General features: G+C 69.2%; 51 protein-coding genes (2 of these 51 cut by a window edge). 32 read left to right on the top strand and 19 right to left on the bottom strand.

The annotated features are described in order from the left end of the window. Positions 1-1,322: the 3' portion of a molybdopterin-dependent oxidoreductase gene (locus N8A90_RS15660; RefSeq protein ID WP_262075875.1), read on the top strand. 2,413 nt of this gene lie to the left of the window's left edge; only the last 1,322 of its 3,735 coding nucleotides appear in the window; its start codon lies beyond the left edge, outside the window; its stop codon occupies positions 1,320-1,322. Here N8A90_RS15660 and N8A90_RS15655 read toward each other — a convergent pair whose 3' ends face one another. Continuing rightward, positions 1,323-2,252: an acyltransferase gene (locus N8A90_RS15655; RefSeq protein WP_262075872.1), complete on the bottom strand. Its 930-nt coding sequence runs from the start codon at positions 2,250-2,252 to the stop codon at positions 1,323-1,325. Positions 2,253-2,450: 198 nt separating this feature from the next. Between N8A90_RS15655 and N8A90_RS15650 the strand changes: the two genes are divergently transcribed. Further along, positions 2,451-3,635: a fumarylacetoacetate hydrolase family protein gene (locus N8A90_RS15650; protein WP_262075870.1), complete on the top strand. Its 1,185-nt coding sequence runs from the start codon at positions 2,451-2,453 to the stop codon at positions 3,633-3,635. Between the two features lie 3 nt (positions 3,636-3,638). Here N8A90_RS15650 and N8A90_RS15645 read toward each other — a convergent pair whose 3' ends face one another. Both N8A90_RS15645 and N8A90_RS15640 read right to left on the bottom strand, forming a co-directional pair. Then, on the bottom strand, positions 3,639-4,394 hold the full coding sequence (locus N8A90_RS15645) for an SDR family oxidoreductase (protein ID WP_262075867.1): 756 nt from the start codon (positions 4,392-4,394) through the stop codon (positions 3,639-3,641). Between the two features lie 147 nt (positions 4,395-4,541). Beyond that, on the bottom strand, positions 4,542-6,071 hold the full coding sequence (locus tag N8A90_RS15640) for a YifB family Mg chelatase-like AAA ATPase (RefSeq protein WP_262075866.1): 1,530 nt from the start codon (positions 6,069-6,071) through the stop codon (positions 4,542-4,544). A 218-nt stretch (positions 6,072-6,289) separates the two neighbouring features. Between N8A90_RS15640 and N8A90_RS15635 the strand changes: the two genes are divergently transcribed. From N8A90_RS15635 to N8A90_RS15600, 8 genes are all read left to right on the top strand, one after another. Then, the gene (locus tag N8A90_RS15635; RefSeq protein WP_262075906.1) at positions 6,290-7,039 is read left to right on the top strand and encodes a TorF family putative porin; all 750 of its coding nucleotides are present in this window, start codon (positions 6,290-6,292) and stop codon (positions 7,037-7,039) included. Between the two features lie 59 nt (positions 7,040-7,098). Beyond that, positions 7,099-7,437, top strand: a complete 339-nt coding sequence (glnK, locus tag N8A90_RS15630) for a P-II family nitrogen regulator (RefSeq protein ID WP_140844855.1) — start codon at positions 7,099-7,101, stop codon at positions 7,435-7,437. Between the two features lie 30 nt (positions 7,438-7,467). Further along, positions 7,468-9,012 carry an ammonium transporter gene (gene amt, locus N8A90_RS15625; protein WP_262075864.1) on the top strand — a complete coding sequence of 515 codons (1,545 nt, stop codon included), beginning with the start codon at positions 7,468-7,470 and terminating at the stop codon, positions 9,010-9,012. Positions 9,013-9,252: 240 nt separating this feature from the next. Beyond that, on the top strand, positions 9,253-10,176 hold the full coding sequence (locus tag N8A90_RS15620; protein WP_262075863.1) for an SMP-30/gluconolactonase/LRE family protein: 924 nt from the start codon (positions 9,253-9,255) through the stop codon (positions 10,174-10,176). 41 nt (positions 10,177-10,217) lie between these two features. Then, positions 10,218-11,342: a glycolate oxidase subunit GlcE gene (glcE, locus tag N8A90_RS15615; protein WP_262075862.1), complete on the top strand. Its 1,125-nt coding sequence runs from the start codon at positions 10,218-10,220 to the stop codon at positions 11,340-11,342. Between the two features lie 21 nt (positions 11,343-11,363). Then, positions 11,364-12,170 (top strand): YoaK family protein, encoded by an 807-nt coding sequence (locus N8A90_RS15610; protein ID WP_262075861.1) that lies wholly within the window; start codon positions 11,364-11,366, stop codon positions 12,168-12,170. A 36-nt stretch (positions 12,171-12,206) separates the two neighbouring features. After that, positions 12,207-13,436, top strand: a complete 1,230-nt coding sequence (glcF, locus tag N8A90_RS15605) for a glycolate oxidase subunit GlcF (protein WP_262075860.1) — start codon at positions 12,207-12,209, stop codon at positions 13,434-13,436. Positions 13,437-13,525: 89 nt separating this feature from the next. Continuing rightward, positions 13,526-13,942 carry a carboxypeptidase regulatory-like domain-containing protein gene (locus N8A90_RS15600; RefSeq protein ID WP_262075859.1) on the top strand — a complete coding sequence of 139 codons (417 nt, stop codon included), beginning with the start codon at positions 13,526-13,528 and terminating at the stop codon, positions 13,940-13,942. Here N8A90_RS15600 and N8A90_RS15595 read toward each other — a convergent pair. Together N8A90_RS15595 and N8A90_RS15590 are read right to left on the bottom strand one after the other, a co-directional pair. Next, positions 13,939-16,302, bottom strand: coding sequence for a CHASE2 and HATPase_c domain-containing protein (locus N8A90_RS15595; RefSeq protein ID WP_262075858.1), 2,364 nt, complete (start codon positions 16,300-16,302; stop codon positions 13,939-13,941). The genes N8A90_RS15600 and N8A90_RS15595 overlap by 4 nt on opposite strands. Positions 16,303-16,333: 31 nt before the next feature. Continuing rightward, the gene (locus tag N8A90_RS15590) at positions 16,334-17,098 is read right to left on the bottom strand and encodes a response regulator transcription factor (protein WP_262075857.1); all 765 of its coding nucleotides are present in this window, start codon (positions 17,096-17,098) and stop codon (positions 16,334-16,336) included. Positions 17,099-17,404: 306 nt separating this feature from the next. Between N8A90_RS15590 and N8A90_RS15585 the strand changes: the two genes are divergently transcribed. From N8A90_RS15585 to N8A90_RS15570, 4 genes are all read left to right on the top strand, one after another. Further along, positions 17,405-21,136, top strand: a complete 3,732-nt coding sequence (locus tag N8A90_RS15585) for a beta strand repeat-containing protein (protein WP_262075856.1) — start codon at positions 17,405-17,407, stop codon at positions 21,134-21,136. Positions 21,137-21,158: 22 nt separating this feature from the next. After that, positions 21,159-22,055, top strand: coding sequence for an OmpA family protein (locus N8A90_RS15580; protein WP_262075855.1), 897 nt, complete (start codon positions 21,159-21,161; stop codon positions 22,053-22,055). A gap of 630 nt (positions 22,056-22,685) precedes the next feature. Continuing rightward, positions 22,686-23,168, top strand: coding sequence for a hypothetical protein (locus N8A90_RS15575; RefSeq protein ID WP_262075854.1), 483 nt, complete (start codon positions 22,686-22,688; stop codon positions 23,166-23,168). A gap of 79 nt (positions 23,169-23,247) precedes the next feature. Continuing rightward, entirely contained in the window at positions 23,248-24,087 is an 840-nt protein-coding gene (locus N8A90_RS15570) for a DUF1266 domain-containing protein (RefSeq protein WP_262075853.1), read from the top strand. 19 nt (positions 24,088-24,106) lie between these two features. Here the strand turns inward: N8A90_RS15570 and N8A90_RS15565 are convergent, their stop codons facing one another. Next, positions 24,107-24,592, bottom strand: coding sequence for a glutathione peroxidase (locus N8A90_RS15565; RefSeq protein ID WP_262075852.1), 486 nt, complete (start codon positions 24,590-24,592; stop codon positions 24,107-24,109). A gap of 49 nt (positions 24,593-24,641) precedes the next feature. After that, positions 24,642-25,946, bottom strand: coding sequence for a lysophospholipid transporter LplT (gene lplT, locus N8A90_RS15560; protein ID WP_262075851.1), 1,305 nt, complete (start codon positions 25,944-25,946; stop codon positions 24,642-24,644). A 178-nt stretch (positions 25,947-26,124) separates the two neighbouring features. Between lplT and alr the strand changes: the two genes are divergently transcribed. Both alr and N8A90_RS15550 read left to right on the top strand, forming a co-directional pair. Next, on the top strand, positions 26,125-27,231 hold the full coding sequence (gene alr / locus N8A90_RS15555) for an alanine racemase (RefSeq protein ID WP_262075850.1): 1,107 nt from the start codon (positions 26,125-26,127) through the stop codon (positions 27,229-27,231). Positions 27,232-27,244: 13 nt separating this feature from the next. Next, positions 27,245-27,961 (top strand): hypothetical protein, encoded by a 717-nt coding sequence (locus N8A90_RS15550; RefSeq protein ID WP_262075848.1) that lies wholly within the window; start codon positions 27,245-27,247, stop codon positions 27,959-27,961. Positions 27,962-27,984: 23 nt separating this feature from the next. On the opposite strand, the gene N8A90_RS15545 is transcribed toward N8A90_RS15550, so the two are convergent. The 3 genes from N8A90_RS15545 to hpaI all read right to left on the bottom strand — a co-directional run bounded on the left by N8A90_RS15545 (position 27,985) and on the right by hpaI (position 30,946). Continuing rightward, positions 27,985-28,962 (bottom strand): 2-dehydropantoate 2-reductase, encoded by a 978-nt coding sequence (locus N8A90_RS15545; RefSeq protein ID WP_262075847.1) that lies wholly within the window; start codon positions 28,960-28,962, stop codon positions 27,985-27,987. Positions 28,963-29,014: 52 nt separating this feature from the next. Then, positions 29,015-30,004, bottom strand: a complete 990-nt coding sequence (locus tag N8A90_RS15540) for a Bug family tripartite tricarboxylate transporter substrate binding protein (RefSeq protein ID WP_262075846.1) — start codon at positions 30,002-30,004, stop codon at positions 29,015-29,017. 126 nt (positions 30,005-30,130) lie between these two features. Beyond that, positions 30,131-30,946 (bottom strand): 4-hydroxy-2-oxoheptanedioate aldolase, encoded by an 816-nt coding sequence (hpaI, locus tag N8A90_RS15535; RefSeq protein WP_262075845.1) that lies wholly within the window; start codon positions 30,944-30,946, stop codon positions 30,131-30,133. An 82-nt stretch (positions 30,947-31,028) separates the two neighbouring features. On the opposite strand from hpaI, the gene radA reads away from it, so the two are divergent. Both radA and N8A90_RS15525 read left to right on the top strand, forming a co-directional pair. Then, the gene (gene radA, locus N8A90_RS15530) at positions 31,029-32,420 is read left to right on the top strand and encodes a DNA repair protein RadA (protein ID WP_262075844.1); all 1,392 of its coding nucleotides are present in this window, start codon (positions 31,029-31,031) and stop codon (positions 32,418-32,420) included. A 23-nt stretch (positions 32,421-32,443) separates the two neighbouring features. Continuing rightward, the gene (locus tag N8A90_RS15525) at positions 32,444-32,899 is read left to right on the top strand and encodes a glycerate kinase (RefSeq protein WP_262075843.1); all 456 of its coding nucleotides are present in this window, start codon (positions 32,444-32,446) and stop codon (positions 32,897-32,899) included. Here N8A90_RS15525 and N8A90_RS15520 read toward each other — a convergent pair. Then, positions 32,896-33,882: a recombination-associated protein RdgC gene (locus tag N8A90_RS15520; protein ID WP_262075842.1), complete on the bottom strand. Its 987-nt coding sequence runs from the start codon at positions 33,880-33,882 to the stop codon at positions 32,896-32,898. The two genes, N8A90_RS15525 and N8A90_RS15520, sit on opposite strands and share 4 nt — an antisense overlap. 131 nt (positions 33,883-34,013) lie before the next feature. Between N8A90_RS15520 and N8A90_RS15515 the strand changes: the two genes are divergently transcribed. From N8A90_RS15515 to N8A90_RS15505, 3 genes are read left to right on the top strand one after another with little or no spacing between them, the layout of a single operon-like run. Next, entirely contained in the window at positions 34,014-34,964 is a 951-nt protein-coding gene (locus N8A90_RS15515; protein WP_262075841.1) for a branched-chain amino acid transaminase, read from the top strand. A 2-nt stretch (positions 34,965-34,966) separates the two neighbouring features. After that, a complete protein-coding gene (locus N8A90_RS15510) occupies positions 34,967-35,179 on the top strand; it encodes a zinc-finger domain-containing protein (RefSeq protein ID WP_262075840.1) in 213 nt (70 codons plus the stop codon). 10 nt (positions 35,180-35,189) lie between these two features. Then, positions 35,190-35,984, top strand: a complete 795-nt coding sequence (locus tag N8A90_RS15505) for a glycosyltransferase family 2 protein (protein ID WP_262075839.1) — start codon at positions 35,190-35,192, stop codon at positions 35,982-35,984. A 31-nt stretch (positions 35,985-36,015) separates the two neighbouring features. Here N8A90_RS15505 and N8A90_RS15500 read toward each other — a convergent pair whose 3' ends face one another. From N8A90_RS15500 to N8A90_RS15465, 8 genes are all read right to left on the bottom strand, one after another. Next, positions 36,016-36,888, bottom strand: coding sequence for a glycosyltransferase family 2 protein (locus N8A90_RS15500; RefSeq protein WP_262075838.1), 873 nt, complete (start codon positions 36,886-36,888; stop codon positions 36,016-36,018). After that, the gene (locus tag N8A90_RS15495) at positions 36,885-38,159 is read right to left on the bottom strand and encodes an O-antigen ligase family protein (RefSeq protein ID WP_262075837.1); all 1,275 of its coding nucleotides are present in this window, start codon (positions 38,157-38,159) and stop codon (positions 36,885-36,887) included. Before N8A90_RS15495 ends, N8A90_RS15500 begins: the two co-directional genes overlap by 4 nt. A gap of 128 nt (positions 38,160-38,287) precedes the next feature. Continuing rightward, positions 38,288-39,466 carry an ATP-binding protein gene (locus N8A90_RS15490; RefSeq protein ID WP_262075836.1) on the bottom strand — a complete coding sequence of 393 codons (1,179 nt, stop codon included), beginning with the start codon at positions 39,464-39,466 and terminating at the stop codon, positions 38,288-38,290. Positions 39,467-39,630: 164 nt separating this feature from the next. After that, the gene (locus tag N8A90_RS15485; RefSeq protein WP_262075835.1) at positions 39,631-40,353 is read right to left on the bottom strand and encodes a response regulator transcription factor; all 723 of its coding nucleotides are present in this window, start codon (positions 40,351-40,353) and stop codon (positions 39,631-39,633) included. Between the two features lie 104 nt (positions 40,354-40,457). Then, positions 40,458-42,116, bottom strand: a complete 1,659-nt coding sequence (locus tag N8A90_RS15480; protein ID WP_262075834.1) for an NAD(P)/FAD-dependent oxidoreductase — start codon at positions 42,114-42,116, stop codon at positions 40,458-40,460. 5 nt (positions 42,117-42,121) lie between these two features. After that, positions 42,122-42,934 carry a beta-ketoacyl synthase chain length factor gene (locus N8A90_RS15475; protein WP_262075833.1) on the bottom strand — a complete coding sequence of 271 codons (813 nt, stop codon included), beginning with the start codon at positions 42,932-42,934 and terminating at the stop codon, positions 42,122-42,124. Continuing rightward, positions 42,931-44,151 (bottom strand): beta-ketoacyl-[acyl-carrier-protein] synthase family protein, encoded by a 1,221-nt coding sequence (locus N8A90_RS15470; protein ID WP_262075832.1) that lies wholly within the window; start codon positions 44,149-44,151, stop codon positions 42,931-42,933. The genes N8A90_RS15475 and N8A90_RS15470 overlap by 4 nt, the downstream gene beginning before the upstream one ends. 95 nt (positions 44,152-44,246) lie before the next feature. After that, positions 44,247-45,599 carry an AmpG family muropeptide MFS transporter gene (locus tag N8A90_RS15465; protein ID WP_262075831.1) on the bottom strand — a complete coding sequence of 451 codons (1,353 nt, stop codon included), beginning with the start codon at positions 45,597-45,599 and terminating at the stop codon, positions 44,247-44,249. Positions 45,600-45,636: 37 nt separating this feature from the next. Between N8A90_RS15465 and N8A90_RS15460 the strand changes: the two genes are divergently transcribed. The 11 genes from N8A90_RS15460 to N8A90_RS15410 all read left to right on the top strand — a co-directional run. After that, positions 45,637-46,470, top strand: coding sequence for a M48 family metallopeptidase (locus N8A90_RS15460; protein ID WP_262075830.1), 834 nt, complete (start codon positions 45,637-45,639; stop codon positions 46,468-46,470). 115 nt (positions 46,471-46,585) lie between these two features. After that, positions 46,586-48,322: an allophanate hydrolase gene (atzF, locus tag N8A90_RS15455; protein ID WP_262075829.1), complete on the top strand. Its 1,737-nt coding sequence runs from the start codon at positions 46,586-46,588 to the stop codon at positions 48,320-48,322. A 48-nt stretch (positions 48,323-48,370) separates the two neighbouring features. Then, entirely contained in the window at positions 48,371-49,384 is a 1,014-nt protein-coding gene (locus tag N8A90_RS15450) for an ABC transporter substrate-binding protein (protein ID WP_262075828.1), read from the top strand. 3 nt (positions 49,385-49,387) lie between these two features. Continuing rightward, positions 49,388-50,242: an ABC transporter permease gene (locus tag N8A90_RS15445; RefSeq protein ID WP_262075827.1), complete on the top strand. Its 855-nt coding sequence runs from the start codon at positions 49,388-49,390 to the stop codon at positions 50,240-50,242. Continuing rightward, positions 50,239-51,060 carry an ABC transporter ATP-binding protein gene (locus N8A90_RS15440; protein ID WP_262075826.1) on the top strand — a complete coding sequence of 274 codons (822 nt, stop codon included), beginning with the start codon at positions 50,239-50,241 and terminating at the stop codon, positions 51,058-51,060. The genes N8A90_RS15445 and N8A90_RS15440 overlap by 4 nt, the downstream gene beginning before the upstream one ends. A gap of 23 nt (positions 51,061-51,083) precedes the next feature. Then, positions 51,084-51,290, top strand: coding sequence for a DUF4089 domain-containing protein (locus N8A90_RS15435; RefSeq protein WP_262075825.1), 207 nt, complete (start codon positions 51,084-51,086; stop codon positions 51,288-51,290). Continuing rightward, positions 51,287-52,711, top strand: coding sequence for an AtzE family amidohydrolase (locus N8A90_RS15430; protein ID WP_262075824.1), 1,425 nt, complete (start codon positions 51,287-51,289; stop codon positions 52,709-52,711). The genes N8A90_RS15435 and N8A90_RS15430 overlap by 4 nt, the downstream gene beginning before the upstream one ends. A 277-nt stretch (positions 52,712-52,988) precedes the next feature. Next, positions 52,989-54,104 carry a BMP family ABC transporter substrate-binding protein gene (locus N8A90_RS15425; RefSeq protein WP_262075823.1) on the top strand — a complete coding sequence of 372 codons (1,116 nt, stop codon included), beginning with the start codon at positions 52,989-52,991 and terminating at the stop codon, positions 54,102-54,104. 10 nt (positions 54,105-54,114) lie between these two features. After that, complete coding sequence (locus N8A90_RS15420; protein WP_262075822.1) at positions 54,115-55,194, top strand: ABC transporter permease; 1,080 nt, start codon at positions 54,115-54,117, stop codon at positions 55,192-55,194. After that, positions 55,191-56,111: an ABC transporter permease gene (locus N8A90_RS15415; RefSeq protein ID WP_262075821.1), complete on the top strand. Its 921-nt coding sequence runs from the start codon at positions 55,191-55,193 to the stop codon at positions 56,109-56,111. Before N8A90_RS15420 ends, N8A90_RS15415 begins: the two co-directional genes overlap by 4 nt. A 398-nt stretch (positions 56,112-56,509) precedes the next feature. Beyond that, positions 56,510-56,583 carry the start of a formamidase gene (locus N8A90_RS15410; RefSeq protein WP_262075820.1) on the top strand. 1,012 nt of this gene lie beyond the right edge of the window, so only the first 74 of its 1,086 coding nucleotides appear in the window; its start codon is at positions 56,510-56,512; its stop codon lies beyond the right edge, outside the window.

Here is a 56,583-nt window from a genome sequence, read left to right as displayed (position 1 = left end):
TGCCGGCCGATGCGCCCTGGCCGAAGCGCAAGAGCGTGTGGGCCACGGCCAGCGCCTTGCTCATCGGCGGCCTCAGCGTCGTGGCGGGCGTGCTCGGCTGGCGTTCGGCCATCGCGCCGGTGTCACTCACCGCACCGGTCTACAGCGCGACGACCATCGAGCGCGGCCGCGTGCTCGCCGCGATGGGCGACTGCGCCGTCTGCCACACCACCGACGGCGGCACGCCCAACGCCGGCGGCCGTGCGATGGACACGCCCTTCGGCACGATCTACACCACCAACCTCACACCCGATCCCGAGACGGGCCTGGGCCGCTGGTCCTTCAGCGCCTTCCAGCGCGCGATGCGCGAAGGTGTCTCGCGCGATGGGCATCACCTGTACCCGGCCTTCCCGTACACCGCCTTCGCCAAGACCAGCGACGACGACCTGCAGGCGCTGTACGCGTACTTCATGGCGCTGCCGCCGGTGCGTGCCGAGACGCCGAAGTCCGACCTGAAGTTTCCCTTCAACGTGCGCCCGCTGATGGCCGGCTGGAACGCGCTGTTCCACGACCCCGCGCCCTACGCGCTGGTCGCGGCACAGAGCGCAGAGTGGAACCGCGGCGCCTACCTGATCAACGGTCTGGGCCACTGCGGTGCCTGCCATACGCCGCGCAACGCGCTCGGTGCAGAGCAGGGCGGCAGCGCCTTCCTGTCGGGCGCGATGGTCGACGGCTGGGAGGCGCCTGCGCTCACCGGCCTGTCGAAGGCCGCCGTGCCGTGGACGGCCGACGCGCTCTACGGCTATCTGCGCCACGGCCATGCCCCATCGAACGGCACCGCCGGCGGCCCGATGGCCGAGGTGGTGCGCGAACTGCAGCAGGTGCCCGACGACGACATCCGCGCGATGAGCACCTACCTCGCGTCCTTCAACCCCACGGTGCCCGATCCGCAGGCGCTGGCCGCGCAAGCCGTGCAGACCGCGGCCGCCAACAAGGGCCGCCTGCTCGGCGCGCCGCAGCGCCTGTTCGACAACGCCTGCGCCGCCTGCCACCACGACGGCGACGGGCCGACCCTGCTGGGCGTGAACACGCCGCTCGCGCTCAACACCAACCTCACGAGCGACCGGCCCGACAACCTGCTGCGCACCATCCTCGACGGTGTGCGCGAGCCGGCCACGAAGGACATCGGCTTCATGCCCGCCTTCGGCGGCGCCCTGGACGACGCGCAGATCGTCGAGCTCGCCGGCTACATGCGCGCGCGCTTCGCGCCGCAGGCCGCGCCCTGGCCGACGCTGGCGAAGGACGTGGCGCGGCTGCGCGCCGAAGCCACCGTCAAACGCTGATCAAGCCTTCGCGGCCACCGCGTCGGATGCGGCCCCGGTTGGCGCCAGCAGCCCTTCGATCTCCGCATCCTTGGCGGCCCAGATGGCGGCCAGCCAGCGGTGGAACTTGCCGCGGAACACCGAGTCGGCGACGTAGTCGCCCTGCGCGAATTCGGCCGGAATCGGCACTTCGCGCGCCCGCACGATCACGCGCGTCGTGCGGCCGCAGAGAAAGTCCCAGAAGCTCGGCACGCCGTCGGGGTAGACGATGGTCACGTCGATCAGCGACTGGAACTTGGCACCCATCGCTTCGAGCGCGAGCGCCAGCGCGCCGGCCTTGGGCTTGAGCAGGTGACGGTAGGGCGAGCCTTGCGCCTTGTGCTTGTCGGCGGTGAAGCGCGTGCCCTCGGCGAAGTTCATCACGCTGGTGGGCACCAGCGCGAACTTCTCGCAGGCGCGGCGCGTGGTCTCCCTGTCCTGGCCGCGCAGTGCGGGGTTCTTGCGCAGGTCGGCCTTCGAATGGCGCGCCATGAAGGGAAAGTCGAGCGCCCACCAGGCCAGGCCGATCACCGGCACATAGATGAGCTGCTGCTTGAGGAAGAACTTCAGCAGCGGAATGCGGCGGTTCATGGTGTGCTGCAGCACGAAGATGTCGACCCACGACTGGTGGTTGGCATTCACCAGGTACCAGCCGCGGTAGGCTAGGCCGTCGATGCCCTGCACGTCCCACCTCGTGCGCTGGGTCAGGCGCATCCAGCCGCTGTTGCAGGCGATCCACGCGGTGGCCACGCCGTTGAGCACCGGGTCGATGGCCTTGCGCACGGCGGCGAAGGGCAGCACCAGCTTCACCAGCGCGAGCAGGAAGACCAGGCTGCACCAGAACAAGGTGTTGATGACGAGCAGCAGAAAGGCGATGGCGCCGCGGACGACGGGGGGCAGGAAACCGAGCATGGACGGGCGGCGCCGCGAGGGCGCGAGTGAGCGCGAAGACTGCGATTGTGCGCACAAGACGGCCGGGGGCTTTCTGCGCCAGATCAGCCCGATGCGCAATCCCTGCGGCGCGCACGTGGCGGCCGGGCGCGTTATCGTTGCGGCGCACGGTCTTCGCGGCCGGCGAGCCCCTCAGAACTTCAGAGCCGAGACAACACCATGCCCCTCTCCCTCAGCGCCTCTTCCTCTCTTCCGCACGACGCGGCCCGGGCCACCCTGGTCGGCCGCCTCTGGCAGCCGGATGTCGGTCCGGTCCTGGTGGCGGTGCACGGCGACCAGCTGCACGACCTGTCGCGCGTCGCGCCCACCATGAGCCAGTTGCTCGAAGGCGACGCGCCCGCGACCGCCGTGCGCGCCGCGCTGCAGGACAGCATCGCGCATCGCATCGCCTCGCTCGACGCGGCCCTGGCCAACAGCGACGAGACGGTACGCGACACCACCCAGCCCTGGCTGCTCGCCCCCTGCGACCTGCAGGCGGTGAAGGCCAGCGGCGTGACCTTCGTCGCCAGCCTGCTGGAGCGCGTCATCGAGGAGCAGGCGCGCGGCGACGCGTCCCGCGCCGAGGCCACGCGTCAGGCCATCGGCGACGTGCTCGGCGACAACCTCGCGGACATCGTGCCGGGCTCGCCCGAGGCGGCGCGCGTCAAGGAAGTACTGATCGCGCAGGGCGCGTGGTCGCAGTACCTGGAGGTCGGCATCGGGCCCGATGCGGAGATCTTCACCAAGGCGCCGGTGCTGTCGGCCGTGGGCACGGGCGCCGACGTGGGCATCCATTCGGGCTCGGTGTGGAACAACCCCGAGCCGGAGGTGGTGCTGGCGGTGAACAGCCGCGGCCAGACGCTGGGCGCGGCGCTGGGCAACGACGTGAACCTGCGCGACTTCGAGGGCCGCAGCGCGCTGCTGCTGGGCAAGGCCAAGGACAACAACGCGTCCTGCGCCATCGGCCCCTTCATCCGCCTGTTCGACGGCGGCTTCGGCATCGACGACGTGCGGCGCATCACGGTCGGCCTGCAGGTCATGGGGCCGGAAGGCTTCACGCTCGAAGGCTCTAGCTCACTCGCGAAGATCAGCCGCGATCCGCTCGACCTGGTGGGCCAGGCCATCAACCAGCACCACGATTACCCCGACGGGCTGATGCTCTTCCTCGGCACCATGTTTGCGCCTACGCAAGACCGCCATGGCCCCGGCCAGGGCTTCACCCACGTCGTGGGCGACCAGGTGCGCATCTGGGCCCCGGAACTCGGCGCGCTGGTCAACCGCGTGGTGCACGCCGACCAGGCGCCGCGCTGGCGCTTCGGCATCACCGCGCTGATGCGCAACTTGGCGCACCGCGGGCTGCTCTGAGCCTTACCAGGGCAGCGGCTCGCCCAGGTGGAAGAAGCCGCCGCTGGGGCCGTCGGCCGGCAGCGTGGCGAGTTGCACGCTCGTCTTCGCACCGTCGGCCACGTTCATCGGCGCATTGCTGCCGCCCATGGCGGTCTGCACCCAGCCGGGGTGGGCCGAATTGACCTTGGTGCTGCTGCCCTTGAGTTCGTAGGCCAGGTGCACCGTGTAGGCATTCAGCGCCGTCTTCGAGGCGTCGTAGGCGGTCGCCTTGGCGTCGTAGATGGGCGACGTGGGGTCGCTGTGCAGCGTCAGCGAACCGAGGATGCTCGACAGGTTGACGATGCGGCCGGCCGGCGCCAGGCGCAGCAGCGGCAGCAGCGCCTGCGTGACCGCGATGGGCGCGAACAGGTTGGCGTCGAAGGTCGCGCGCAGCACCTTGTCGGGCACCGTCGAGGGCAGGTAGCGCTGTGCGCCGCCGGGCTCGCCTTCGAGGTACACGCCGGCGTTGTTGATCAGGATGTCGAGGCGGCCGGCCTTCTTCTGGAAGAAATCGAAGGCGCGGCGGTGGTCGGCATCGTCGGTCACGTCGAAGACGATCGATTCGGCCTCGATGCCTTCCTCGCGCAACTGGGCGACGGCGTCGCGGCCGGCCTCGGCGCTGCGGGCGCCGATCACCGGCAGGATGCCGAGGGCGCCGAGCTGGCGCGCGGTTTCGAAGCCGATGCCGCGGTTGCCGCCGGTGATGAAGGCGATCTTGCGGTCGAGGGGGGTGCTCATGGTTTTCTCCTGCAGAGGTGGTTGACCGCGCGGGGGTGCGCCGCCATGACGCGATGGTCGCGCAGCCGGTCGCGATGCGCTCGCCGGCTTTTCTAACGCAGTGTTCGCCGAAAAGCCAACAGTGGCCGGGCACCCGGCGCGGGTCGTTCAGCGCAGCGCGCGCCGGTACTGCACCGCCTCGGCCACGTGCACCTGCTGCACGGTTTCGGTTGCGGCCAGGTCGGCAATGGTGCGTGCCACCTTGAGGGCCCGGTGCGTGCTGCGTGCCGACCAGCCCAGCCGCGCGGCCGCGGTGTGCAGGAAGCCGAGCGCGGCCGGTTCCAGTGCGGCGTGGCGGTCGATCGCCGCGCCCGCCAGCGCCTGGTTCGGCGTGCCCTGGCGCGCGATGGCGCGTGCACGCGCGGCGACCACGCGCGCACGGATGTCGGCGGTCGATTCGCCCGGCGCGGCATCGAGTAGCTGCCGCGGCGCGATCGCCGGCACCTCGACGTGCAGGTCGATGCGGTCGAGCAGCGGGCCGCTGAGCTTGCCCTGGTAGCGCGCCACCTGCTCGGGCGTGCAGCGGCAGGCCTTGAGCGCGGAGCCAAGATGGCCGCAGGGGCAGGGGTTCATGGCCGCGACGAGCTGAAAGCGCGCGGGGAACTCGGCCCGGCGCGCCGCGCGCGAGATGGTGATCGTGCCGGTCTCGAGCGGCTCGCGCAGGGCTTCGAGGGCGGCCCGGGCGAACTCGGGAAATTCGTCGAGGAAGAGCACCCCCTGATGCGCCAGCGAGATCTCGCCGGGCCGCGGCGGCGAGCCGCCTCCGACCAGCGCCACCGCGCTGGCGGTGTGGTGCGGCGATGCCGTCGGCCGGCGCATCCACGTGTCGAGCGTGAAACGTCCGCCGAGGCTGGCGATGGCGGCGCTCTCGAGGGCTTCCTCGACCGTCATCGGCGGGAGCAGCCCGGCAAAACGCTGGGCCAGCATCGACTTGCCCGAGCCTGGCGGGCCGACCATCAGCAGGCCGTGCTGGCCGGTCGCCGCGATTTCCAGCGCGCGCTTGATGCCGGCGTGGCCCTTCACGTCGGCGAAGTCGGCGTAGGCCGTGGCGGCCGTGGCCGGGCTGGGCGCCACACGGGCCCAGCCTGCGGCCGGCGGCGCTTCGGGCCCACCCGCCGGCTGGTGCAGGAACTGGCCGACCACGTCGAGCAGGTGCTGCGCGCCATAGACCACCGCGTCGGGCACGAGCGCCGCCTCCTGGGCACTGTCGGCCGGCAGCACCAGGCGTGTGGCCACCCCACCGGTGTGCAGCGCCAGCGCCATGGCGAGCGCACCACGCACCGGCCGAAGATGTCCCGAGAGTGAGAGCTCACCTGCGAACTCGTGGCCGGCCAGTCTGTGGCCCTCGATCTGGCCACTGGCGGCCAGGATCCCCAGAGCGATCGGTAGGTCGAATCGGCCGGAATCCTTGGGCAGGTCGGCCGGCGCGAGGTTCACCACGATCTTCTTGTTGGTCGGGAATTCCAGCCCGGCGTTCTGGATGGCCGAGCGCACGCGTTCGCGGGCCTCTTTGACCTCGACGTCGGCCAGCCCCACGAGCGTGAAGCTCGGCAAACCGTTGGCCAGATGCACCTCGACCGTGACAGCAGCCGCGTCGAGCCCAAGCAGGGCGCGGCTTTGCACCAAAGACAGACTCATTTCTCTCCCTTTCACCAATGTGGTGCGATCTTGTACGTCTGGAGCGACAGCGCTCAGATTGGTGCACCTCTTGGCGGTGAAACAATTTTCGCCATGTTTCAAGCCGTGACAGTCCTTCTTCTGTCGGCCTCGCGCCCTGGACCCGTGCAGTTTGGCACGCTCCCTGCTTTGACAGGTTTCCCCCTACCTTCAAATCCTGCACAGGAGCCAAATCGATGATGCACCGTAAAACTGCCCAGGCCTTGGCCGTGGTCGCCCTCGCCACCCTGCCGATGTTCGCGAGCGCGCAACTGACGGCCAACGTGGCACTCACGAGCAACTACAAGTTCCGTGGGCAGGACCAGGACACGGGCCGCACCCGCGCCTTCAAGCCGGCGATCCAGGGCGGCTTCGACTACGCCTTCGGCGAAACGGGCTGGTACGTCGGCAACTGGAACTCCAGCGTCAACTGGCTGCCGGGCAACAGCATCGAGAGCGACCTGTACGGCGGCTACAAGTTCACCGCCGGTGGCGTGGCCTGGGACGTGGGCGCGTTGACCTACATCTACCCGGGTGCCAAGCAGGGCGACACCACCGAGCTGTACGGTGCCGGTACCTACGGTCCGCTGACCCTGAAGTACTCGCACACGATCTCCAAGGACTACTTCGGCTGGGCCCAAGAGAGCTCGGGTTCGGGCTACAAGGGCCGTAACACCGGCTACCTGAACCTGGCGTTCGCCCAGGAAGTCGCGCCCTCGCTGACGCTGAAGGCAGCCGTGGGCTACACGCGCTTCAACGGCGGCATCAAGGACTACACCGAGCTCAGCGGCGCGAAGATCCCGAACTACGTTGACTACGCACTGGGCGTGTCGTATGACTTCGGCAGCGGCGTGGCGCTGTATGGCGGCGTGCAGGGCGCGAACAAGAAGGACTACTTCGGCTTCGTGAACAAGGCGCGCGCCATCGTCACGCTGAGCAAGACGCTGTAAAGAACAAAGGCGCGGCCCATGCTGCCGCGCCGACCCATTTCATCTCTAGGAGAAACGCCATGAAGCTGGTCACAGCCATCATCAAACCATTCAAGCTCGACGAGGTCCGCGAGGCACTGTCGACGATCGGTGTCCAGGGGATCACCGTGACGGAAGTCAAGGGTTTCGGTCGCCAGAAGGGCCACACCGAGCTCTACCGCGGCGCGGAGTACGTGGTCGACTTCCTGCCGAAGGTCAAGATCGAAGCGGCCGTGGCCGACGAACTGGTCGAGCGCGTGATCGAGGCGGTCGAGGGCGCTGCCCGCACCGGCAAGATCGGCGACGGGAAGATCTTTGTCTACAACCTGGAACAAGTGGTGCGCATCCGCACCGGTGAAACCGGCCGCGAGGCACTCTGACCCGCATCGAGGCACGAAAGAACCATCGACATGAAAAAACTGCTTGTCTCACTCGCGCTCGGCCTGAGCGTGCTCACGGCCGGGGTGACCGGTTTCGCACAGACACCCACGCCGAACGCACAGGAAGCCGGCGCAACGTCTGCCTCCGCACCCGCTGCCGCGACGCCAGCGGCCGCGCCGGCCCCGGCCGCAGCCCCTGCTGCTGCTGCCCCGGCTGCCGAAGCTGCAGCGCCGGCCGCTGCGGCCCCGTCGTTCAACAAGGGCGACACCAGCTGGATGATGCTGTCCACGCTGCTCGTCATCATGATGACCATCCCCGGTCTCGCGCTGTTCTACGGCGGCCTGGTCCGCAGCAAGAACATGCTGTCGGTGCTGATGCAGGTGATGGTCACCTTCTCCATGATCGTGGTGCTCTGGCTCATCTACGGCTACAGCCTGGCGTTCACCGAGGGGAATGCCTTCATCGGCGGCTTCGACCGGCTCTTCATGAAGGGCATCTTCGATGCGGCCACCGGCACCTTCGCGCCGGGCGCGACCTTCAGCAAGGGCGTCTACATCCCCGAGCTGCTGTTCGCCGCCTTCCAGGCCACCTTCGCCGGCATCACCTGCTGCCTGATCGTCGGCGCCTTCGCCGAACGCGCCAAGTTCTCGGGCGTGCTGGTGTTCATGGTCATCTGGTTCACCTTCAGCTACGCGCCGCTGGCGCACATGGTGTGGTTCTGGATGGGTCCTGACGCCTACACCGCTGCCGGCGTCGTGGACGAGATGAACGCCAAGGCCGGTCTGATCTGGCAATGGGGTGCGCTCGACTTCGCCGGCGGTACCGTCGTGCACATCAACGCAGCCGTCGCCGGCCTGGTGGGTGCTTACGTGATCGGCAAGCGCATCGGCTACGGCAAGGAAGCCTTCACGCCGCATTCGCTGACGCTGACGATGGTCGGTGCCTCGCTGCTGTGGGTGGGCTGGTTCGGTTTCAACGCCGGTTCGGCTCTGGAAGCCGGCACCAGCGCCGTGCTCGCCTTCATGAACACCTTCTCGGCCACCGCCGCTGCGGTGCTCGCATGGTGCATCGGTGAAGCGATGATGCGCGGCAAGGCGTCGATGCTGGGCGCAGCGTCGGGTGCCGTCGCCGGCCTCGTGGCCATCACCCCGGCTGCCGGCAACGTCGGCCTGATGGGCGCGATCATCATGGGCTTCATCGCTGGCTTCGCCTGCCTGTGGGGCGTGAACGGCCTGAAGAAGCTGCTGGGTGCGGACGACTCGCTCGACGTGTTCGGCGTGCACGGTGTCGGCGGTATCGTCGGCGCGCTGCTGACCGGCGTGTTCAACACGCAGGCCCTCGGCGGCCCAGGCCTGGTCGGTGACTGGGTCACGGCTTCGGTCACCTCCAACGGCATCGGCGCACAGGTCTGGATCCAGCTCAAGGCCGTGCTGCTGACCATCGTGTGGTCGGGCGTGGTGGCCTTCATCGCCTTCAAGATCGCCGATCTCACCGTCGGCCTGCGCGTGACGGAAGAAGAAGAGCGCGAAGGCCTCGACATCTCCGCCCACGGCGAAACCGCCTACAACAGGTAACACCCCCGGAGGGCCTGGCGCACTGCGTGTCGCCTGGCCCTTCCCCCTCAAGGGGGCAACACCAGCGGCCCGGCAAAGCCGGTTCCGCGGTGTTCCTGGCAGGGATGAAAGAACGAATAGACGAACGAGTTTTCAGCGAGAGTCTCCTTTGGATGTTCAGCCCGCAGTGCTTCGGCACCGCGGGCTTTTTTTTGTCCTCCGCGCGCGGGCTGGGCTGCGGCCGCGACCGACAATGGCCCCATGAACTGGACCCCCCTCGACGACAGCGTGTGCCAGCTCGGCGAATCGCCGTTCTGGCATCCGGACGAACAGGCGCTCTACTGGCTGGACATCGTGGCGCGCACCGTGCTGCGCACCCGCGGCGATGGCGGCGCGATGCGCATCGAGCGCTGGCCATTGCCGAGCGAGCCCGGTTGCATGGCCCCTGCGCGCAGCGGCGGCCTGGTGCTGGCGCTGCGCGACGGCATCTACCGCGCCCGCGAATGGGGAGGCGCGCTGCAGTTGCTGGTGCGCGCCGAGCACGACACGCGGACCATGCGCTTCAACGACGGCAAGTGCGACGTGCTGGGCCGTTTCTGGGCCGGCACGATCAACGAAGCCAAGGACCGCGCCAACGCGGCGCTTTTTTGCCTCGATGCACGCGGCGGCCGGTCGCCCGTCTTCACGCCAATGGCGAACGAGGCCACGACCGCCAATGGGCTGGCTTTCTCGATCGACGCCCGCACGCTCTACTGGGCCGACACCGCCTCGCACGCGGTGCGCGCCTGGGCGTGGGACGCGGGCGCCAACACGCTGTCGGGCGAACGCGTCTTCACCCGTTTCGACGCCAAGCCCGCGGGATGGACGCCCGAGTCCGGCTTGCCCTACGACGGCCGCCCCGACGGCGCCACCGTGTCGGCCGACGGCCACTATTGGGTGGCGATGTTCGAGGGCGCCCAGGTGCTGCGCTTCGCGCCATCCGGCGAGCCGGTGGAAGCGCTGTCCCTGCCTGCGCAGTGCCCGACGATGCCCTGCTTCGGCGGGGCCGACCTGCGCACGCTCTTCGTCACCACCGCGGCCAAGGGCCGCAGCGACGCCGAGCGCGCGCGCCTGCCCCATTCCGGCAGCGTGCTCAGCACCCGCGTGGCGACGGCCGGCCTGCCGGTGAACTTCTTCGAGGATTGATGCGCACCAGTGGCGGGCACCGCGGCAGTACCATCGACCGCATGAACCCCGAGCTTCACGCCATCGCGGCGCGCATCCGCGCCACCACCGCTGCCGGCACGCCGCTGCGCATCCGTGGCGGCGGCACCAAGGACTTCTACGGCGAGCCGGTCGATGGCGAGGTGCTCGACACCCGGGCGCTGGCCGGCATCACCAGCTACGAGCCGAGCGAACTGGTGGTGACGGCGCAGGCCGGCACACCGCTGGCCGAACTCGAAGCCGTGCTGGCCGAGAAGGGCCAATGCCTGCCCTTCGAGCCGCCGCACTTCGCCACACCTGGCAGCGATGCCGGCAGCGGGGGCGGCACGGTGGGCGGCATGGTCGCCGCCGGCCTGTCGGGGCCCGCGCGCGCCAGCGTCGGTGCCGTGCGCGACTACGTGCTGGGCGCGACGCTGCTCAACGGACGCGGCGACCTGCTCAGCTTCGGCGGGCAGGTGATGAAGAACGTCGCCGGCTACGACGTCTCGCGCGTGCTGGCCGGTTCGCTCGGCGTGCTGGGGTTGATCACCGAGGTGAGCCTCAAGGTACTGCCGGTGCCACCGGCCGAGGCCACGCTGCGTTTCGCCTGCGGGCAGGCCGAGGCGCTCGAACTGCTCAACGGCTGGGGCGGTCGGCCGCTGCCGCTCAACGCGAGCTGCTGGGTGCCCGAAGCCGGCGACGGCGTGCTGTACCTGCGCCTGCGCGGTGCGGTGGCGGCGGTCGAAGCCGCCTGCGCGCATCTGGGCGGGGAGCGGCAGGGCGACGTCCGGGCCGACTGGGACGCCTGCCGCGACCAGCGATTGCCGTGGTTCGCCGACGCGCCGGCAGGCCGGGACCTCTGGCGCCTCTCGGTGCCGCAGACCGCGCCGGTGCTCGCGCTGGGCAGCGAGCCGCTCGTCGAGTGGCACGGCGGCCAGCGCTGGTATTTTGCGGCGCCCGGCGAGGGCGCCCGATTGCGCGAGGCGGCACGGGCGGCCGGCGGCCACGCGACGCTGTTCCGCGCAGCGCGGCACGACCCGGCGGTGCCGCGCTTCGATGCGCTCGCGCCGCCGCTCGCACGCATCCACCACGCGCTGCAGCGCGAGTTCGACCCGGCCGGCATCTTCAACCGCGGGCGTCTCTACCGCGCCGAGACCGCGCTCGGCTAGCCGGAGCCCGACACCACCGCCATGCGCCGCCTGCTCCATCTCACCGGTCAGCATCGGACCGCCTCGGTCGACCGGATCTTCGGCCTGCTGCTCGCCTTCAATGCCGGTGCCGTGAATGCCGGCGGCCTGCTGGTGGTGCACATGTACACCTCCCACATGTCGGGCTTCGCCTCGCAGGTGGCCGACGGGCTGGTGCTGGGCAACGTGCCGCTGGTGCTCGGCGCGCTGGGTGCGCTGCTGGCCTTCATCGCCGGTGCGGCCACGACGGCCGTGATCGTGCATTGGGCCCAGCGTCACCATCTGCGCAGCGCGTTCGCGATACCGCTGATGCTCGAGGCGGCGCTGCTGCTGGTCTTCGGGCTGCTCGGCGCCATCACGCTCACCTGGCCGACGCCCTTCGCGGTACCGCTCACGGTGCTGCTGCTGTCGTACATCATGGGCCTGCAGAACGCGCTGAGCTCCGCCATGTCGCACGGCAAGATGCGCACCACGCACATGACGGGCCACGTCACCGACCTGGGCCTGGAGCTCGGGCGGCTCTTTTATCGCAACCATCGTCTGACGCCCCCCGAACAGCGGGTGCGGGCCAACCGCGTCGCCCTGCGTTTCTACGGCGGGCTGCTCGGCATGTTCATCGTCGGCGGCCTCGTCGGCGCCGCCGGGTTCAAGTACATCGGCTTCGTCTGGGTCGTGCCGCTGGCCGCGCTGTTGCTGGCGCTGTCGCTGCCGCCCTTCCGGCGGGACCTGCGGCGCTCGACCTACCTGCAACTGCTGCTCGGCTCGGCCGCGCGGCGCTTCGGACGACGCGCGCCACCCTCCGGCCCGTAGGGCGCTCACAATCGCTGCAGAACGAGACACCCCACGATGCAAACCCAACTGGCCCCCGAATTCCAGGGCACGGCGGATGGCCGCGAAGCCGAAGCCATCCTGCGCAAGTGCGTGCACTGCGGCTTCTGCACCGCCACCTGCCCGACCTACCAGCTGCTCGGCGACGAGCTCGACGGTCCGCGCGGCCGCATCTACCTGATGAAGCAGGTGCTCGAGGGCCAGCCGCCGACGCGTGCCACCCAGCTGCACCTCGACCGCTGCCTGACCTGCCGCAACTGCGAGACCACCTGCCCGAGCGGCGTGCAGTACGGCCATCTGGTCGACATCGGCCGCAGGATCGTCGACGAGAAGGTGCCGCGACCGGCGATGGAATCGGCCACGCGCTGGCTGCTGAAGGAAGGGCTGACCTCGCCGCTCTTCGCGCCGGCGATGAAGCTGGGCCAGTCGGTGCGCGGCTTGTTGCCCGAGACGCTGCGCGCCAAGGTGCCGGCCCGGCAAGACGCCGGCACCTGGCCGACGCGCACGCATGCCCGCAAGGTGCTGATGCTTGCCGGCTGCGTGCAGCCGTCGATGATGCCCAACATCAACAGCGCGACCGCGCGCGTGCTCGATGCCGCCGGCATCCAGACCGTGATCGCGCCCGAGGCCGGCTGCTGCGGTGCCGTGAAGTTCCACCTCAACGACCACGAAGGCGGCAAGGCGCACATGCGCGCCAACATCGATGCGTGGTGGCCGCACGCCGAGCGTGACGATGTGGAAGCCATCGTCATGAATGCCTCCGGCTGCGGCGTCACGGTGCGCGACTACGGCCACCTCTTCAAGGACGACCCGGCCTACGCGCTGAAGGCCCGGCGCATCAGCGAACTGACGCGCGACCTGAGCGAGCTGCTGCCGGACCTGGTGCCCATGCTCAAGCCGCGCGTCAGGGCGCCGGCCGGCGTGGTCGCCTACCACCCGCCGTGCACGCTGCAGCACGGCCAGAAGCTGCGCGGCGGCGTCGAGGTGAACCTGCGTGCGCTGGGCTTCGACATGCAGGTCGCCAAGAGCGAAGCGCACCTGTGCTGCGGCTCGGCCGGGACCTACTCGGTGCTGCAGCCCGAGCTGGCCTACCCCCTGCGCGACCGCAAGCTGGGGCACCTGAACCAGTTGCAGCCGACGACCATCGTGTCGGCCAACATCGGCTGCATCACGCACCTGCAGAGTGGCAGCGAGACACCGGTGCGGCACTGGGTCGAGCTGCTGGATGCGGCGCTGACGCCGGCCTGATCGCACAGCGGGCGGCGTCATCGGCCGACGCGCGCGGGCCAGACGGTGCGGCACGCTCACTGCCTGTCCAAATCCGAGGAGTTCCGCACATGTCACCCCGCCGTTTGCTGGTCGTTCAATCATGTGTCGCGCTGGCCTGTGTCGGGGCGAGCGCGCTCACGCTGGTGCAGGCGCAAGGCGCCGTGCCCGAAATGCGCAGCGAAGGTCCGGTCCGCTATGCCTGCGGCGGGATCGGCGTGGACGAGTCCACCGCCATGCGCGCGGCGATGAAGTCGCATCCGCTCTCGCTGCTGTTTGCGCGCGCCGACGGTGCCTACCTGGCGGACGTGGCGGTGACGCTGACCGGCGCGGCGGGGCCACCGGTCAGCTTGCGCGCGGGCGGGCCCGTGTGTCTGCTGAATCTGCCCGCGGGCAACTACACGGTGGAAGCGGCCAGCGAAGGCGTGCGCAAGCGCCAGACGGTGACCGTGGGCGGCGCGCCCAAGACGCTCGACTTCCGCTTCTAGCCCGGCGTCGCCGTCTCGGGCGCGCACTGCGGCAGCCCGATCGTGAACTGCGTGCCCGCGCCGGGGCTGCTGGTCACGTCGATCCAGCCGCCGTGGCGCGCCACCACGGTGTTGACCACCGCGAGCCCCAGGCCCCAGCCGTGCGCCTGGCCGGTGCCGGTGCGCCGGACCCCTGCTTCGCGCACGCGGGACAGGCGGTCGCTGTCCATGCCGGCCCCCTCGTCGCGGATCGATAGCAGCACCTCGGAAGACTGCGCGTCCGCCGACGGATGGGTGGCCACGCAGACGTGGATCCGGCTGCCGGGCGCGCTGTGGCGGATTGCGTTGTCGAGCAGGTTGCGGATGGCGCGCATCAGCAGGGCGCCATCGGCCAGCACGAAGGCGTCGTCATCGTGCAGCCGCTCCACGATCGTGACTCCGCCCTTCTGGGCGTAGGCCCACACGGCGTCGAGGGCGTCCATGGTCACGCTCGCGACGGACACGGCGACGATGCGGTAGTCGGTCGACTCGGCCTCGAGCATCGTCATGAAGCTGTCCGCCATCGTGAGGGTGCGCTGGGCTTCGCGCGCCACGGCGGCGTTCAGGTCCCGGGCGGCCAGCGCCGAATCGCCCGCGGCATGCAGCTCGAGCAGGCTCAGGATCGACACCTGCGGCGCGCGCAGGTCGTGCGAGAAGAACGAGAATAGCGCGGCGCGTTCGCGCTCGGCCTGGCGCTCGCGGGTGAGGTCGCGCAGCACCACGATCCAGCGTTCCGACGCCGGGCCCGCTTCGCCCTTGCCGATGCACACCGCCTGGGCGCGGAACACCGAGCCGGTCCCCGTCATGTATTCGCCGGTCGCGGCCTCGCGCCACAGCGAAGGCAGCGCCGACGTGGCGTCGGGCGGGCCGTCGACGATTTCGAGCCGTTGCAGGGGCGCCAGCAGACTGAAGAGCTGGCGTCCGGCCAGCGTATCGCCCTGGCCTTCGGGCCGCACCCGCCCCCAGGTGGTGGGCGTCAGCAGTGCACAGGCGGCGGCGTTGGCCTGGCCGATCAGGCCATCGCCCCGGCAGATCAGCACCGCGACCGGCATCAGCGCCAGGCTGTCGCTGAGCGTCGACTGCAGCATCACCAGACGATCGATGGCGCGATCGAGCGAATGGGTGCGCTGCTCGACCGAATCCATGGCCACCGGCCGGGCCGCCGGCGCCGGCTCGAACGCACCGGCGGGCACGGCGTTCAGGGCGTCGACGCGCTGGCGGAAGAACTGCATCAGCGCCGCCAGGCGCCGCCAGCTCCACATCACATAGGCGGACGCGATGCCGGCGAGCGGCGTGGCGATGGGCAGCGCCGTGCGGGCCTCGTGCAGGGCGACGATGCCCAGGCCGGCCGTCACCGCGCCGAGCAACAGCGCACCGACCGCCGCATACCGCGCGAACACGAGAAAGAAGGTCAGCGCCGTCCACAGCGGCAGCGCGATCCAGAGCCACACCGTGAGCGTGTCCGGGAATTCGATGGTGCGGCCCTGCATCAGCACGTCGAGCGCGTTGGCGTGCACCTCCACCCCAGGCAGGGCGGTGCCCCGCACCCCCATGCCCGTCACCGCCAGCTGATCGCCGAGCCGCGAATCCTCCACCGCGCCCACCAGCACGTTCTTCCCGCGAAAGGTCTCCGGCGGCACCGTGCCCAGGAGCACGTCCACATAGGACACCGTGCGGTAGCTGCCCGCCGGCCCGGCCAGCCGGAACCCGAAGCGCGACAGTCGTGTCCACTGGCCGTTGGGTTCGAAGCTCGGCCGTGCCGGCGCCGCATCCGCCGCGCCGGATGCGATCAGCACCCCGACATACGGCGCCAATCGTGCCGGCGTACCTTCGTAGCGAAACAGCGTGCGCACCCGGTCGTCGCGGTCGGCGTTTGCGTTGACATGGCCGATCCCGTGCGCTGCCGCCGCCAGGACCGGAACGGGCGCGCCGTAGCCGACCGGCGAGGGCGCGCCGGCCGGCATCGCACCGAAGTTCAGCGGCAGGTAGACCGGCAGCTTGGTCATCGCGGCGGCGAGCGCGGCATCGTCCTCCGGGGGGCCGGGTGTGTCGAAGAACACGTTGAACAGCACGCTGCGCGGCGCATGCGGCGCCAGCTGTTCCAGCAGCCGCGCATGCATCGTGCGGGACCAGGGCCAGGGGCCGAGCGCCTCGATGCTGCGCTCGTCGATGCCGATGATCACGATCTCGGGCGAGGGCGCTGCGCGCTCGTCCGTCCGCAGAACCCGGTCGTAGAGCAGGCGGTTGATGTCGTCCAGGCCGGGGCGATCGTTGACCCACAGCAGGACCAGGGGCAACAGCGCGGCGATGAGCAGCCACTCGATCAGGAAACGGCGGCGCATCGGTCGGCGGCTTCGGGGACGGCGCGTCGTCTCAGGATTCGGCCGGCGCCACATCCGGGCGGACCCACTCGAGCCGATAGCCCTGGCCGTACACCGTCTGCAGTTGGATGCCGTTCACCGGATGAAGACCGAGCTTGTTGCGCAATCGGTAGATGTGACTGTCGAGGGCGCGTGAAGACAAGGCGTCGCTGCGCTGGCTGCCCTGCTCGAGCAGGTAGGAGCGCGACACCGGCTGGCCGATGTGCCGGAACAAGGCCAGTGCCATGCGGAATTCGCGGTCGGTGACCTCGCAGCGCTGCGCCATCCCGCCCGAGGGCGAAGCAATCTCCACCACCAGCAGGCCGCGGTCGAACAGCCATGCGCCATAGCGTTCCTGCAAGGGCGTCTGTGTGGCCGCATTCGCCTGCGCCGTGTCATGGTGCTGCTTGAGCAGTCTTCGCACACGGGCGCACAGCTCGAGCGTGCGAAAGGGCTTGACCACGTAGTCGTTCGCCCCCTCGTCGAGCGCTTCGGCGATCTGCCGCTCGGAGCCGTGCACGCTGAGCATCAGCACCGGGGTCTCGTCCTTCTGGTAATCGCGCAGCCAGCGGAGCAGGTCGATGCCATCGAGGTCGGGCACCGTCCAGTCGAGGATCAGCAGGTCGAAGGTGTCGAGCCGCAGCGCCCGTCGCAGCGCTTCGCCCTTGTCGAAGGGGACGATCGTGATGTGCTCCTCCGGCAATGCCATCTGCTGGTTGAGAGCCCTGATCACATGCACCCGCTGGTGGGTGTCGTCTTCGAGTACGGCGATACGCATCTTCCGAATGTCCTACATGCCAAGAGTTCTGCGGTAAATGTCGCCGAATCTGAGGCTTATCGCGAATTTTTTGCAGCATCTTCGACGAACGGACGGCTCCCAAATTGTAACTTCTGGTCGCTGTTTAGCCAATTAGATAACAGTTTCTGACCGGAATTGACAGCAAATCTCGCAAAAACTCGCGCTTTCTGCCGCTCTCGTATCTGCCTCGACACCATCCGCCCTCGATCAGGGAGTCGGGCCCAAAGCAACCGAACGACGTTGCGCCAAGGCCTTCAATCGGAATGGAAACAAAGGGGCGAGATCGTGAATAAAACTTATCGGTCGATTTGGAACGAGGTGCTGGGCGCCTGGGTGGCAGTACCGGAAATCGGCGGCGGTCGCCGCAAGGGCGCATCGAGGGCTGCCGTCGGCGCGGCCGTCCTGCTGCTGGTCGGCGGCGTGGCGCAGGCTCAGGTGAAGATCGGCGACAACCCGACCACCATCAATCCGGGCTCCTTGCTCGAGCTCGAGAGCACCAACCGCGGCGTGTCCATGCCGCGCGTGGCACTGACGGACCGGGCGACCTGGACCCTCAACGGCAACCAGCCGGTGGAGGGGATGATGGTCTACAACACGAACGCCACCACCGGCGTGAATGGCCTGCAGGCCGGCATGGCGGTCTGGAAGGGCGGGCAGTGGATCAGCGTGGACGAGACGCCGTACTTCCACGTCAACTCGACGGCGGTGGGCAACTCGACGTTGGCGAACTCCGGTGCCACGGGTGCGAATTCCATTGCGGTGGGGCCGAATGCCACGGCCTCGGGCGATGCCAGTTACGCCGCCGGTCTGGGCGCCACGGCTTCTACGGGCAACAGTGTTGCCATCGGCGCCAATGCCGTTGCCAGCAACGGTGGCTTGGTGGCCATCGGCCACAACGCGCAATCGCTGGCACAGAACACCATCGCGATCGGCGGGACGGCCTCGGTCCGGCTCGGCATCGCCATCGGCTTTGCCTCGAATTCAGCGGGCAATGGCGCCATCACGATCGGTGACGCCTCTTCGTCGACCGGCGCGTACAACGTGGCCCTCGGCATGATCTCCAAGGCAACCGGTACTGCCTATGCCACTGCGCTGGGCTACAACGCCACCGCGTCGGAAACCAGCGCGACTGCGCTCGGTGTCAATTCGGTGGCATCAGCCTACCGTGCCACGGCCTTGGGCCGGCAGTCGACGGCGTCGGGTGAAAGCTCCGTGGCCGTCGGTAGCGGGGCTGTTGCCAGTGCACTCTACAGCGTGGCACAAGGTTTCGAAGCCAACTCCTCGGTTGAAGGTGGTGTCGCGCTGGGTTCGAGCGCGGTCTCCGACCGCGCCATTGCCGGCAGCCAGGGCACCATCCCCGCCGGCAGTTCGCTCATCACCTACAACACGACCGACAGGACGCTGCTGGGTGCCGTGTCGGTGGGCAACGCCACGAGCTACCGCCAGATCACGAACGTGACCACGGTGCTGGCGCTGGGCAGCACGGCTGCGATGGCAGGTGATGTCGTGCAGACGACAGGCGGCACGCTGGGTGCGACAGCAACCGGTGCATCTGCCATTGCGTTGGGCAACAACGCCGAAGCCAGCGGCACCAGCATGACGGCCATCGGCGGGTCGGCAGGCGCCGGGACGACGGGCTCCGACATCATCGTCATCGGCAACAACGCCGGTCAGAACATGAACGGCGCCTACATCACGGTGATCGGCAACGGCGCGGGCACGAATCTGACGGGTCAGTACAACGCGGTGGTTGGCTACAAGTCGGGCGAGGGCGTCACGGGCAACTCCAACACGCTGCTCGGCGGCTATGGGGCGGGCACGGGCACCACGGGCGACTTGAACACCAGCGTGGGGAGCTTCAGCGGTCAGAGCATCACGGGTGATCGCAACACCAGTATCGGCACACGTGCCGGCCAAAACTACAACGGCGCAGCGGGCGGCAACGACAACACCGCCGTGGGCTACCGCGCCGGTCAGAACGCAGCGAGCAGCGGCAACACTGCGCTCGGCAATGTCGCAGGCAATGGTGTGACCGATGGCGGCAAGACCTACCAACTCACCACGGGTGAAGGCTGGACCATGAACGGCGTCTTCAACAGCGCCGTGGGCGCGGGTGCCGGCCAGCTTGTCAGCGGTGCCGACAACGCGGCGCTGGGCACCAACGCCGGTGTCGGCGTCACCGGCAGCGGCAACGTCGCGGTCGGCAAGGGCGCAGGCAGCGGAGCCATCACCCCGGGCGGAACGGTCAATTGCATGCAGCCTGGCGTGAAGGACGGTTGCAACCAGGCAGGCACCACTGTCGGAACGCTGGCCGTCGACAACACGGTCGCCATAGGCACCGCCGCCATCGCCAAGGCGACGAACGCCATTGCGATCGGCACCAACGCTGTAGCCAGCAGCGCAAGCGCCGTGGCCATCGGTCAGGGCGCTCAGGCCAACGGTCAGCAAGCCATCAGCGTGGGCACCGGCAACATCGTCAATGGCAACAACGCCGGTGCCTTCGGCGATCCGAACACGGTGAACGGCAACGGCTCGTATGCCTTCGGCAACAACAACACGGTCAATGCGAACAATGCTTTCGTCATGGGCAACAACGTGACGGCTGCTGCGGGCCTCGATGGCGCCGTGGTGCTGGGCAACGCTTCTACGGTGACGGCTGCCACGCCGACGGCAAGCAACGTCATCAACGGCCGGACCTTCACGTACGCGGCGGCCGGTGCAGCCCCTGCGGCCGGCGATGTCGTTTCGGTCGGCTCGGCCACGGCACCCCGCCAGATCCAGAACGTGGCCAACGGCCAAGTGACGGCGACCAGTCTCGACGCGGTCAACGGCAGCCAGCTGTACAGCGTGGCCGATCAATTGAACACGACCATCACGGCGAACAAGACCAAGTACTACCACGTCAATTCGGTCGGTGGCGGCAACGAGGCCAACGACGGCGCCACCGGCGTTGACGGGATCGCAGCAGGCAAGAACGCATCGACCAGTGCCGATGCGGGTGTCGCCATGGGGCTCGGCGCAACTGCCAGCGGGGCTGGCAATGCGGTCGCCGTCGGCAGTGGGGCTGTGGCCTCTGCGCAGAATGCACTCGCCTTGGGCGCGGGTTCGGCCGCGAGCGCCGAGAATGCGATTTCGATGGGCTCAGGCTCCCAGAGCACTGCAGGCCAAGGGACGGCGATCGGCAATGGCAGCTTCGTCAGCGCCATCGGCGGCACGGCGACCGGCTTCAATGCCGGGGCGATCGGCGGCAATGCGGCGGCCTATGGCGCCAATGCCTACGCTGCCGGCCTGAGCTCGGCGGCCTTCGGCGACGAAGCCCAGGCCCTGGCCGCATCGAGCGTCGCGCTGGGTGCGACGGCGATGGCGACTGTGGCCAACGGCGTGGCGCTGGGCAGCGGCTCGGTGTCCGACCGTGCGGTCGTGCCGACGCAGGGCCAGATTCCGGTTGTCCTGACGCCCGAAGGCGGCAGCATCAGCGTGCCCTACAACACCACCGACAAGACGCTGCTCGGCGCCGTGTCCGTCGGCAACGCCACCAGCTATCGCCAGATCATCAACGTGGCCGACGGCACACAGGCCAACGACGCGGTCACCAACGTCGATGGCTCGGTCAACTACAACAGCGTGACCATGGGCGGCAACAACACGACCGGCCCCGTCAGCATCCACAACGTGGCACCGGGCGTGGCCGGCACCGACGCGGTCAACGTGAACCAGCTGACCACGGTCAATAACAACCTGAACAGCCGCATCGATTCGGTCAACAACCGCATCGACGGCGTCGCCAGGAACGCCTACGCCGGCGTCGCCTCGGCGATGGCGCTGCAGATGCCGGCGAGCTATGTCCCGGGCAAGACGGTCATGCGCCTGGGCGTCGGCAGCTTCAAGGGCGAAGGCGCGGTGGGCATCAGCTTCCGCCGGACGGCCGACAACAACGCCTGGAGCCTGACGGGCGGCCTCGCCACCAGCCGCGCCGGGGTGGGCGCCACCGTCGGCGCCGAATGGGTTTTCAACTGATCACGAAGGGACTGCATTCATCATGAAAACGCTTCTTCAAGCCAAGGCACCCGTCGCCGGCTACGCGCTCCCGCTCATCGCCGCCTGCGTGGCGGCGGTCGTGACCATCGGTTGCGCCGCGCCGAGCCACACCATCACGCCCGAGATGCAGGCAGGCGCGGCCGCGGACAACCCGGCACCGCCGAAGGAGGCCGACTTCCCGGCGCTGACCTCGGCCAAGTGGCAGCAAGGGAGTTTCCCGAGCCTCGAGGCACTGCGCGCCATGCGCACCGGCATGGGCAAGGACCAGGTGCGCGAACTGCTGAGCTTTCCGCATTTCAGCGAAGGCCTGGGCGGTGTGCGCGAGTGGAACTACATCTTCCATTTCCGCACCGGCCCGGGGCCGGCGTACATCACCTGCCAGTACATGGCGCGCTTCAATGCCGACGTGCTGACGAACGGCATGTACTGGAAGGGGCCGGGCTGCGCGGACCTGCTGGCGCCTGCGGTGGTCGCGGCCAAGCCGGCGGCGCCGGTGGTGCAGCCCCTGCCGGTGGTGCCCGCAAAGACCACGCTGGGGGCCGACGGCCTGTTCCGCTTCGACCGCAGCGCGGAGGGCGACCTGCTGCCGGGCGGCCGGCAGCGCGTCGAGAAACTCGCGGCCGACCTGCGCGGGCAGACCTTCGATCGGGTCGTCGTCACAGGCCACACCGACCGGCTCGGCGCCGCGGCCTACAACGACGCCCTGTCACTGGCTCGCGCGCAGACCGTGCGGCAGTTGCTGGTGCAGAACGGCGTCGATGCCGCGCGCGTGCGTGCCGAAGGCAAGGGCGAGCGGCAGCCGGTGGCCCACTGCACCGGCACCGCCCGGACGCCCGCGCTGATCGCCTGCCTGCAGCCGGATCGCCGCGTCGAGATCGAAGTCCTGGGGCTCCGGTAGGGCGCGCGGCACGGGTACGGACACGGTGCGCTCGCGATCCGCGCGATGCCCCGTGTCCGGCGCCGAGAACATGCGCCGGACGCATTCTTGAACATTTGTTGCCGAATAGTTTGCATTTTCGGGGCGAAATGCGCCCGAAATCTCGCAAAACCTCGCCATTGCTGCCGCGACGCCTTTCTTCCCGACACCATCCGGCCCCATCAGGGAAGTCAGCCGCGCCACAAGACGCGCAGACGTCGCGCGGATTTATTCAGAACACAAACGGTACATGCCATGGACGGGACGCAGCACGGATCGAGAGGGCACATCGGGAATCCCCGGTCGTGGTCTGCCGTGCCCCGCGCCGCCGTCCACCCTGTCGCCGCCACGGTACACCCACGCTGGGGCGTACCGCCATCCTTTGCTGTCACGCCGACGCTGTACTTCCACGCCAACTCCAGCGGTGCTGATTCGCTGGCTGTTGGCGTGGAATCCGTCGCCATTCCTTCGCCGGCCGCCATGGCGGTCGCACAGCGCGTGTCCTGACCCGTCAGGGGACGGACCTCTCTCATGTTTGTCTCAACGATGCCTGTCTCCCCATCCGGACGCCCTGGGTTCAGGGTGGTCGTCGCCGTCCTGGCCGCGATGGTCATGGCCGCCACGCCTCTCGCCTTCGGTCAGCAGCAGGACACCGCGGCGCCGTCGGTCGGCACGGTGGCGCGCCTGGCCGGACGCGCGGGCGTGCAGACTTGCCTCGACGCGGCCCGTCGCTTCGGACCGGCGTTGACGGGCACCGCCGGCAGCCATGCCGCGGTCGCCATGAGCCATCCTGCGGCGCCGGACGCCGCGACGCTGGGCGTGGTGATCGAACGCAACGATGCGGCAACGACGAGCCTGGTGAGTGCGGCCTTTGCGCCGACCGCACGGGGCGGCTGCGACCTGAGCTACGACAAGGTCGACGTGTGGCGCAAGTCGTGCCAGGACGTCGCGCTCGAGGAGCTTCGCCATACCCAGGCACTGGAGCGTCTGGGCGAACAGATCGCCGTCATTGCCCTCAGCCCCACCCATCACATCTACCTGATTCGGATTGCCGGCGGTTGCGTCAGCGTGACGAAGGAAGTGCTGTACCCGTGACGATGCCGCACGGCTTGCGCAACGCAGCTGCGCTGCCGCGGGGCCGGTGCGCACCTCCTGCAGACACGGTGAGCTGACCATGGATTTCTGGATCGTGGCCTTGGTCATCTGGCTGGCGCTTCTTTGCATCATCGTCGGCGTCCGGATGGACCGCAACGATGCGACGTGGGTTCGAGACATCGCGTTCGAGCCCACCGAAGCGATCTCGCCGCATCAGCTCTTCGGGCTCCTGCTCGGCGCCAACCTGGCGCTGCTCGAACGCGACGACTTCAACCAGCTCGCGAGCAGGCTGTCGCCTCGGCGTGTCCGCCGACTGCTCGCGCGGTACTGGAACATTCATTCCGCGCGCGATTTCCAGAAGGTGGTGGCCGAACGGCTCCGTGGATTGGGGGCGCTGTCCGCCGAAGAGGCCGAAGCCTTCGATGCCTGGTGCAGCGGCGCGCCCGTCGACAGCCTGGCCTACCGGTCGCTGCGCGATGTGCTGGCCTTTCTGTCGATGCACGCCCGTGTCGTGAAGCCCGGCGAACTGCGCGACGCGCATTGCCACATGGTGGCGTGGGATGTGCAGCAGGCGGCCTACCTGCTGCGGCTCGGCTTCACGATGGGCTATGCGTCCCGCGAGGCCGTGTGGACCGCCCTCGAGCGCCTTCGGCAGACGGCGCGCGCGAGCTGCGCGTCCTGGAAGGACTATTCGCTGTCGGCCCTCGTCGGGATGGGGGTGCGTGGCGTGGTCGACCTCGAGGACATCGGCGACTGGTACCACATCGCGCGCAGCCACACGGCCTTCCTCGCCGCCCGGCGCCCGCTCCTGGCGTGCGCCTCGGACTGGGCCGCGCCCGGCCGCGCCTCGCAGGACGAACCGCTGGCCCGTTCCTTCGCCGTCGGGTGGCCGACCACGGCCTTCGATTCGATCCGGTAGCCGAGCTCGGCCTCGACGTTCAGCCCCGCAGCGCCGCTTCGATGTCCTTCGCGAGCGACGCCGGCGTGTCCAGCGGGGCGTAGCGCCCGATCACCCGTCCGTCGCGGCCGATGAGGAACTTGGTGAAGTTCCACTTGATGACGGTGCTGCCGAGCAGGCCCGGCTTCTCCTGCACGAGCCACTGGTACAGCGGCAGCGCGTCGCTGCCCTTGACGTCGACCTTCTGCATCATCTGGAAGCTGACGCCGTAGTTCTTGGTGCAGAAGGCGCCGATCTCGTCATTGCTGCCCGGGTCCTGTCCGCCGAACTGGTTCGACGGAAAGCCGAGAATGCTCAACCCCTCGGACGCATAGCGCTGGTGCAGTGCTTCGAGCCCGGCGAACTGCGGCGTGAACCCGCACTGGCTGGCCGTGTTCACGATCAGCAGCACGCGGCCACGGTAGTCCGCCAGCGAAATGGCGTGGCCGTCGATGGCCTGCGCGGTGAAGTCGTAGATCGATGCCATCGGTGCTCCTCGGGGGTGGAAGAAGACCGCGCCTTCGGCGGCACGGCGCTCAGTGGTGCTTGTCGCTGCGTGCGATCGACAGCAGGTGCTCGACTTCTTCGGGGTACCGGCGCAGGTTGTTCTCGTGCCAGCGCTTGATGATCCACATGAAGCCCGCGACCACGACGCCGAAGGCGGTGATGGCCGAGTACGCCGACAGGCCGAGGCCGGTACAGGCGCTGTAGAACGCGCCGAGGATCAGGATGCAGGCCTGCTCGTTGAAGTTCTGCACCGCGATCGAACGGCCGGCGCCCATCAGGTTGTGGCCGCGATGCTGCAGCAGTGCGTTCATGGGCACCACCAGGAAGCCGCCCAGCCCGCCGAGCAGGATGAGGAAGGGCACCGCCACCCAGATGTTGCCGATGAAGTTCATGCCGATGACGAGCAGGCCCATGCCGATGCCCAGCGGAATCACGCGCGTGGCCATGTCCAGCCGCATCTTCATCGAGGCGACCACCGCGCCGATGGCGGTGCCGATGGCGACCACGCCGGTCAGCGAGGACGCCTGCGCGGTGTTGTAGCCCAGCGCCAGCGAGGCCCACGACAGCACGATGTACTTGAGGTTCCCGCCGGCGCCCCAGAACAGCGTGGTGGTGGCCAGCGAGATCTGGCCGAGCTTGTCGCGCCACAGGCGGGCGTTGCAGTGCCAGAAGTCCGGCAGCAGCGCGGCCATGTTGCGCGCGAAGCTGTGTTGCGGGTTGATGCGCAGCGGCCGCATCTCGACGCCGGTGTGCGGGATGCGCGTGTTGAACCACGCGGCCAGCATGTAGACGAAGATCAGTGCGGCGATGGCCGCTTCCGGCGGCGTGCTGATGCCGGTGTCGATGCCGGGAATGTCCCAGGCCAGCAGCTGGCTCGACACCGCGTGGCCCACCAGCTGTCCGCCCAGCACGATGCCCAGGATGATCGAGGCGATGGTCAGCCCTTCGATCCAGCCGTTGGCCTTGACCAGCTGCGACGCCGGCAACAGCTCGGTGAGGATGCCGTACTTGGCCGGCGAGTAGGCGGCGGCGCCCAGGCCGACAACGGCGTAGGCCAGCAGCGGGTGCGAGCCGAACAGCATCATCATGCAGCCCACCACCTTGATCGCGTTGCTGATGAACATGACGCGCCCCTTGGGGTAGGCATCGGCGAAGGCGCCCACCAGCGGGGCGAGCGCCACGTAGAAGAGCGTGAAGATCGGCACCAGCGCTGCCCGCTGCCATTCGGGGGCACCGGACGACCGCATCAGTTCGACGGCCGCGACGAAGAGCGCGTTGTCGGCCAGTGACGAAAAGAACTGGGCCGACATGATGGTGTAGAAACCGCGCTTCATCGATGGGCTGGCTGGCCAGGGTGGGGCTGGCGCTGTGGTGGTGCGGTAGAAAAAAAGACTTCGCCGAGACGGCGAATGCGCGGTTATAGCATGGGGGTGCGATGCCAAAATGGCGTTCCCTGCAGCGGCAACCCCCATCGTGGCAGGGCGTTTTCTTCTGCCTGAGAGGTCCTGTTTCGTGCCCCGTCCCATCCTCGCCACCATCCATGCCGGCGCCTTGCGCCACAACCTGGAGCGCGTGCGGCGCTCTGCACTCGAGTCGCGCGTCTGGGCCGTCGTCAAGGCGAACGCCTATGGCCATGGCATCGAGCGCGTCTTCGATGCGTTCCGCGGGGCCGATGGCTTCGCGCTGCTCGACCTGGCTGAAGCCGAGCGCGTGCGCGCACTCGGCTGGCGCGGCCCTGTCCTGCTGCTCGAAGGCGTCTTCGAGGCCCGCGACCTGGAACTCTGCTCGCGCCTGGGCCTGTGGCATGCCGTGCATTGCGACGCCCAGATCGACATGCTGGCGGCCCACAAGACGCAGGTGCCGCACCGTGTCTTCCTCAAGATGAATTCCGGCATGAACCGCCTGGGCTTCCCGCCCGAGCGCTTCCGTGCCGCGTGGACCCGGCTCAACGCGCTGCCGCAGGTCGACGAGATCTCGCTGATGACGCACTTCAGCGACGCCGACGGCCCGCGCGGGATCGCCGAGGCGCTGGCCGCCTTCGAGCGCGCCACGCAGGACCTGCCCGGCGAGCGCTCCATCGCCAACAGCGCTGCCGTGCTGCGCCATGCGCCCGAGACGCGCATCGACTGGGTGCGCCCCGGCATCGTGCTCTACGGCGGCGTGCCCGACTTTCCCGAGCACGACAGCGCGCACTGGCAGCTGCAGCCGGGCATGACGCTGTCGACGCGGCTCATCGGCACGCAGGACCTGCAGCCCGGTGCGACCGTCGGCTACGGCTCGCACTTCGTGGCCGAGGCACCCATGACGATCGGTGTCGCCGCGGTGGGCTATGCCGACGGCTACCCGCGTCACGCGCCCACCGGCACGCCGGTGCTGGTCGACGGTGTGCGCACACGGCTGGTGGGCCGCGTCAGCATGGACATGGTCACGGTCGACCTCACGCCGCTGCAGGCGGCCGGGCGCCCGGTCGGCTTCGGCAGCGAGGTCACGCTGTGGGGCCGCGCGTCGAACGGCGACGCGCTGCTGCCGATCGACGAGGTCGCGCGCGCCGCGGGCACCGTCGGCTACGAGTTGATGTGCGCGGTCGCGCCGCGCGTGCCGGTGGTGCTGGGCGACTGAGCGCACCGCACCCATGAAGGTTCTTTCCAACTGGCGCTCGGTGCGTCTCTGGGAAAGCGGCTTCGAGCGCGACCTGCACCGGCGCCACAGCCTGCGCATGCACGGGCTGCTGCTGGGCATCTGCACGCTGCTGCTGATGTGGGCCGTGTCGGCGCTGCAGATGCTGGCCGGCAACGACTCGCTGGCGTTGCGCTACGCCGTCACGCTCGGCGTGGGTTACCTCGGCTACCTGGGCCTGCTGCGCTGGTGGGCGCAGCGGCTGGTCGAGGGGCGCGCCGACATCGACCCCGACATTCCCGACGTGCTCGACCTCACGTCCAACCGATCGACCTGCGCCGAGGCCGGGGATGGCCATGCGGTGGGCGACATCGCCAGTGGCGCGCTCGAAGCGGCAGCCGGTGCCGACGAGGGCGCCGTGGTCGTGGTGCCGGTGGTCGCCATCTTCCTGATCGGCATCGCGCTCGTGGCGGGCGCGGGCGCCCTGGCGCTGCTGTACTTCGGCTGGGACGCGCTGCTCGCAGTGGCCGTCGAGATCGCGTTCTCCTACGTGTCGGCGCGCGCCGCCGTGCGTGTGGCGCGCGAAGGCTGGCTCAGGGTCGCCGTCAAGCTCACCTGGAAGCCCTTGCTCGGCGCGCTACTGTGCGCCGTGCTGCTCGGCGCCGTCATCGACCGCTTCATGCCGCGGGTGAACTCGCTGCCGCAGGCGGTGCGCGTGCTGCTGCACCGCTAGCGGCGCAGCAGCGGCGCTTCGGTTCAGTACAGCCCGAGCTGCCGCGTGCGCAGGCGCGCCAGCCCCAGCAGGGCGGCCGTGAAGGGCGTCGGCACGCCGGTGCGCTGGCCGAGTTCGTGCACCACGGTCACCAGCGCGTCGAGTTCGACCGGCCGGCCGGCTTCCACGTCCTGCAGCATCGAGGTCTTGAAGGCGCCGAGCTTGCGGGTCACCGCATGGCGGTCCTCGGGCATCTCGGCGATCGGAATGCCGATGCGCGCGCCGATCTCCTTGGCTTCGAGCATCACCGCCGAGATGAAGCCGCGCACCTCGTCGTCGGCCAGGATCAGGTCGGTGGTGGCGCCGGTCAGCGCGCTGATGGGGTTGACCGTCATGTTGCCCCAGAGCTTGTACCAGACGTCCTTCTGGATCTGCGGCGAGACGCGCGCCTCGATGCCGCCTCGTACCAACAGCGCGGCCAGTGCTTCCACACGCTCGCTGGGCTGACCGGAGGGCGTGCCGACGATCAGCCCGTTGCCGAAGTGGTGGCGCACCACGCCGGGCGCATCGAGCGCGCAGCTCGCATGCACCACGCCGCCGACCACATGGCGCGCCGGGATGGCCGCCGCGATCGCGCCGTCGGGGTCCACGGCCTGCAGCCGCGTGCCGGCCAGCGCGCCGCCGAAACCGCCGTCGAGAAACCACCACGGCACGCCGTTCATGGCCGTGAGCACGAGGGTGTCGGGGCCGATCAGCGGCGCGATGCGTGCGGCGACACCCGCGAGCGACGGGGCCTTCACGGCGATGACGACCACGTCCTGCACGCCGAGCGCGGCCGGGTCGTCGACCGCATTCACCGCCACCTGCGTGCGCTGGTCGCCGCGCACCACCACCAGCCCGTCGCGGCGCAAGGCGTCGAGCGTGGCGCCGCGCGCCACCACGTTGAGTTGCTGGTCGGCCTGCGCGAAGGCAGCGCCGATCCATCCGCCGATCGCGCCGGCGCCGTAGATGCAGATGTTCATGGCCGCGATGGTGCCAGAAGGCGCGGCGCCATCGCGCCGCACGCTCAACGCCTCAACCTTCGGCGGTGAAGCCGACCTGCTTGACGATCGGGCCCCACTTCGCCGTGTCCTTCTTGATGAGGTCGGCCAGCTCGGTCGGTGTCGACGCCATCGCTTCCAGCCCGAAGGTGCCCAGGCCGTCGACCACGTCCTTGGAGGTGAGCGCGGTCTTCATCGCCGCGTTCAGGCGCGCCACCAGCTCGGGCGAGGCCTTGGCCGGCAGGAAGAAGGCGAACCACTCGCTGTGCGCCATGTTGGCGATGCCCTGCTCGCCGAACGTGGGCACATCGGGCGCGAAGCGGCTGCGCTTGGCACCCGACACGCCCAGGATGCGCACCTTGCCGCTGGGCAGATGCTGCGTGATGTCGCCGATCGGGCCCGACACGGCCGAGATGTTGCCGCCCAGCAGGTCGAGCATGGCCGGTTGCGTTCCGCGGTAGGCCGCGTGCTTGAGCTCCACGCCGCCGCTCTTGCCCAGCAGCGCGCCGATGAAGTGCGGCGTCGAGCCGGCCGCCGGCGAGCCGAAGTTCGCGCCGGTCGGGTTGGCCTTGGCCCAGGCCAGGAACTCGGGCACCGTCTTCACGCTGGCGGGCACCGACGGCCCGACCGCGAAGCCGAAGTCGAACGCGCAGCCCAGCGACACCGGCGTCAGGTCGGTCTGCGGGTCGTACGCCAGCTTCTTGTAGATGTGCGGGTAGATGGTGAGCATCGACGTCGGCGTCTGCAGGATGGCCGAGCCGTCGGCCGGCCGGCCCTTGATGTAGCCGATGGCGATCTGCCCGCCCGCGCCGGTGCGGTTCTCCACCACGGCGGCCTTGGCGAACTCGGGGCTCAGTTTCTGCGCCACGCGGCGGCAGATGGTGTCGGAGGTGCCGCCGGCGGCGAAGCCGGTGACGATGGTGGTGGTCTCGAGCTGGGCCTGGGCGAAGGCCTGCTGGCCGATGCCGGCCAGCAGGGCCGAGGCGCCGGTGGTCTGCAGCAGGTGGCGGCGGGTGAAATGCATGGTGTCTGTCTCCGGAGGTTGGAAAGGGTCACGCGCACGGGAAAACCCGGCGCGTGCCGAACCTTTATTTTTCCAGCAGCGGGTGTATCGGCACCCCCGCGTTTACGCCACGTTCGGCCGTTTTTTTCAGTAGCCGTTGACCGTCGGCGTGGCCGCGCCTTGCTTGTAGCGCGCCAGCAGCGCCTTGGCCGCCGCCGTCAGCACCACGGTGTCGACGCCGACCGCCACGAAGAGCGCGCCGGCGGCGAGCCATTTGCGCGCCTGCTCTTCGGTCGTCGCCAGAATGCCGGGCGCCTTGCCCGCCTTCAGGATGCGCGCGATGCCATCGGCGATGGCGGCCTGCACGTCGGGATGGTTCGGCTGGCCCGGAAACCCCATCGATGCCGACAGGTCGGCCGGGCCGATGAAGACGCCGTCGACGCCCGGCGTGGCGGCGATGGCGTCGAGGTTCTGCATCGCCTCCACCGTCTCGGCCTGTACCAGCAGGCAGGCTTGCGCGTTGGCTTCGTGGATGTAGTTCGGGTGGGCCTGCCAGCGCGAGGCCCGCGCCAGCGCGCTGCCCATGCCGCGGATGCCCTCGGGCGGGTAGCGCATGGCCTGCGCCAGTTGCGCGGCCTGTTCGGCGGTGTCGACCATCGGGATCAGCAGCGTCTGCGCGCCGATGTCGAGGTACTGCTTGATCAGCGCCGTCTCGCCCACCGGCAGCCGCACCACCGGCTGCGTGCGGTGCGGCAGTGCGGCCCAGGCGCTCGAGATGGCCTGCAGCTGCGCCAGCACCGAGCGCACGTCGTTGGGCGCGTGCTCGCCGTCGATCAGCAGCCAGTCGTAGCCAACGCCGGCCAGGATCTCGGCGGCGTAGCCGTCGGCCAGGCCGACCCACAGGCCGATCTGGGCGGGGCCGTTCTGCATGGCGGTCTTGAAGGTGTTGAGGGGGGTGTGCATGAGGTGGGGACTCCGATGGTGACCTGCGATGAATGCGCGGATTATTGAATGGTCGGCGGCGCGCGCTGCCTACACTCGTGCGATGGCCAAGGAAAAAACCAACTACGTCTGCTCCGATTGCGGGGGCACCAGCGCCAAGTGGCTGGGCAAGTGCCCCAGCTGCGGCGCCTGGAACACGCTCGTCGAACAGGTCGCGCAGCCCGCGGGCGGCGCCGCCAACAACCGCTTCGGCACGCAATTCGCCGCGCTCGGCGGCACGGCCGAACTGGCGGTGCTGTCGGAGATCGAGGCGAGCGACGTCGACCGCACGCCCACCGGCATCGACGAGCTCGACCGCGTGCTCGGCGGCGGCATCGTGCCTGGCGGCGTCACGCTCATCGGCGGCGACCCGGGCATCGGCAAGTCGACGCTGCTGTTGCAGGCGGTCGATGCGCTGCAGCGCCAGGGGCAGAACGCGCTGTACGTGTCGGGCGAGGAGAGCGGTGCGCAGGTCGCGCTGCGCTCCCGCCGGCTCGGGCTGGAACGCTCGCAGGTGCAGGTGCTGCCCGAGATCCAGCTGGAGAAAATCATCGCCACGCTCGACGCGCATCGGCCGGCCATCGCGGTCATCGACTCGATCCAGACGGTGTATTCGGACCAGCTCACCTCCGCGCCCGGCTCGGTCGCGCAGGTGCGCGAATGCGCGGCGCACCTCACGCGCTTCGCCAAGGCGAGCGGCACGGCGATCGTGCTGGTCGGCCACGTCACCAAGGAAGGCGCGCTGGCCGGCCCGCGCGTGCTCGAGCACATGGTCGACACGGTGCTGTATTTCGAAGGCGACACGCATTCGAGCTTCCGACTGGTGCGGGCCATCAAGAACCGCTTCGGCGCGGTCAACGAGATCGGTGTGTTCGCCATGACCGAGCGCGGCCTCAAGGGCGTGAGCAACCCCAGCGCGATCTTCCTGAGCCAGCACAGCGAGCCGGTGCCCGGCAGCGTGGTCATGGTCACGCTCGAAGGCACGCGGCCGATGCTGGTCGAGATCCAGGCGCTGGTCGACAACGGCGGGCCGAGCCCGCGGCGCCTGTCGGTCGGCCTCGACCGCGACCGCCTCGCGATGCTGCTGGCGGTGCTGCACCGCCACGCCGGCGTGGCCTGCATGGACCAGGACGTGTTCGTCAATGCGGTGGGCGGCGTGCGCATCACCGAGCCCGCGGCCGACTTGGCGGTGATGCTCGCGATCACCTCGAGCCTGCGGGGCAAGCCGCTGCCCAAGGGCTTCATCGCCTTCGGCGAAGTCGGCCTGGCCGGCGAGGTGCGCCCCGCGCCGCGCGGCCAGGAGCGCCTGCGCGAGGCCGCCAAACTCGGCTTCAGCGTGGCCGTCGTCCCCAAGGCCAACGCGCCGAAGAAGGGCGCGAAGGAGATCGAGGGGCTGACGATCCATGCGGTCGAGCGCGTGGAAGAGGCGCTGGACATCGTGCGCCGGCTGGACTGAGTGTCCTGCCGCGCGCAGCGACAATGCGGCCCATGAATTTTCAGAAAGTCTTCGTACCGCTGGCCGGTCTGCTGCTGCTCGGCCTGTCGTACCGCAGCTTTGGCTGGAGCGGCGTCGCCGTGGCTTGCACCGGCATCGTGATGTTCCTGCTGCTGCATTTCACCCGCACGATGCAGGTACTCAAGCGCGCGGCCGATCGGCCGATCGGCTACGTGGCGAGCGCGGTGATGCTCAACGCCAAGCTCAAGCCGAACGTCACGCTGCTGCACGTCGTGGCCATGACGCGATCGCTCGGCGAGCTCAAGACGCCGAAGGACCAGCAGCCCGAGACCTACCGCTGGACCGATGGCGGCCAGTCGTACGTCGAGGCGGTGTTCCTCAACGGCAAGCTGCAGAGCTGGGCGATGACGCGGCCGCCGGCGGAGGCCGACGCCGCGCCTGCCGCATTGCAGGACGGCGGCGCGCCGCCTTCGGCCTAGAACGGCGCGTCTTCTTCGGCGTCGGCTTCGGCCGTCGTCGATACAACGGCTGCAGCAGGCTGGGACGGCTCGGCAACCGCCGCCGTGAACGCCGCCTCGCCACCCAGCGCATCGAGCAGCGCCGGCACCAGCTCGCCCAGTTCACCGGTGGCGATCGCCACGTCGGCATCGAAGTTGTCTTCCTTCTTGCCGTCCTTGGCGTCGTCCGTGCCTTCGAGGAACACGATCTTGCGCAGCTGCATCGTCTCGCTCAGCTCGAAGGACACGCGGTCTTCCCAGGTCATGGCCAGGCGCGTCGGGCGCTTGCCGGCGGCGATGTGCTGCTTCACTTCCTCGATGTCGAGCGCGTGCTTGGCGTAGCGCACCACCGACTTCGATTCGTCGGTGGCTTTCAGCTCGCACTCGCGGTCGATGGTGAAGCCGGCGGGTGGCTCCTGGCTCGACAGCCAGCCCGACATGGCGGTGGCCGGTTCGATGTGCGTGTTGACCTGCGTCACGGCGAAGCCCTCGAACGACTTCACCAGGCTGGTCACCACCTCGTCGGCACGCGCCGCGTTGGTGGCATTGATCACCAGCCGGTGTTCCTTGGGGTCGATCCACACGGCCACGCGCGCATGCCGCGTGAAGGCCATCGGCAGCAGCTCCTGCGTGATGTCTTCCTTCAGGTCGCGCTTTTCCTTCTTGCCCGGCTTGCGGCCGGTGGTCGCCTCGATCTGCGCGCAGCGCTCGTCGACCTTGCGGCGCACCACGGAGCCGGGCAGCGTCTTGGCCTCGATCATGAATTCGAGCACCCACTGGCCGCCGACGGATTCGACCAGCGGGCCGTGGTCCTGGCCGCGCGGCTCGGTCCAGCCGGTGGACTTCTCCTGCGACGGGGTGCAGGGCACGAAACGGAACTTGTCCAGCGCGGCTTCGGCCTCGGTCAGCGATGGCGACCAGCCGCCTTCGATGCGGTAGACGATGACGTTCTTGAATACGGACACGGAATCCCTTTACTGACGGATTGGCAAAGCCGGCCATTGTCGCGGGACCGGCCGCGCCCGCCGCCGTAAAATCGAAAGCTTTTGCGACATCTCCCCCCGGAGGTGCCCTTTCCCCCAGAAGGACAAACAACATGAGCGTGCTCCCCCCCTCGCTGGACGACCGCGACGGCAAGATCTGGATGGACGGCCAGCTGGTCGACTGGCGCGATGCCAAGATCCACGTGCTGTCCCACACCCTGCATTACGGCTGCGGCGCGTTCGAGGGCGTGCGCGCGTACAAGACGGTCGACGGCACGGCGATCTTTCGCCTGCAGGAGCACACCGACCGCCTCTTCAACAGCGCCAAGATCCTGCGCATGACGCTGCCCTTCACCCGGGAAGAGCTCAACGAGGCCCAGAAACAGGTGGTGCGCGAGAACCAGCTCGAGAGCTGCTACCTGCGCCCGCTGGTGTGGATCGGCTCCGAGAAGCTGGGCGTCAACCCGCGCGGCAACCGCATCCACGCCATGGTCGCGGCCTGGGCCTGGGGCGCCTACCTCGGCGAAGAGGGCATGAAGCGCGGCATCCGCGTGAAGACCTCGAGCTACACGCGCCACCACGTCAACATCACGATGACGCAGGCCAAGGCCGTCAGCAACTACAGCAACTCGATCCTCGCCAACATGGAAGCGCTGGACGACGGCTACGACGAGGCGCTGCTGCTCGACGCGAGCGGCTTCGTCTCCGAAGGCGCCGGCGAGAACGTGTTCGTGGTGAAGGACGGCGTGGTCTACACGCCCGACCTGTCGGCCGGTGCCCTCAACGGCATCACCCGCAACACCATCCTGCACATCTGCAAGGACCTGGGGCTCGAGCTCGTGCAGAAGCGCATCACGCGCGACGAGGTCTACATCGCCGACGAAGCCTTCTTCACCGGCACCGCCGCCGAAGTGACGCCCATCCGCGAACTCGACCGCGTCGAGATCGGCAACCGCGGCGACGGCGGCTCGCGCGGCCCCGTCACCGAAAAGATCCAGGCCGCGTTCTTCGACATCGTGAACGGCAAGAACCCCAAGTACGCCCACTGGCTCACGAAAGTCTGATCATGGCCACCACCCAAGCAGCCGTCGAATTGCTCGCCGCCGACCTGAACCACCAGGGCGGTGTGTTCTGCCCGAATCCCAAGGCGGACATGAAGCTCTGGAACAGCCACCCGAAGGTCTACCTCGACGTGGCCCGCAGCGGCGAGGCCAAGTGCCCGTACTGCGGCACGGTCTACCGGCTCAAGGCCGGCGAGACGGTCGGCCACGGTCACTGAGCCGGCCCGCGTGTCCGAAGCGGCCGGCGCCCGCCCCACGCTGACCATCGGCGTGCTCGCGAAGAACGAGGCGCACCGCATCGACGCCTGCCTGCGCAGCGCCGCCTTCGCCGATCAGCTGCTGGTGGTCGACAGCGGCAGCACCGACGACACGGTGGCCCGCGCCGAGGCGGCCGGCGCCACGGTCGTCACCTACGCCGACTGGCAGGGCTTCGGCGTGCAACGCACGCGCTTGCTTGCGCACGCGACGGGTGACTACCTCTTCTTTCTCGATGCCGACGAGACGATCACACCCGCGCTGCAAGCCGAATTGCAGGCCGTTGTCGCCTCGGGGGCGGTGGGTGTGTGGTGCGTGCGCTGGCGGCTGGTCGCCTTCGGGCAGGAGCTGAAGTACTTCCGCTCCCAGGCCAAACCGGAGCGGCTGTTCAGGCGCTCCACGCTGCTGAGCTACGAAGGCGTGGTGCACGAAGAAGCCAAGCTCAGCGAGCCCGGGCTTCCTCGTCATGTGTTCCGGAGCCCGCTGCTGCACCATTCGCGCGAGACGGTGCGCAGCAGCCTCGTGAAGCTCACGCAGTACACCATGCTCGGCGCCGCCAAGCGGGCCCAGCGCGGCAAGCGCGGCGGCGTGCTGCGCGGGCTGGCCTCGGGGCTGTCGATGTTCGTGCGGCTCTACGTGCTGCACCTGGGCTTCCTGTGCGGTGCCGCGGGCTTTCTGTACTGCGTCTTCGTGTCGCTGGAGAGCTTCTTCCGCTATGCCGCGATGCGCTTCGATCGCGACCAGCTGACCCAGACCGAAGGCCGCTGAACGGCGTTGACGGCGTTGACGGCGTTATCGGTTACTTGCGCCCGGACGGCGCGAAGGCCGAGGCCCAGGCCGAACAGCTCCAGGCGGCCCACTTCAACGCATGCTTGGGCTGCAGCAGCAGGCCGTAGAGCACCGCTGCCGGCGGCCCCCCCACCATCGTCTTGAGCAGATAGCGCCAGGCGGCACCGGCGCCCAGGTACTTGCGGATGGCCAGGTGGCGGGAGCGCGCGTAGTGGTAGTGCTTGCGAAAGCTGGTCTTCCAGCTGGGCGTGGACGACGCGCCGCCGATGTGCTGCGCATTGGCTGCCGGTTCGAACAGGCAGTCGAAGCCCGCCAGGCGAAGCCGCAGGCACAGGTCGTCGTCTTCGTAGTAGAGGAAGAAGCGTTCGTCGAAGCCGCCGATGGCGTTGTAAGCCTCCGTGCGCACCAGCAGGCAGCAGCCATGCAGCCACTTGGCGGAACAGGTGCCGTCGGGCACGCGGTAGGGCGAGCGCAGCCGGGGCTCGTAGAAGGCCTGGCGAAAGCACATCTGCGCGCTGCCGTCGGCCAGCCAGCTCTGCGGCGCCACCACACCGGCCGTGGTGTAGCGCTGCAGCGTGGCGAGCAGCGTGAGCAGGTCGGGCACGTCCAGGGAACAGTCTGGGTTGAGCAGCAGTGCGTAGGGCGTGCGCACATGGCGCATCGCGTCGTTGTTGCCGGTGCCGAAGCCGCCGTTCTCGGCGCGTTCGACCAGCGTGGCGTGCGGCAGGTGTCGTCGCACGGCGTCGACCGTGCCGTCGCCGCTGGCGTTGTCGACGATCACCACCTGCTGGAACGGTGCCAGCACCGAGGCCAGGTGCTCGACGAGGGCGTGGCTCTTGTAGGTCACGCAGACGACGGTGACGAGGTCCGTGTCGATGCTCATGGTTCGATGCGGGCGGCGCGGGCAGGCTGCTTCATCGTCGGCGCGAGTGGAATGCAGGCGAGCAGCAGGATGAAGACGTGCCGGTGCGTGAAGTCGGCCCAGAGCCCGTTGGCGAGCCCGGCCGTGACGTAGATCAGCAGGATGCCGGCGTAGATGTCGCGGTAGGGCGCGTCCAGCCGGCGGATGTAGCGCGCCAGCGCCACCAGCAGCGCCAGGTAGACGAGCAGGCCCACGGTGCCTTGCTCGGTCCAGATCAGCAGCATCTCCTGGTGCGGGTGGCCCATCAGGAACGCGTCGAACTGCGGCAGGTTCTCGATGGCCTTGCGGTAGAGCGGCTGCCATTGGCCCAGGCCGTGACCGAAGACAGGGGCGTCCTGGATAAGCGGCAGGGTGCGGCGCCAGAGCTCGAGCCGGATGCCCATCGAGGTCGGCTCGCGCTGAGCCGCATAGCGCGTGACCTCCTGCGTGACCGACTGCAGCAAGCGTTCGCGCACCGGCTGCACCGCCCACGAGAGCGCGGCGATGGCCACCAGCAGCGCGCCCGTCGCGGCAACGGCGCGCCACCCGGCGCCCCGCCGTCCGAACAGGCGCCATGCCCAGTAGACGATCAGCGGCACCAGCGTGATGTAGGTGGTGCGGCTCTTGAGGATGAACACCACGTTGACGAGCGTCAGCAGCGCCAACGCACAGGCGAGCATCCTTTGCTTCGGCCGCTGTGCGACCAGGGCGACGGCCACCGCCATCGACGCCAGCATGAGGAAGCCCAGGCCCTGCTGCGTGTATTCCTTGAAGACGGTGTTGCGCATGGCAGGCAACGCCAGGGCCACCTCGCGCTGCGGGAAGATGCCGAGAAACTGGCCGCACGAGATCAGCAGCACCAAGGCCACCGCCGCCGCGAAGGCGACCAGACCGCGCCGGCGCCAGGCCGTGTCGGTGAGCAGGGTGCCGAGAATGAGCGGATAGCACAGTGCCCAGATTGGTGTACCGGTGAGCAGGCTGGCATGCCCCGCAGCCCAGGCGTGCACGCCGCTGAGCACCATCACGCCCCACCACGCCAGCGCGCCGATGACGACCGGGTGCCGTGCCGAGGCGATCCAGCGCTCGCGCGTCTGGCTGCCGAGCAGCGCGCAGACCAGGCTCAGGGCCAGGAGGATGTTGGTCGCCGGCTTGTTGAGGGAGACGGCGAAAAGACTCAGGACCGCGAACCAGCGACCCGAAACGAGCAGCGCATCGCGGGCGGCATCCACCCATCGGGTGGGCGTGGAGGTCATGGGAGGCGGTGGCGAGGGCAAGGACATGCCGCGGGGCGCGCCCGATGCGTGTCGGGCCAGATCGTTGGGGCATTCGATCTTAGCCCGCGCCCGGACGGCGTTTGCGGCGCCCCGGCCGCGCGCGGCATTCAAGTCCGCGGCAGTTCGATCACGAAGCTCGCGCCGCCGCCGGGCCGGTCCTCGCAGCGCACGCTGCCACCATGCCGCTCGGCGATCGACTTGACCAGCGCCAGGCCCAGGCCCACGCCGCCTTCGCGCTCGCTCGCGCCCGGCAGCCGGTAGAAGGGCTCGAAGATGCGCTCGCGCAGCGCCACGGGCACGCCCGGGCCGCGGTCGTCGACGCGCACGCGCGCCCAGCGCCCGTCGGCTTCCAGGCGCAGCTCGATCGTGCCGGCCCCGTAGCGGCGCGCGTTCTCCAGCAGGTTGCGGATCGCGCGGCGCAGCAGGCGCGACACGCCCTGCACCTGCAGCGCCGTGCTGTCGGTGCCTTCGGCCAGGTCGAGCTCGGCACCGGCACGCGCGCTTTCCTCGGCGGCCAGGCCGATCAGGTCGACCGTCTCGATCGTGCCCAGGTCGGCCTCGCTGGCATCGAGCCGGCTCGACAGCAGGATTTCGTCGATCAGTTGGTCGAGCTCGCCGATGTTGCGCGAGATCTCCTCGCGCGCCGTCGGGCTCGGGCGCTCGCCCATCAGCTCGAGCCCCATGCGGATGCGTGTGAGCGGCGAACGCAGTTCGTGGGAGGCATTCGCCAGCAGCGACTTGTGCGAGCGCACCAGCGTCTCGACGCGCGCGGCTGCCGAATTGAAGCGGATCGACAGGTCGGCCACCTCGTCCTGCCCGTCCTCGGGCACGCGCGCCGACAGGTCGCCGTCGCCCCATCGCTGCACGCCGCGCTGCAGCGTCTCCAGGCGCTGCGTCAGGCGCCGCACGATCGGGAACAGGCCGATGGCCGTGGCCAGGCCGACCAGGCCCAGCAGCCAGAAGAAGCCGGTCTGTGGGCGCACCCACGGCGGTGGCCCGCCTTGCCGGTCCTGGCGCGGGCCGAACTGCATCTGGAACACCTGGCCGTCCTTGAGCGAAATGGTGAACTCCAGCCCCTCGCCGGGGCGGCTGGTGCGCAGCGATGTGCCGGTACCGATCACGCGGTCCTGCGTGTCGCGCAGCACCACCTCGCGCGGCAGCGGCGCCGTGCGCTGCTCGTCGGCGATCTGCCACGCCCAGCCGGCCGCCAGGGTGACCACGGCCACGCCGGCCAGCACCGCCAGCCAGATGCGGACGTAGAGATGGCGCGTGAACAGCTGGATCATTGCTTCGCTCCGCCTCTCAGTTTCCCACCACGCTGCGCGTGACCCGCAACCGACAAAACCGGCGCAGCCCAAAGTCAGGGCACCCGCGGAACTGGCTCCGCCAGGCCGCTGGGTGCGCCCCCTTGAGGGGGAAGCGCCGCAGGCGCATCGGGGGTGGTTTCATTTCAGTCCTGCTGCTTGGCGAAGACGTAGCCCACGCCGCGCACGGTGAGGATGCGCTTGGGGTTCTTGGCGTCGGCCTCGATGGCGGCGCGGATGCGGCCCATGTGCACGTCGATCGAGCGGTCGAAGGCCTCGAGCTCGCGGCCGCGCACCGCTTCCATGATCTGGTCCCGCGTGAGCACGCGGCCGGCACGCTCGGCCATGGCGACGAGTAGGTCGAACTGGTAGGACGTGAGGTCGGCCAGCGCGCCGCTGACGGTGACGGCGCGCGCGTTGCGGTCGATCTCGAGCGTGCCGAAGCGCATCAGGGTCGCGGCCGCCGCCTCGCTGGTGTTGTCGCCGCGGCGGCGCAGCACGGCGCGGATGCGCGCCAGCAGTTCGCGCGGCTCGAAGGGCTTGGGCAGGTAGTCGTCGGCGCCGATCTCCAGGCCGATGATGCGGTCCATCGGGTCGCCCTTGGCCGTGAGCATCAGCACCGAGACCTTGGCCAGCGCACCGGGCAGGGCGCGGATGCGCCGGCAGACCTCCAGGCCGTCGATGTCCGGCAGCATCAGGTCGAGGATGACCAGGTCGGGCGCGTGCTGCTGCACCTGCTCGAGGCCGGCCTGGCCGTCGGCCGCGTGCGCGACGCCGAAACCCGACTTCGCCAGGTACTCGCTCACCATCTGTGCGAGGCGGGCGTCGTCTTCGATCATCAGGATCTGGGGAGTGCTCATTGCGGCCATGATGGGTCGGCGCCGCCAAGGCGGCTTGAATGCTCCGTAAAGTTAACGTAAATGGGTCGGTCCGGGCGTCCCATCGTCGCCGGTGGCAGCACCGGCGGCAATGGCTAAGCCGGTTCCGCCGCGCCCCCGGCCATCGCGTCGAACAGCATGGTGCATTCGATCGCCGAGTCCGCCGGCCAATGCTGGGCGAGCAGCGCGCACAGATCACCGTCGCCCAGTGCAGGGTCGCAAGCCAGCGCGCGTGCGTGGATCTCCAGCGCCAGTTGGCGCAGCAGCGCGACCGATGCATGGATGCGTTCGCTGAACTGCGCGTCGTCGAGCGTGTCGGTCAGGCTGCGGTTGAGTTCGGCGAACCAGGGCAGCGCGGCGTGGTCGAGCATCTGCGCCACGTTGCGCTTCTCGCTCGATGCCGACCAGGCGCGCAGCAGCGCCTGCACCGCGATGTTCAGCCGCTGGCAGTGCTGCAGTTCGTCCTTCAGGCTGCCGAGCAGGGCCAGGTCGGTCAGCCGATCGTGGAAGAAGATCTGCGAGAGCACGCCCCAGTAGTAGCTGTAGTCCCAGATGACCTTCACTGGCAGCACCTCGGGGTCGCCGAACAGGCCGTACTGGTCCTGGTAGAGCGCCAGGGTGCTCTCGTAGAACGAGTGGTAGATCTGGTCGTAGAGCTGCGCCCGCGCCTCCACCGAATGGCCGGCGCGGTCGTGGCCGATCAGGTCGGTGATGTAGGTGTTGGCGATGGCGATGAAGTCGCTGCCCGGCGAATAGAAGGGGTCGAGGAACAGGCCCGCCTCGCCGGTCAGCGCCCAGCGCTGGCCCGAGAACACCTGCTTGCAGCCGTACGAGAAGTTCTTGAAGAAGGCGAAGTCCTGCAGCAGGTGGCGCTTGCCGTCGAGTTCGTCGAACAGGCGCGGCTGGTACTGCGCGAACCAGTCCATCGCCTTCTCGAAGCTGTCCATGATGTCGAGCGCGTGGTAGCGCGGGTCGGCCACGATGCCCACCGAGTGCGAGCCCGAGGCCAGCGGAATCAGCCACACCCAGTAGCCCGCGCCGACCAGGTGATTGGTCGACAGCCAGCGCGCCTGCGGGTCGCAGCGGGCGCGCCATTCGGGGTCGTCGCTCCAGTCGTCGAGCGTGATGCGCTCGCCGATGCGGAACCACACCGCATGGGCTTCGTGCGCGTTCGGTTCGGCCAGGCCCAGCTTGCGCTTGAGCAGGCCGGCGCGGCCGCAGGCGTCGACGATCCAGCGCGCGGCGATGACGTTCGTCTGCCCGTCCTGCGTCCAGCTCAGGCGGTGCAGGCCCTGCGCGTCGTCGGCCAGGTCGATCTGCCGCACCATCGCGTGGTCGGTGAACTTCACGCCGCGGCGCGCGGCCTCCTCGCCCAGGTAGTTCTCGAAGATGCCGCGGTCGATCTGGTAGCTGGGCACCGACAGGAAGCGGCTGGCGCCGATTTCGGTGACCTGGTCGATGTCGCGCCGGCCTTCGCTGAAGAAGAAGCGGAAGCCGAACTTGCGCAGCTGCTCGCCGTGCATGTGCGGCTTAAGGCCCAGCACCGTGTCGAAGTAGTGGGCACCGATCTCCACCGACGACTCGCCCACCTTGTGCGCCGCATGCGGCACCGGGTGGGCGCGGCGCTCGAGCACCAGCACGTCGATGTCGGGGAAACGCTTCTTCAGCTGCAGGGCCAGGGTGAGCCCGGCCAGGCCGCCGCCCATGATCACCACGTCGTGCCGTTGTTCGTGCGCTGTCGTGGCGATCGTCATCGGCATCAGCCTTGCGTGAGTTGGAGTTGCAGCGAGAGGCGTGCCGACAGCGGCATGGCGAGCGTCTCGGCGCCGCCCGCGGCCAGCGCCTCGAACAGCGGCAGCGCGTCGGCCATGGCATTGGTGGCCAGCGCCTGCGCGGCCTCCGAGCGCGGCGCGATCGGGTGCGACGGCCCCGCCACGAGCGACCAGTCGAAGGCCGCCACGGTGCGGTCGGTGCGCTGCGGCGCGATCACCAGCGCCACCGCCAGCAGGCCGCGGCTGGTCGTGACCGACGCGAGCGCGCCGACGGCCGGCATGTCGTAGCCCACCAGCAGCACCGGCTGGTCGTCGGCCGCGCACTGCGCCGCCGCTTCGAGCAGCGCCGACGCGAAGGTCGTCTCGTAGGCCGCGACCGAGTTGCTCGCCGCCATGCAGCCCACGCCGATCGTCCAGTAGCCCACGGCGGCGTTGTGCACCGAGTTGTGGAACTTGATCGGCGAGAGCACCGTCGGGTCGCTGGCCAGCACGCCGCACATGTAGTCGTTGATGCCCAGGTCGCCGTGCGCCGACGCGAAGATGCAGGGCAGGTCCTTGGCGTCGCGGCCCGAGGCGGCGATGGCGTTGGCCGCCACCTCGAGCGCCAGTGCCACGGTGTCGGGCGCGCGACGTCGCTCGGCCGGGGCCAGCACCTGCGGGGAGGGCCGCTTGGCCGGCGGGTCGATCGGCGCGCCGGTGCCGGTGAAGGCGGCGCGGGCGATGTCCCAGCCGGGCAGCGTTGGCGCCCAGAAGGCCGGGCCTTCGATGTACAGCGTCGGTGTCTTCACGATCGCGCTCATGCCTGCACTCCCTTGCCGAAGACCAGTGAGCAGTTGTTGCCGCCGAAGCCGAAGGAGTTGGACAGCGCCACCTTCACGTCGCCGCGCGCGGGTTCGAGCTTGATCTGCGGGCCGCAGTCGGTGTCGAGCTGCGTGGTGTTCACGGTGCCCGGCATCAGGCCGGTCTCCAGCGACAGCAGGCTGATGGCTGCCTCGACGATGCCCGCCGCGCCGAGCGTGTGGCCGGTGAAGCCCTTGGTCGAGCTGGCGTGTGTGCTTTCGGGGAAGCGCCGGGTGACCAGTGCGCCTTCGACCTCGTCGTTCTTGGTGCTGGCCGTGCCGTGCATGTTGATGTAGTCGACCGCCTCCGCCGTCAGGCCGGCGCGGGCCAGCGCGTCGTCGAGTGCGCGCTCGGCGCCCAGGCCCTGCGGGTGCGGCGTCGACATGTGGTGCGCGTCGCTCGCCTCGCCGTAGCCCAGCAGGTAGAGCCCGTCGGCCGTGGTGGCCTCGGCACGCTCCACCAGCGCGAAGCCTGCGGCCTCGCCCAGGCTGATGCCGTCGCGCGTCGCGTCGAAGGGCTTGCACGGCTGGGGCGACACCAGCTCCAGCGAATTGAAGCCATACAGCACGCTGCCGCAGAGCGTGTCGACGCCGCCGACCACGGCCGCGTCGATCAGGCCCAGCCGGATCAGCCGCTCGGCCGACGCGAAGACCTTGCCGCTCGACGAGCAGGCGGTCGAGATCGTCTCCGACGGGCCATCCAGCCCCAGCGCCGCCTGCACGAACATCCCCAGCGAGTGCGGCGTGTGCACCAGCGGGCGCGCCTGCGTGGGCGGGAAGGCGCCCTCGGCCGTGAGCTGCGTGTAGGCGTCCTCGGTCTCGCCGATGCTGGACGTCGAGGTGCCGAGGATCACCGCGATGCGCGATGGCCCGTATTTGGCGCGTGCCGTCGCCACCGCGTCCATGAAGCCGTCGGCCTGCAGGCCCATCCAGGCCAGCCGGTTGTTGCGGCAGTCCCAGGCGGCCAGCGACTCGGGCAGGCGCACGTCCTCCACGCCCGCCACCCGGCCGATCCAGGTCGGCAGGCGCGCGCCGCCGGCGGGCACCTCGCCGAAGTCGTTGGCCCGCAGGCCGCTGCGAGAGGTTTCGAGGGCGTCGAGCAGCGACGCCTTGCCCACGCCGACGGCCGAAGTCGCGGTGTAGGCGCTGATCTGGAGGGGAGGGATGCGGGACGGCACGATGGTGGTCGGGAAGTGGCGAAGCGCGAACAATGCCACAGACTAGCAGCGGGCCGGGCACTCGCGCGTCGGCCGGCACCCCGTGCCGGGGGTATTCAGCCGGCGTCGCTGCGCTGCAGGCGCGCGGCCAGGCTGACCAGGACCAGCACGGGCACCCCCAGCACCGCCGTGCCCACGAAGAAGGGCACGTAGCCGTAGGCGTCGACGAACACGCCCGAGTAGCCCGCCAGGAACTTGGGCAGCAGCAGCATCAGCGAGCTGAACAGCGCGTACTGCGTGGCCGAGTAGCTGATGTTGGTCAGGCTCGACAGGTAGGCGATGAAGGCGGCCGACGCGATGCCGCCGGCCAGGTTGTCGGCCGACACCACCAGCACCAGCATCGTCATGTCGTGGCCGTGGGCGGCCAGCCAGGCGAACAGCAGGTTGCTCGCCGCGCTGAGCACCGCGCCCAGCATCAGCACGCGCATCACGCCCAGGCGCATCGACAGGATGCCGCCCACGAAGGCGCCGACCAGCGTCATCACCACGCCGAACACCTTGCTGACCGCCGCCACCTCTTCCTTGCTGAAGCCCATGTCGACGTAGAAGGGGTTGGCCATGATGCCCATCACCACGTCGCTGATGCGGTAGATGGCGATCAGCGACAGGATCAGCACCGCCTGCCACTTGTAGCGACGGATGAAGTCGGCAAAGGGCTCGACCAGCACGTTCTGCAGCCACTCGGCGGCGTTGCGCGCCCGCGGCATCACCCGCTGGGCGGGCTCGGACGACAGCAGCACCGTGACCACGCCGACCGCCATCGAGGCGGCCATCACCAGGTAGGCGGCCTTCCAGCCGGCGTTCTGGTAGCCGGCGGCGCCGGTGATCTCGGTCCACGCGGCGATCGACAGCACGCCGGCGCCGGCCCAGATCATCGCCAGGCGGTAGCCCGTCTGGTAGGCGGCGGCCAGCGCGGCCTGCTTGCGCGTCTCGGCCGATTCGATGCGGAAGGCGTCCAGCGCGATGTCCTGCGTGGCCGAGCCGAAGGCCACCAGCAGCGCGCCCCACACCAGCGGCGCCAGCCCGCCGCGCGGGTCGGCCATCGCCATGCCGACCAGCCCCCCGATCACCAGCGCCTGCGCCAGCAGCAGCCAGCTTCGGCGGCGGCCCATGCGCCGGGTGAGCAGCGGGATGGGCAGCCGGTCGACCAGCGGCGCCCAGGCCCACTTGAAGGCGTAGACCAGGCCGACCCAGCTCAGGTAGCCGATCTCGCTGCGCGCCACGCCGGCTTCGCGCAGCCGGAAGCTGAGCGTGCCCAGCACCAGCAGCAGCGGCAGGCCGGCCGAGAAGCCCAGCGCCAGCATGCGCAGCGTCGCGGGTTCGAGGTACACCTTGAGCGCGTCGCGCCAGGACAGCGGCGCTTCGGACAAAGGGGCGGGGGAGGCGTCGGCGGCCGAGGGTGGGGACATTGAAGGGGCGATCGGGGTGGCTGCTTATTATTCCCGCATGTGTTCACGCTGCGAGCTTCCCATCGGTCCCTGGCACGCGCGCCGGGCTTTCCTCGCCTTGGCGGGGGCCGCCGCCGTGACGCCCGCGTTGGCGCAGGTCGAGGTGGGCAAGGCCTCGGCCGCGCGCAACCTGGTGCCCGCCGACACCGTCGAGCAGGCCGGTGTGCAGCAGTACGACCAGCTGCTCCAGCAGGCCAAGGCCAAGGGCGCGCTCGCGCCCGCCGGCCACCCGCAGCTGCAGCGGCTGCGCACCATCTCCGCGCGGCTCATCCCCTTCGTCGGCCCGTGGAATCCGCGCGCCGCCCAGTGGAAGTGGCAGATCAACCTGATCGGCAGCCCCCAGATCAACGCCTTCTGCCTGCCCGGCGGCAAGATCGCCTTCTACACGGGCATCCTCGACCAGCTCAAGCTCAGCGACGACGAGGTCGCGATGGTCATGGGCCACGAGACGGCGCATGCCCTGCGCGAGCACGCCCGCGCGCGCCTCGCCAAGAGCGCGGGCACCGGTGCGGCACTGTCGATCACGGCGCAGCTGCTCGGGCTGGGCCAGGTCGGCGACATGGCGGCGCGCGCCGGCACGCAGCTGCTGTCGCTCAAGTTCAGCCGCGGCGACGAGACCGACGCCGACCTGGTCGGCCTCGAACTCGCGGCCCGCGCCGGCTACGACCCGCGTGCCTCCGTGTCACTCTGGCAGAAGATGGCCGCCGCCTCGAAGAACCAGGGCGGCCTGAGCTTCCTCTCGACCCACCCCAGCGGCACCGACCGCATCCGCATCCTCGAAGCCAACATCGGCAAGGTCGACGGGCTGTACCGGGCGGCGAAGCGCGGTTGAGCCCGCGCCCCATCTTTTCCTGACCCACCGAATCCAGGCTGCCGGGGCTTGCTAAGCCCCGGCAGGCGTTGGCACGCCACTTGCATCTCATCTTGTACACAAGACAGGATGCTTGATGATGGTGCATGCAAGGATTTCGCAGCCGACCGATGACGGGCAATCCGCCGACCCGGGTGTTGCCGACCCCGGTGCCGCCGCCTGGATCACGCGGATCGACCCGCCGATCACCGGGGCGCAAGCCAATGGCCCGCTGGCCGGGCTGCGCTTCGCGGTCAAGGACAACATCGACGTGGCCGGCCTGCCGACCACCGCCGCCTGCCCGGCCTTCGCCCGCGCGGCGGCCGCGCACGCCCAGGTGGTGCGGCGCCTGCTCGACGCCGGTGCGGTGCTGGTCGGCAAGACCAACCTCGACCAGTTCGCCTGCGGCTTGAACGGCACGCGCTCGCCCTACGGCGCGGTGCCCAACAGCTTCGATGCGCGCTACGTGTCGGGCGGCTCCAGCTCCGGTTCGGCGCGGGTGGTGGCCATGGGCGAGGTCGATTTCGCGCTGGGCACCGACACGGCGGGCTCCGGCCGCGTGCCGGCGGGGCTCAACAACATCGTGGGCCTCAAGCCGACCAAGGGCCTCCTCAGCACGCGCGGCGTGCTGCCGGCGGCGCAGAGCGTCGACTGCGTGTCGATCTTCGCGCGCACCGTGGAGCTGGCAGCGCGCGTTCTGAGCGTCGCCATGGGGTACGACGCGGCCGACCCCTATTCACGCGCGCTCACGCCCATCACAACGCCCTTGCCTGCCCGCCTGCGCATCGGCGTGCCGTCGCAGCTCGAGTTCTTCGGCGATGCCGACTCGGCCGCGGCCTTCGAGCGCTCGCTCGCCCAACTCGAAGCCCTGGGCGCCACGCGCGTGCCGATCGACTACGCCCCGCTGGCCGAAGCCGCGGCGCTGCTCTACGACAGTGCGCTGGTGGCCGAGCGCTACGCCGCGGTGCGTCCCTTCTTCGACGCACACGAGGCCGAGGTGATCGAGCCGGTGCGCAGCATCCTGGCGCGCGGCCGCCAGTACAGCGCGGCCGACTTCGTCGATGCACAGACCCAGTTGCGCGCCCTGGCGCAGCAGGCCGCGCCGATGTGGAAGCACATCGACATCCTGGTGGTGCCGACCTCGCCCACGCACTACACCATCGCCGCGATGCAGGCCGATCCGGTCGCGCTCAACCAGAACCTCGGCGCGTACACCAACTTCGTCAACCTGCTCGACTACGCGGCGCTCTCGGTGCCGACGTGCCTCCGCAGCGACGGCCTGCCCTTCGGCCTGACGCTGATCGGCCCGTGCGCCAGCGACTTCCAGCTGGCCGATCTGGGCCAGCGCCTGCACCACGCGACCGGGCTCACGCTCGGCGCGACCGGCGCGCCGATGCCGGCACCCGTCGCGCTGCCGCTGCTCAAGCCGGCCGCCACCGTGAAAGTGGCTGTCGTCGGCGCGCACCTCTCGGGCATGCCGCTCAACGGCCAGCTGACCGAGCGCGGCGCCACGCTGTTGTGTGAAACGAAAACCGCCCCGCAGTACCGCCTCTACGCGCTGCCCGGCACCGTGCCGCCCAAGCCCGGCATGGTGCGCGTGCCCGCGGGGGGCGCCGCGCTCATCGTCGAGGTGTGGGAGATGCCCGCCACCGCCTACGGTTCCTTCGTCGCACTCATTCCGGCGCCGTTGGGCATCGGCACGCTGACGCTTGACGACGGCAGCAGCGTGCAGGGCTTCGTCTGCGAATCGATTGCGCTCGACGGCGCGGAAGACATCACGCACCACGGCGGCTGGCGCCGCTACATCGCATCCCGCCAGGCGGCGCTCGCCTGAGCGCGGCCTCCTCTTTCTTCGCTTCAACCATTACGCAGGAGTCGGCCCATGGAATCCCCGAACAAGTCATTCGCAGCACGCGCGCCCCAGCCATCGCGCCGCCATGTGCTGCAGGCCGGTGCCGCCGGCATCGCTGCGCTGGCCGCGCCATCGCTGGTGCTGGCGCAGGCCACGAAGATCCGCATCGGCTTCTGGCCGGTGGCCGCGGGCCTGCCCTTCTTCGCGGCGGTCGACAAGGGCTACTTCAAGGAAGCGGGCCTCGACGTCGAGCCGCTCAAGTTCGCCGGCGCGCAGCAGGTGATGGAGGCGATGCTCTCGGGCCGCTCCGACGGCAGCTCGAACGGCACCGGCTCGGCCAACCTGGCCATCGGCGAGATCGCGCAGCCCGGCCTGTTCAAGATCTTCTGCACCAACCCGAGCAACGCCAAGTTCGTGCTCGACGAGTTCATCACCGCCAAGGACAGCCCCTTCAAGACCGTGGCCGACCTCAAGGGCAAGAAGGTCGCCTCGGGCCCCGGCATCCAGAACGTGACGCTGTGCAAGACCATGCTCGAGCGCGCCGGTGCCACCGGCGCCACGGTGACCGAACTGCCTATCGGCCAGCATGTCGCCGCGCTGGTGGCGGGCCAGGTCGACGCCTGCTACACGCTGGAGCCGACCGGCACCATCGGCCGCATGAACGGCACCACGCGCGTCATCGAAGCGGGTGTGGTCGCCAAGTACATCCTGGGCGACCCGATGGCCCCGTGGCATGGCGGCGCGGCCAGCCTCACGACCGAGTTCATCAAGAAGAACCCCGAGGTGGCGAAGAAGTTCATCGCGGCCTATGCACGCGGCGTCGAGCTGGTGCGCACACAACCCAACGACGCCCGCCAGTACATGAAGGGCTACACCGCCATCGAAGGCGCGCTCACCGCCGAAGTGCCGCTCGCGTCGTACATGCTCTACAACGAGTTCAAGCCGAGCGACGTCGCCTACTTCCAGAAGTTCTACGACCTGTTCACCGAGAAGGGCATCTTCGAGAAGAAGGTGCCGGTGGATGGGCTTCTGTACAAGGCCTGAGCCATGGCCGACACCTCCGTCGCGCCTGTCAGCGTCAGTTCTGGCGCCGCCCCCAAGCCCTGGTCACCGCCTGCGAACGGCGCGGCCAGCGCGGTGCCCAAGCCGCCGCTGTGGGACAAGCTGCTGCCCTTCATCGGGCCGGTCGTGCTCTTCATCGTCTGGGACCTGGTCGTGCGGCTCGGCTTCATCAAGCCGATCCTGCTGCCGGCGCCGGCGGATACCGTCACCACGCTGATCACCGGCCTGGCCGGCGGCCCGCTGCTCACCGACTTCGCGGTGACGGTGTGGCGCACGGTGCAGGCCTTCCTGATCGCGGCCGTCGTCGGCGTGCCGCTGGGCGTGCTGCTGGGCAGCAACGAGCGGGTCTACCGCAGCGTCGAATTCCTGATCGACTTCTTCCGCTCGACGCCATCGTCGGCCCTCATCCCGCTGTTCCTCTTGATCTTCGGCGTGTCGGACATCAACAAGATCGCCATCGCGGCCTTCGGCGCCTTCCTCATCGTGATCTTCAACAGCGCCTACGGCGTCATCAACGCGCGCAAGCAGCGGGTGATGGCCGCGAAGGTGATGGGCGCCTCGCGTTGGCAGGTGTTCAAGGACGTGCTGATCTGGGAAAGCCTGCAGCCGTCGTTCGTGGGCTTGCGCTCCGCGGTGTCGATGGCGCTGGTGATCGTGATCGTGGCCGAGATGTTCATCGGCTCCGACGCGGGCCTCGGCCACCGCATCATCGATGCGCAGCAGGTGCTCAACGTCAAGAGCATGTACGCGGCCATCCTCGCCGCGGGTGCGTTGGGCTATGCGCTCAACATCCTGTTCCTGGTCGCCGAACGCAAGATCGTTCACTGGAGTGGAAGATGAGCGCAGTCCTCAACGGCCCGGTGTACGCCGACGTGCCCACCCCCGCCTTCCAGCCCGGCCCGGCCGGCACGCACATCACGATCCGCGGCCTCACCAAGTACTTCGCGGGCTGGCCGCTGTACGAGAACTTCGACCTCGACATCCCCAAGCACAAGATCGTCTCGGTCTTCGGGCCGAACGGTTGCGGCAAGAGCACGCTGATCAACATGATCGCGGGGCTGATCCCCATCGATTCGGGCGAGATCCTGTTCGACGGCAAGTCGCTCAAGGACACGAAGATCGGCTACGTGTTCCAGAACTACCGCGAGGCGATGTTCCCGTGGATGCGCACCATCGACAACATCGCCTACCCGCTGCAGCTGGAGGGCAAGTCGAAGGCGGAGGTTGATCGCCGCATGGAAGAACTCGTCGCGTCCTTCGACGTCAAGTTCGACCTCAAGCGCTTTCCCTACGAACTCTCGGGCGGGCAGCAGCAGACCGCGTCGATCATGCGGGCGCTCGCACCCAACCCCGAGGTGCTGTTCCTCGACGAGCCCTTCTCGGCGCTCGACTTCGAGATGACGCTGTTCATCCGCGAGAAGCTGCAGGAGGTGTTCATCCAGACCGGCACCACCATGCTGCTGGTGTCGCACGACCTGGAAGAAGCCGTGTACCTGGCCGACGAGGTGCTGCTGCTGACCAAGCGACCGACCAAGGTCGCCGAAATCCTGAAGTACGACGACGCGCGTCCGCGCACGCTCGAAACGCTCAGCTCGGCCAGTTTCGTCGCGATGAAGAAGCTGAGCCTGGAGATCTTCCAGCGCGAAGTGCGCCGCTGATCACGCACACCGAAGGAGCCGCGATGACCCCCGCCCAGACCGAAGCCTATGTCGACGCGGCGGCTGCCGCGCTCGGACTGAACCTGCGGCCCGACCACCGCCCCGGCGTGCTGCGTTTCTTCGCACTGGCCGCCGAGATGGCGGCCGTGGTCGACGCGGTGCCGCTCGATCCGCATGCGGAATCCGCGGTGTCCTTCGTGCCGGTGAGCCCGAAGGAGAAGGACGCATGAACGCCGATGCCTTGATCCTGCAGGACGCTGCGGCGATGGCCGAGGCCGTGCGCAGCGGCGCGACCCGCGCCGTCGCGCTGGTGCAGGCCAGCCTCGACCGCATCGCGGTCACCGACGGCCGCGTCAACGCCTTCACCGACGTGGTGCGCGAACGCGCGCTGCGCCGTGCCGCGCAGGTCGATGCGTCGCTGGCCTCCTCGAACGGGCATCGCACCCGCGAGCTGCCGCTGCTCGGCGTGCCCTTCGCGGTGAAGAACCTGTTCGACATCGCCGGCCTGCAGACGTTGGCCGGCTCGAAGATCGAACGCGACAGCACGCCCGCCCGCAGCGATGCCGCGCTGGTGCGCCGGCTCGAAAGCGCTGGTGCTGTGCTGGTCGGCGCGCTCAACATGGACGAGTACGCCTACGGCTTCACCACCGAGAACAGCCACGTCGGCCCGGCCCACAACCCGCACGACCTGACGCGCATCGCAGGCGGTTCGTCGGGCGGTTCCGGCGCCGCGGTGGCGGCCGGCCAGGTGCCGCTCACGCTCGGCTCCGACACCAACGGATCCATCCGTGTGCCGGCCTCGCTGTGCGGCATCTTCGGGTTGAAACCGACCTTCGGCCGACTGCCGCGCACCGGCACCTACCCCTTCATCTCCAGCCTCGACCACCTCGGGCCGTTCGCGCGTTCGGTGCGCGACCTGGCGCTGGCCTATGACGCGATGCAGGGCCCCGAGACGCATGCACCGCTCGACCCGGGATGCGCGCAGCGCGCGGCCGAGCCGGTCGCGGCGCAGCTGTCGCACGGCACGCGTGGCCTGCGCATCGGCGTGCTGGGCGGCTATTTCCGCGAGCGGGCCCAGCCCGAGGCCCTGAGCGCGGTGGACCGCGTCGCCGAGGCCCTGGGCGCCAGCCAGGCCGTCGAACTGCCGATGGTCGAGGCCGGCCGCGCCGCCGCCTTCCTCATCACCAACGCCGAGGGCGCCGCGCTGCATCTGCACGACCTGCGCCAGCGCCCGCAGGATTTCGAGCCGCTGTCGCGCGACCGCTTCCTGGCGGGTGCGTTGATCCCGGCGGCGTGGGTGGCGCGTGCGCAGCGCGTGCGACGCCTCTACGCCGAGCAGGTGGCCAGGTTGTTCGAGCGCTTCGACATCCTGCTGGCGCCGTCGACGCCCTGCGCGGCGACGCCCCTCGGCGCAGAGTGGTTCGAGCTCAACGGCCAGCGCCTGCCGGTGCGCCCCAACATGGGCGTGCTGACCCAACCGATCTCGTGCATCGGGCTGCCTGTGTGCGCCGTTCCCGTGTGGGGCGCGCACGCGAGCCTGCCGATCGGCGTGCAGGTGATTGCTGCGCCTTGGCGTGAAGACCTGGTGTTGCGCGTGGCGGCTGCACTCGAGGCTGCCAACGTGGTCCAGGCGCCGGTCGCTGCGCTATGACTTTGCGTTGTCCGTGGCGGGCTCACGCCGACGGCGTACTCCCCTCCGCGAATGTCCCCCGGCCTGCGGCCTCCTCCTTGATTTCGCTGCGGGGAGCACGCCATCGACGCGAGCCAGCAGCGCAGCGGTTCATCGGCGGATATCGCACGACGTGCCCCGTGGCCTCGGCACGCGCCCCGAACCATCTCAACGAGGTTGGTACGCTTTATGCACACAGTCTTGTATCCAAGATTCATTGCTTCGTCTTCTCCGTTTCCTCCCACTTTTGGAGCACACCATGAGCCAGATCAATCGCCGCGACTCCCTCAAATCCATCGCCGCCCTCGGCGCCGCCGGCACGCTGGGCGGCTGGAGCGCGCTCGCCAGTGCACAGGCCAAGCCGCTGACCGTCGGCGTCATCTACGTCGGCCCGCGTGACGACTACGGCTACAACCAGGCGCATGCGCAGGCCGCCGCCGAAGTGAAGAAGATGCCCGGCGTGAAGGTGGTCGAGGAAGAGAACGTGCCCGAGACCGCGGCCGTGCAGAAGACCATGACCGGCATGATTTCGCAGGACGGCGCCAAGCTGCTGTTCCCCACGTCCTTCGGCTACTTCGACCCGCACATCCTGGCGCTCGCACCGAAGAACCCCGACGTGCGCTTCTCGCATTGCGGCGGCATGTGGACCGAAGGCAAGCACCCGAAGAACGTCGGCAGCTTCTTCGGCTACATCGACGAGTGCCAGTACCTCAACGGCGTGATCGCCGCGCACATGACGAAGAGCAACAAGATCGCCTTCGTCGCTGCCAAGCCCATTCCGCAGGTGCTGCGCAACATCAACGCCTTCACGCTCGGGGCGCGCTCGGTCAAGCCCGGCATCACCTGCAGCGTGATCTTCACCGGCGACTGGTCGATGCCCGTGAAGGAAGCCGAAGCCACCAACAGCCTGGCCGACCAGGGCTGCGACGTGTTCACGATGCACGTCGACGGGCCGAAGGTCGTCGTCGAGACGGCGGCCAAGCGCGGCAAGATGGTCTGCGGCTACCACGCGAGCCAGGCCAAGCTGGCACCGCAGGCCTACCTCACGGGCGCCGAGTGGAACTGGCTCACCGCGTACAAGACCATCATCGACGCGGCCCAGGCCGGCAAGCCGCACCCCAACTTCCTGCGCGGCGGCCTCAAGGAAGGCTACGTGAAGATGTCCGCCTACGGCCCGGCCGTGACCGACGCCGCCAAGAAGCAGGCCGACGGCATCAAGGCGCAGATGATCGCGGGCACCTTCGACATCTTCAAGGACGGCATCAAGGACAACAAGGGCGCCGTCGTGGTGCCAGCCGGCAAGTCGCTCAAGCAGACCGACCTCGAGCTCGAGAAGATGAACTACCTGGTCGAGGGCGTGTTGGGTTCCATCTAAGGTCACGGCCATGCGCGCCGCGCTGAAGGAAATCGCCCTGCCGGCCTTCGCCATCGCGGCGGCGCTGCTCGTGTTCGGGGTGCTCGTGTGGTTTGCCGGGGTGAGCCCGGTGGACGTGTGGGTCACGCTCTTCAAGGGCGCCTTCGGCGACTGGTTCTCGTGGCAGAACACGCTGCAGCGCGCCGCGCCGCTGATGCTCACTGCGCTGTGCGTGGCCATCCCGGCGCGCGCGGGGCTGGTGATCATCGGCGGCGAAGGCGCGGTGGTGCTGGGCGGGCTGGCCTGCGCCGCCTTGCCTTACGCGATTCCGCTGCCGGGCAACATCGTCGGCACGGTCGCGATCTGCATCGCCGGCGCGGTGGCCGGCGCGCTGTGGATCATGCTGGCGGGGTGGCTGCGGCAGTACCGCGGCATCAACGAAACCATCAGCAGCCTGCTGCTGGCCTACATCGCGATCGGCATCTTCAAGCACCTGGTCGAAGGCGCGCTGCGCGACCCGGCCAGCCTGAACAAGCCGTCGACGCGCTCGCTGCCCGACGGGCTAGGCATCGGCGGCATCGCGGGGTCGGACGTGCACTGGGGGCTGGTGATCGGCATCGTGGCGTGCGTCGGGCTCGGCCTGTGGCTGCGCATCACGGCATCGGGCTTCTCGGTGCGGGTGGTGGGCGGCAATCCGCGCACCGCGCAACTGGTCGGCCTGCCGGCGACACGGCTCATTCTGGCGGCCTGCGGAGTGGGCGGTGCCTGCGCCGGCGTGGCGGGCGCGGTGGAGGTGGCGGCGGTGCACACCAACGCGAACGCCTCGCTCATCGCGGGCTACGGCTACGCGGGCATCCTGGTGTCGTTCATCGCGCGGCACAACCCCATCGCGATCATTCCCGTGGCCATCCTGTTCGGCGGCTTCGGCGCGGCGGGCAGCTTGTTGCAACGGCGGCTCGGCCTGCCCGATGCGTCGGTGCTGGTGCTGCAGGGCATCGCTTTCGTGCTGATCCTCGCGAGCGAAGGTCTGCGGATGGTCGACTGGAAGACGCTGCTGAAGAACCGCATGCCCAAGGCCGTGCAGCCCAAGCTCACCAAGGAAGCCGCATGACCGCTGACCAGTGGATCGCGTTGGTGGCCGGCATCATCGGCGGCGCATTGCGCGTGGGCGCGCCCTTCCTGTTCGTGAGCCTGGGCGAATGCCTCACCGAGAAGTCGGGGCGCATCAACCTCGGCCTCGAAGGCGTGCTGGTGCTGTCGGCCATGGCGGCCTTCGGTGGCGCCTATCTCACCGACTCGGCCTGGCTCGGCGTGCTGATCGGCGCTTGCGCGGGCGCGGCGCTGGCCTTGCTGCACGGCCTGCTGTGCTCGCTAGACCGCGTGAACGACGTGGCGACCGGCATTGCGCTGATGCTGCTGGGCACCGGGCTCGCCTTCTACCTGGGCAAGCCGTTGATCCAGCCGCAGGCGCCGCAACTGCCGGCCATTCCGCTCGGCTTCTGGAGCGACAACACGGTGGTGCAGTCGGCGCTGCAGATCAATGCACTGGTGCCGCTGGGCATCGTGTTGGCGGGCCTCATGGTCTGGGGCTTCGCGCGCACCCGCGCCGGCTTGCTGGTGCGCATGGCGGGCGATTCGGCCAATGCGACGCGGGCGCTCGGCTACTCGGTGTCCGGCATCCGCATCGCGGCGACCACGGCAGGCGGCTTCATCGCGGGCCTCGGTGGTGCGTCGCTCACGCTGTTCTATCCGGGAAGCTGGAACGAAGGCATCTCCAGCGGCCAGGGCCTGATCGCGGTGGCGCTGGTGATCTTCGCGCGCTGGAGCCCGCTGCGCTGCGTGGGCGCGGCCTTTCTCTTCGGCGGCGCGGGCGCCATCGGCCCGGCGTTGCAATCGATTGGTGTCGGCTGGGGCTATCACCTGTTCAACACCGTGCCCTACGTGCTGACGCTGGTCATCCTGGTATTCACCTGCAAGCCGGGCAGTGTCGCCATCGGCAGCCCGGGCGAGCTTTCGTCCACGAGGTAATTCAGCGCCATGTTCATTCCTGTTGCAGTGCTGCAGTCGCTTTTCCTCGCGCAGCACCGGTGGCTTGGTCGAGGTGCGGGCCAGGGGCGGGATCACGCCGACGGCGTACTTCCCTCCGCGAATGTCCCCCGCCGTCAGCCTTCGGCTGCCGGCTCCTCCTTTATTTCGCTGCGGGAAGCACACCATCGGCGGGATCCAGTCGCGCAGGGGTTGATCCGTTCGCACGACGCAGCGCGTCCAGGGCCGAGGGTACTGGGTGTTCCCCGCAGCGAAATCAAGGAGGAGGCCGCAGGCCGGGGGACATTCGCGGAGGGGAATACCCGGTGGCCTCGGCACGCGCCCAGATCGAAATTCCGGCGCCGCGCGCAGACCGAAACCAACTGCAAGGAGACAAGCGAATGAGTGGCTTCGGAGGACTGAACAAATCGGAAAACGGCGTCGTCGTCGGCCTCGTGCAATGCCAACTGCCCGT

Origin of the sequence: Variovorax sp. N23 (assembly GCF_025486315.1) — a bacterium.
In the GTDB taxonomy this organism is placed as follows: Bacteria; Pseudomonadota; Gammaproteobacteria; order Burkholderiales; family Burkholderiaceae_C; genus Variovorax.
Note: the sequence above shows the minus strand (reverse complement) of the source record. Positions and strands in the feature narration are given on the sequence as shown.

Excerpts from the sequence above, each read along its gene's own strand:
- N8A90_RS15570 (WP_262075853.1), top strand. The coding sequence starts at position 23,248 with ATGGATTTCTGGATCGTGGCCTTGGTCATCTGGCTGGCGCTTCTTTGC.
- N8A90_RS15475 (WP_262075833.1), bottom strand. The coding sequence starts at position 42,934 with ATGAGCGCGATCGTGAAGACACCGACGCTGTACATCGAAGGCCCGGCC.
- glcF (WP_262075860.1), top strand. The coding sequence starts at position 12,207 with ATGCAAACCCAACTGGCCCCCGAATTCCAGGGCACGGCGGATGGCCGC.
- amt (WP_262075864.1), top strand. The coding sequence starts at position 7,468 with ATGAAAAAACTGCTTGTCTCACTCGCGCTCGGCCTGAGCGTGCTCACG.
- N8A90_RS15490 (WP_262075836.1), bottom strand. The coding sequence starts at position 39,466 with ATGATCCAGCTGTTCACGCGCCATCTCTACGTCCGCATCTGGCTGGCG.
- N8A90_RS15635 (WP_262075906.1), top strand. The coding sequence starts at position 6,290 with ATGCACCGTAAAACTGCCCAGGCCTTGGCCGTGGTCGCCCTCGCCACC.
- radA (WP_262075844.1), top strand. The coding sequence starts at position 31,029 with ATGGCCAAGGAAAAAACCAACTACGTCTGCTCCGATTGCGGGGGCACC.
- N8A90_RS15640 (WP_262075866.1), bottom strand. The coding sequence starts at position 6,071 with ATGAGTCTGTCTTTGGTGCAAAGCCGCGCCCTGCTTGGGCTCGACGCG.
- N8A90_RS15575 (WP_262075854.1), top strand. The coding sequence starts at position 22,686 with ATGGCCGCCACGCCTCTCGCCTTCGGTCAGCAGCAGGACACCGCGGCG.
- N8A90_RS15495 (WP_262075837.1), bottom strand. The coding sequence starts at position 38,159 with ATGACCTCCACGCCCACCCGATGGGTGGATGCCGCCCGCGATGCGCTG.
- N8A90_RS15510 (WP_262075840.1), top strand. The coding sequence starts at position 34,967 with ATGGCCACCACCCAAGCAGCCGTCGAATTGCTCGCCGCCGACCTGAAC.
- N8A90_RS15525 (WP_262075843.1), top strand. The coding sequence starts at position 32,444 with ATGCGGCCCATGAATTTTCAGAAAGTCTTCGTACCGCTGGCCGGTCTG.
- N8A90_RS15480 (WP_262075834.1), bottom strand. The coding sequence starts at position 42,116 with ATGACGATCGCCACGACAGCGCACGAACAACGGCACGACGTGGTGATC.
- atzF (WP_262075829.1), top strand. The coding sequence starts at position 46,586 with ATGATGGTGCATGCAAGGATTTCGCAGCCGACCGATGACGGGCAATCC.
- N8A90_RS15590 (WP_262075857.1), bottom strand. The coding sequence starts at position 17,098 with ATGCGTATCGCCGTACTCGAAGACGACACCCACCAGCGGGTGCATGTG.
- N8A90_RS15515 (WP_262075841.1), top strand. The coding sequence starts at position 34,014 with ATGAGCGTGCTCCCCCCCTCGCTGGACGACCGCGACGGCAAGATCTGG.
- N8A90_RS15540 (WP_262075846.1), bottom strand. The coding sequence starts at position 30,004 with ATGCATTTCACCCGCCGCCACCTGCTGCAGACCACCGGCGCCTCGGCC.
- N8A90_RS15460 (WP_262075830.1), top strand. The coding sequence starts at position 45,637 with ATGTGTTCACGCTGCGAGCTTCCCATCGGTCCCTGGCACGCGCGCCGG.
- N8A90_RS15435 (WP_262075825.1), top strand. The coding sequence starts at position 51,084 with ATGACCCCCGCCCAGACCGAAGCCTATGTCGACGCGGCGGCTGCCGCG.
- glnK (WP_140844855.1), top strand. The coding sequence starts at position 7,099 with ATGAAGCTGGTCACAGCCATCATCAAACCATTCAAGCTCGACGAGGTC.
- N8A90_RS15430 (WP_262075824.1), top strand. The coding sequence starts at position 51,287 with ATGAACGCCGATGCCTTGATCCTGCAGGACGCTGCGGCGATGGCCGAG.
- N8A90_RS15450 (WP_262075828.1), top strand. The coding sequence starts at position 48,371 with ATGGAATCCCCGAACAAGTCATTCGCAGCACGCGCGCCCCAGCCATCG.
- N8A90_RS15565 (WP_262075852.1), bottom strand. The coding sequence starts at position 24,592 with ATGGCATCGATCTACGACTTCACCGCGCAGGCCATCGACGGCCACGCC.
- N8A90_RS15610 (WP_262075861.1), top strand. The coding sequence starts at position 11,364 with ATGCGCCGCCTGCTCCATCTCACCGGTCAGCATCGGACCGCCTCGGTC.
- N8A90_RS15545 (WP_262075847.1), bottom strand. The coding sequence starts at position 28,962 with ATGAACATCTGCATCTACGGCGCCGGCGCGATCGGCGGATGGATCGGC.
- N8A90_RS15465 (WP_262075831.1), bottom strand. The coding sequence starts at position 45,599 with ATGTCCCCACCCTCGGCCGCCGACGCCTCCCCCGCCCCTTTGTCCGAA.
- hpaI (WP_262075845.1), bottom strand. The coding sequence starts at position 30,946 with ATGCACACCCCCCTCAACACCTTCAAGACCGCCATGCAGAACGGCCCC.
- N8A90_RS15580 (WP_262075855.1), top strand. The coding sequence starts at position 21,159 with ATGAAAACGCTTCTTCAAGCCAAGGCACCCGTCGCCGGCTACGCGCTC.
- N8A90_RS15420 (WP_262075822.1), top strand. The coding sequence starts at position 54,115 with ATGCGCGCCGCGCTGAAGGAAATCGCCCTGCCGGCCTTCGCCATCGCG.
- glcE (WP_262075862.1), top strand. The coding sequence starts at position 10,218 with ATGAACCCCGAGCTTCACGCCATCGCGGCGCGCATCCGCGCCACCACC.
- N8A90_RS15415 (WP_262075821.1), top strand. The coding sequence starts at position 55,191 with ATGACCGCTGACCAGTGGATCGCGTTGGTGGCCGGCATCATCGGCGGC.
- N8A90_RS15445 (WP_262075827.1), top strand. The coding sequence starts at position 49,388 with ATGGCCGACACCTCCGTCGCGCCTGTCAGCGTCAGTTCTGGCGCCGCC.
- N8A90_RS15485 (WP_262075835.1), bottom strand. The coding sequence starts at position 40,353 with ATGGCCGCAATGAGCACTCCCCAGATCCTGATGATCGAAGACGACGCC.
- N8A90_RS15500 (WP_262075838.1), bottom strand. The coding sequence starts at position 36,888 with ATGAGCATCGACACGGACCTCGTCACCGTCGTCTGCGTGACCTACAAG.
- N8A90_RS15650 (WP_262075870.1), top strand. The coding sequence starts at position 2,451 with ATGCCCCTCTCCCTCAGCGCCTCTTCCTCTCTTCCGCACGACGCGGCC.
- N8A90_RS15440 (WP_262075826.1), top strand. The coding sequence starts at position 50,239 with ATGAGCGCAGTCCTCAACGGCCCGGTGTACGCCGACGTGCCCACCCCC.
- lplT (WP_262075851.1), bottom strand. The coding sequence starts at position 25,946 with ATGAAGCGCGGTTTCTACACCATCATGTCGGCCCAGTTCTTTTCGTCA.
- N8A90_RS15620 (WP_262075863.1), top strand. The coding sequence starts at position 9,253 with ATGAACTGGACCCCCCTCGACGACAGCGTGTGCCAGCTCGGCGAATCG.
- N8A90_RS15655 (WP_262075872.1), bottom strand. The coding sequence starts at position 2,252 with ATGCTCGGTTTCCTGCCCCCCGTCGTCCGCGGCGCCATCGCCTTTCTG.
- N8A90_RS15550 (WP_262075848.1), top strand. The coding sequence starts at position 27,245 with ATGAAGGTTCTTTCCAACTGGCGCTCGGTGCGTCTCTGGGAAAGCGGC.
- N8A90_RS15600 (WP_262075859.1), top strand. The coding sequence starts at position 13,526 with ATGTCACCCCGCCGTTTGCTGGTCGTTCAATCATGTGTCGCGCTGGCC.
- N8A90_RS15425 (WP_262075823.1), top strand. The coding sequence starts at position 52,989 with ATGAGCCAGATCAATCGCCGCGACTCCCTCAAATCCATCGCCGCCCTC.
- N8A90_RS15645 (WP_262075867.1), bottom strand. The coding sequence starts at position 4,394 with ATGAGCACCCCCCTCGACCGCAAGATCGCCTTCATCACCGGCGGCAAC.
- N8A90_RS15595 (WP_262075858.1), bottom strand. The coding sequence starts at position 16,302 with ATGCGCCGCCGTTTCCTGATCGAGTGGCTGCTCATCGCCGCGCTGTTG.